The organism is Salinispora cortesiana (genome assembly GCF_000484695.1).
In the GTDB taxonomy this organism is placed as follows: Bacteria; Actinomycetota; Actinomycetes; order Mycobacteriales; family Micromonosporaceae; genus Micromonospora; species Micromonospora cortesiana.
On the sequence record NZ_AXVR01000010.1, the window covers coordinates 1 to 57,671 of the forward strand.

Annotated in this window: 46 protein-coding genes and 4 pseudogenes (1 of these 50 running past the window's edge); 15 read left to right on the plus strand and 35 right to left on the minus strand. The window is 69.8% G+C overall.

Annotated elements, in window-relative coordinates; all coding sequences use genetic code 11:
- Positions 1-316 precede the first annotated feature (316 nt).
- From K228_RS0106965 to K228_RS0106975, 3 genes are all read right to left on the minus strand, one after another.
- Positions 317-745: a DUF2267 domain-containing protein gene (locus tag K228_RS0106965; RefSeq protein ID WP_025617773.1), complete on the minus strand. Its 429-nt coding sequence runs from the start codon at positions 743-745 to the stop codon at positions 317-319.
- Positions 746-988: 243 nt separating this feature from the next.
- Positions 989-1,387, minus strand: a complete 399-nt coding sequence (locus K228_RS0106970; protein WP_025617774.1) for a TraR/DksA family transcriptional regulator — start codon at positions 1,385-1,387, stop codon at positions 989-991.
- 182 nt (positions 1,388-1,569) lie between these two features.
- Positions 1,570-2,064 (minus strand): winged helix-turn-helix domain-containing protein, encoded by a 495-nt coding sequence (locus tag K228_RS0106975; protein WP_025617775.1) that lies wholly within the window; start codon positions 2,062-2,064, stop codon positions 1,570-1,572.
- Positions 2,065-2,460: 396 nt separating this feature from the next.
- Between K228_RS0106975 and K228_RS0106980 the strand changes: the two genes are divergently transcribed.
- Positions 2,461-3,408 carry a DUF3500 domain-containing protein gene (locus K228_RS0106980; protein ID WP_025617776.1) on the plus strand — a complete coding sequence of 316 codons (948 nt, stop codon included), beginning with the start codon at positions 2,461-2,463 and terminating at the stop codon, positions 3,406-3,408.
- Between the two features lie 62 nt (positions 3,409-3,470).
- On the opposite strand, the gene K228_RS0106985 is transcribed toward K228_RS0106980, so the two are convergent.
- Complete coding sequence (locus K228_RS0106985) at positions 3,471-4,211, minus strand: GAF and ANTAR domain-containing protein (protein ID WP_025617777.1); 741 nt, start codon at positions 4,209-4,211, stop codon at positions 3,471-3,473.
- A 157-nt stretch (positions 4,212-4,368) separates the two neighbouring features.
- Positions 4,369-6,660 carry an accessory Sec system translocase SecA2 gene (gene secA2, locus K228_RS0106990; protein WP_025617778.1) on the minus strand — a complete coding sequence of 764 codons (2,292 nt, stop codon included), beginning with the start codon at positions 6,658-6,660 and terminating at the stop codon, positions 4,369-4,371.
- Positions 6,661-6,906: 246 nt separating this feature from the next.
- Here secA2 and ctaD point away from each other — a divergent pair, with 246 nt between their 5' ends.
- Positions 6,907-8,904 (plus strand): aa3-type cytochrome oxidase subunit I, encoded by a 1,998-nt coding sequence (gene ctaD / locus K228_RS0106995; RefSeq protein WP_025617779.1) that lies wholly within the window; start codon positions 6,907-6,909, stop codon positions 8,902-8,904.
- A 145-nt stretch (positions 8,905-9,049) separates the two neighbouring features.
- Here the strand turns inward: ctaD and K228_RS0107000 are convergent, their stop codons facing one another.
- From K228_RS0107000 to K228_RS0107010, 3 genes are all read right to left on the minus strand, one after another.
- Entirely contained in the window at positions 9,050-9,904 is an 855-nt protein-coding gene (locus K228_RS0107000; RefSeq protein WP_025617780.1) for a SigB/SigF/SigG family RNA polymerase sigma factor, read from the minus strand.
- A gap of 207 nt (positions 9,905-10,111) precedes the next feature.
- Positions 10,112-11,506 (minus strand): hypothetical protein, encoded by a 1,395-nt coding sequence (locus tag K228_RS0107005; RefSeq protein ID WP_025617781.1) that lies wholly within the window; start codon positions 11,504-11,506, stop codon positions 10,112-10,114.
- Between the two features lie 133 nt (positions 11,507-11,639).
- Positions 11,640-12,764: a baeRF2 domain-containing protein gene (locus tag K228_RS0107010; protein ID WP_025617782.1), complete on the minus strand. Its 1,125-nt coding sequence runs from the start codon at positions 12,762-12,764 to the stop codon at positions 11,640-11,642.
- A 137-nt stretch (positions 12,765-12,901) separates the two neighbouring features.
- Here K228_RS0107010 and K228_RS0107015 point away from each other — a divergent pair, with 137 nt between their 5' ends.
- From K228_RS0107015 to K228_RS0107030, 4 genes and pseudogenes are all read left to right on the plus strand, one after another.
- Positions 12,902-13,450 carry a hypothetical protein gene (locus tag K228_RS0107015; RefSeq protein ID WP_025617783.1) on the plus strand — a complete coding sequence of 183 codons (549 nt, stop codon included), beginning with the start codon at positions 12,902-12,904 and terminating at the stop codon, positions 13,448-13,450.
- 167 nt (positions 13,451-13,617) lie between these two features.
- Positions 13,618-15,096, plus strand: a complete 1,479-nt coding sequence (locus K228_RS0107020) for a glutamate-cysteine ligase family protein (RefSeq protein WP_025617784.1) — start codon at positions 13,618-13,620, stop codon at positions 15,094-15,096.
- 103 nt (positions 15,097-15,199) lie between these two features.
- Positions 15,200-15,455, plus strand: a pseudogene (locus tag K228_RS0107025) (GNAT family N-acetyltransferase); the annotation flags it as partial.
- A 75-nt stretch (positions 15,456-15,530) separates the two neighbouring features.
- Positions 15,531-16,385, plus strand: coding sequence for a TrmH family RNA methyltransferase (locus K228_RS0107030; RefSeq protein WP_025617786.1), 855 nt, complete (start codon positions 15,531-15,533; stop codon positions 16,383-16,385).
- Positions 16,386-16,412: 27 nt separating this feature from the next.
- Here K228_RS0107030 and K228_RS0107035 read toward each other — a convergent pair whose 3' ends face one another.
- The 9 genes and pseudogenes from K228_RS0107035 to K228_RS0107075 form a co-directional block, all read right to left on the minus strand.
- A complete protein-coding gene (locus tag K228_RS0107035; RefSeq protein WP_025617787.1) occupies positions 16,413-17,279 on the minus strand; it encodes an SDR family oxidoreductase in 867 nt (288 codons plus the stop codon).
- A 170-nt stretch (positions 17,280-17,449) separates the two neighbouring features.
- Positions 17,450-18,733: a citrate synthase gene (locus K228_RS0107040; RefSeq protein ID WP_025617788.1), complete on the minus strand. Its 1,284-nt coding sequence runs from the start codon at positions 18,731-18,733 to the stop codon at positions 17,450-17,452.
- Between the two features lie 333 nt (positions 18,734-19,066).
- Complete coding sequence (locus K228_RS0107045) at positions 19,067-21,151, minus strand: sulfatase-like hydrolase/transferase (protein WP_025617789.1); 2,085 nt, start codon at positions 21,149-21,151, stop codon at positions 19,067-19,069.
- Positions 21,144-22,556 (minus strand): class I SAM-dependent methyltransferase, encoded by a 1,413-nt coding sequence (locus tag K228_RS0107050; protein WP_025617790.1) that lies wholly within the window; start codon positions 22,554-22,556, stop codon positions 21,144-21,146. Before K228_RS0107050 ends, K228_RS0107045 begins: the two co-directional genes overlap by 8 nt.
- 5 nt (positions 22,557-22,561) lie before the next feature.
- Positions 22,562-22,711, minus strand: a complete 150-nt coding sequence (locus K228_RS28760) for a hypothetical protein (protein WP_188116173.1) — start codon at positions 22,709-22,711, stop codon at positions 22,562-22,564.
- A gap of 164 nt (positions 22,712-22,875) precedes the next feature.
- Positions 22,876-24,108: pseudogene (locus K228_RS25400) on the minus strand (bifunctional glycosyltransferase family 2/GtrA family protein).
- Entirely contained in the window at positions 24,105-26,282 is a 2,178-nt protein-coding gene (locus K228_RS0107065) for a glycosyltransferase family 39 protein (protein ID WP_025617791.1), read from the minus strand. The pseudogene K228_RS25400 and the gene K228_RS0107065 overlap by 4 nt, the downstream one beginning before the upstream one ends.
- A 45-nt stretch (positions 26,283-26,327) precedes the next feature.
- Positions 26,328-27,806 (minus strand): sensor histidine kinase, encoded by a 1,479-nt coding sequence (locus tag K228_RS0107070; RefSeq protein WP_025617792.1) that lies wholly within the window; start codon positions 27,804-27,806, stop codon positions 26,328-26,330.
- Entirely contained in the window at positions 27,784-28,530 is a 747-nt protein-coding gene (locus K228_RS0107075) for a response regulator transcription factor (RefSeq protein WP_025617793.1), read from the minus strand. The genes K228_RS0107070 and K228_RS0107075 overlap by 23 nt, the downstream gene beginning before the upstream one ends.
- Before the next feature lie 199 nt (positions 28,531-28,729).
- Here K228_RS0107075 and K228_RS0107080 point away from each other — a divergent pair, with 199 nt between their 5' ends.
- A complete protein-coding gene (locus K228_RS0107080) occupies positions 28,730-29,158 on the plus strand; it encodes an OsmC family protein (protein WP_011906010.1) in 429 nt (142 codons plus the stop codon).
- Positions 29,159-29,460: 302 nt separating this feature from the next.
- Positions 29,461-30,294: a hypothetical protein gene (locus K228_RS0107085; RefSeq protein ID WP_025617794.1), complete on the plus strand. Its 834-nt coding sequence runs from the start codon at positions 29,461-29,463 to the stop codon at positions 30,292-30,294.
- A 64-nt stretch (positions 30,295-30,358) separates the two neighbouring features.
- On the opposite strand, the gene K228_RS0107090 is transcribed toward K228_RS0107085, so the two are convergent.
- Complete coding sequence (locus K228_RS0107090) at positions 30,359-30,832, minus strand: hypothetical protein (protein ID WP_029723398.1); 474 nt, start codon at positions 30,830-30,832, stop codon at positions 30,359-30,361.
- A gap of 158 nt (positions 30,833-30,990) precedes the next feature.
- A pseudogene (locus K228_RS0107095) lies at positions 30,991-31,316 on the minus strand (hypothetical protein).
- 313 nt (positions 31,317-31,629) lie between these two features.
- On the opposite strand from K228_RS0107095, the gene K228_RS0107100 reads away from it, so the two are divergent.
- The gene (locus K228_RS0107100) at positions 31,630-32,607 is read left to right on the plus strand and encodes a DUF2267 domain-containing protein (RefSeq protein ID WP_025617796.1); all 978 of its coding nucleotides are present in this window, start codon (positions 31,630-31,632) and stop codon (positions 32,605-32,607) included.
- A gap of 53 nt (positions 32,608-32,660) precedes the next feature.
- Here the strand turns inward: K228_RS0107100 and K228_RS0107105 are convergent, their stop codons facing one another.
- Both K228_RS0107105 and K228_RS0107110 read right to left on the minus strand, forming a co-directional pair.
- Complete coding sequence (locus tag K228_RS0107105; protein ID WP_025617797.1) at positions 32,661-33,962, minus strand: NAD(P)/FAD-dependent oxidoreductase; 1,302 nt, start codon at positions 33,960-33,962, stop codon at positions 32,661-32,663.
- A gap of 113 nt (positions 33,963-34,075) precedes the next feature.
- On the minus strand, positions 34,076-35,110 hold the full coding sequence (locus K228_RS0107110; RefSeq protein WP_025617798.1) for a TerC/Alx family metal homeostasis membrane protein: 1,035 nt from the start codon (positions 35,108-35,110) through the stop codon (positions 34,076-34,078).
- A gap of 255 nt (positions 35,111-35,365) precedes the next feature.
- Between K228_RS0107110 and K228_RS0107115 the strand changes: the two genes are divergently transcribed.
- Entirely contained in the window at positions 35,366-36,532 is a 1,167-nt protein-coding gene (locus K228_RS0107115) for a CaiB/BaiF CoA transferase family protein (protein WP_025617799.1), read from the plus strand.
- A 37-nt stretch (positions 36,533-36,569) separates the two neighbouring features.
- Here K228_RS0107115 and K228_RS0107120 read toward each other — a convergent pair whose 3' ends face one another.
- The 4 genes from K228_RS0107120 to K228_RS25405 form a co-directional block, all read right to left on the minus strand.
- Positions 36,570-36,980 (minus strand): DUF2267 domain-containing protein, encoded by a 411-nt coding sequence (locus K228_RS0107120; protein WP_025617800.1) that lies wholly within the window; start codon positions 36,978-36,980, stop codon positions 36,570-36,572.
- A 350-nt stretch (positions 36,981-37,330) separates the two neighbouring features.
- Positions 37,331-37,999 carry a hypothetical protein gene (locus tag K228_RS0107125; RefSeq protein ID WP_025617801.1) on the minus strand — a complete coding sequence of 223 codons (669 nt, stop codon included), beginning with the start codon at positions 37,997-37,999 and terminating at the stop codon, positions 37,331-37,333.
- Positions 38,000-38,165: 166 nt separating this feature from the next.
- Positions 38,166-39,383 carry a glycosyltransferase family 4 protein gene (locus K228_RS0107130; RefSeq protein ID WP_025617802.1) on the minus strand — a complete coding sequence of 406 codons (1,218 nt, stop codon included), beginning with the start codon at positions 39,381-39,383 and terminating at the stop codon, positions 38,166-38,168.
- Positions 39,380-39,565 carry a hypothetical protein gene (locus K228_RS25405; protein WP_033776610.1) on the minus strand — a complete coding sequence of 62 codons (186 nt, stop codon included), beginning with the start codon at positions 39,563-39,565 and terminating at the stop codon, positions 39,380-39,382. Before K228_RS25405 ends, K228_RS0107130 begins: the two co-directional genes overlap by 4 nt.
- A gap of 282 nt (positions 39,566-39,847) precedes the next feature.
- Between K228_RS25405 and nhaA the strand changes: the two genes are divergently transcribed.
- On the plus strand, positions 39,848-41,158 hold the full coding sequence (gene nhaA / locus K228_RS0107140; protein ID WP_025617803.1) for a Na+/H+ antiporter NhaA: 1,311 nt from the start codon (positions 39,848-39,850) through the stop codon (positions 41,156-41,158).
- A gap of 114 nt (positions 41,159-41,272) precedes the next feature.
- Here nhaA and K228_RS0107145 read toward each other — a convergent pair whose 3' ends face one another.
- The 5 genes from K228_RS0107145 to K228_RS0107165 all read right to left on the minus strand — a co-directional run bounded on the left by K228_RS0107145 (position 41,273) and on the right by K228_RS0107165 (position 46,450).
- Positions 41,273-41,857 carry a TMEM165/GDT1 family protein gene (locus K228_RS0107145; RefSeq protein ID WP_025617804.1) on the minus strand — a complete coding sequence of 195 codons (585 nt, stop codon included), beginning with the start codon at positions 41,855-41,857 and terminating at the stop codon, positions 41,273-41,275.
- Positions 41,858-42,094: 237 nt separating this feature from the next.
- Positions 42,095-43,060, minus strand: a complete 966-nt coding sequence (gene egtD, locus K228_RS0107150; RefSeq protein WP_025617805.1) for an L-histidine N(alpha)-methyltransferase — start codon at positions 43,058-43,060, stop codon at positions 42,095-42,097.
- A 69-nt stretch (positions 43,061-43,129) separates the two neighbouring features.
- Entirely contained in the window at positions 43,130-43,876 is a 747-nt protein-coding gene (egtC, locus tag K228_RS0107155; RefSeq protein WP_025617806.1) for an ergothioneine biosynthesis protein EgtC, read from the minus strand.
- Positions 43,877-43,886: 10 nt separating this feature from the next.
- Positions 43,887-45,221 carry an ergothioneine biosynthesis protein EgtB gene (gene egtB / locus K228_RS0107160; RefSeq protein WP_025617807.1) on the minus strand — a complete coding sequence of 445 codons (1,335 nt, stop codon included), beginning with the start codon at positions 45,219-45,221 and terminating at the stop codon, positions 43,887-43,889.
- Positions 45,218-46,450, minus strand: coding sequence for a glutamate-cysteine ligase family protein (locus K228_RS0107165; RefSeq protein WP_025617808.1), 1,233 nt, complete (start codon positions 46,448-46,450; stop codon positions 45,218-45,220). Before K228_RS0107165 ends, egtB begins: the two co-directional genes overlap by 4 nt.
- Positions 46,451-46,646: 196 nt before the next feature.
- On the opposite strand from K228_RS0107165, the gene K228_RS0107170 reads away from it, so the two are divergent.
- The gene (locus K228_RS0107170) at positions 46,647-48,017 is read left to right on the plus strand and encodes a serine/threonine-protein kinase (RefSeq protein WP_025617809.1); all 1,371 of its coding nucleotides are present in this window, start codon (positions 46,647-46,649) and stop codon (positions 48,015-48,017) included.
- A 33-nt stretch (positions 48,018-48,050) separates the two neighbouring features.
- Here the strand turns inward: K228_RS0107170 and K228_RS0107175 are convergent, their stop codons facing one another.
- The gene (locus tag K228_RS0107175) at positions 48,051-48,725 is read right to left on the minus strand and encodes a DUF305 domain-containing protein (RefSeq protein ID WP_025617810.1); all 675 of its coding nucleotides are present in this window, start codon (positions 48,723-48,725) and stop codon (positions 48,051-48,053) included.
- A 245-nt stretch (positions 48,726-48,970) separates the two neighbouring features.
- On the opposite strand from K228_RS0107175, the gene K228_RS0107180 reads away from it, so the two are divergent.
- Positions 48,971-50,416 carry an LVIVD repeat-containing protein gene (locus K228_RS0107180; protein WP_025617811.1) on the plus strand — a complete coding sequence of 482 codons (1,446 nt, stop codon included), beginning with the start codon at positions 48,971-48,973 and terminating at the stop codon, positions 50,414-50,416.
- A gap of 95 nt (positions 50,417-50,511) precedes the next feature.
- Here the strand turns inward: K228_RS0107180 and K228_RS0107185 are convergent.
- From K228_RS0107185 to K228_RS0107195, 3 genes and pseudogenes are all read right to left on the minus strand, one after another.
- A pseudogene (locus K228_RS0107185) lies at positions 50,512-50,921 on the minus strand (MerR family transcriptional regulator).
- Positions 50,922-50,973: 52 nt separating this feature from the next.
- A complete protein-coding gene (locus K228_RS0107190) occupies positions 50,974-52,584 on the minus strand; it encodes an asparagine synthetase B family protein (protein ID WP_025617812.1) in 1,611 nt (536 codons plus the stop codon).
- 4 nt (positions 52,585-52,588) lie between these two features.
- The gene (locus K228_RS0107195) at positions 52,589-53,551 is read right to left on the minus strand and encodes a DUF5715 family protein (RefSeq protein WP_025617813.1); all 963 of its coding nucleotides are present in this window, start codon (positions 53,549-53,551) and stop codon (positions 52,589-52,591) included.
- Between the two features lie 289 nt (positions 53,552-53,840).
- Here K228_RS0107195 and K228_RS0107200 point away from each other — a divergent pair, with 289 nt between their 5' ends.
- Complete coding sequence (locus K228_RS0107200) at positions 53,841-55,580, plus strand: DEAD/DEAH box helicase (RefSeq protein WP_025617814.1); 1,740 nt, start codon at positions 53,841-53,843, stop codon at positions 55,578-55,580.
- A 284-nt stretch (positions 55,581-55,864) separates the two neighbouring features.
- Entirely contained in the window at positions 55,865-56,203 is a 339-nt protein-coding gene (locus tag K228_RS0107205; RefSeq protein WP_018731092.1) for a histone-like nucleoid-structuring protein Lsr2, read from the plus strand.
- Positions 56,204-57,645: 1,442 nt separating this feature from the next.
- On the opposite strand, the gene K228_RS0107215 is transcribed toward K228_RS0107205, so the two are convergent.
- Positions 57,646-57,671, minus strand: the end of a protein-coding gene (locus tag K228_RS0107215) for a nitroreductase family protein (protein WP_025617816.1). The gene runs 682 nt beyond the window's last position; the window shows 26 of its 708 coding nt (coding positions 683-708); the start codon falls outside the window, past its right edge; it ends in the stop codon at positions 57,646-57,648.

The following is a 57,671-nucleotide window of genomic DNA, read 5'->3' on the forward strand; positions in this document are numbered from 1 at the left end:
CCCGGAGTCGCCCCACCATCAGCCGGACCCTCCGCGCTGCCGTCGGCACCACCATCGTGCTGACCCGGAGTCGCCCCACCATCAGCCGGACCCTCGGGGCGGGTGCCGCCGGAGGTCGTCATGTCGTCGTCGTTGAGTGCCATGGGTGCTCCTCGGCTGTGCCCCGTCCGAACGCCGGGGTCCGTCATGTGGCGGGTGTCCCCACCTCCGGCCCTCCCCAACCACACGGTAGCCGTCCCAGGACTCTGACGCTGGTGGTTCGCCGGGCAACGGCCGGCCCGGTCCGAACCCTGTCCCCGGATGGGCGCGGGAACGGTCAGGGCATCATCCGGGCCAGGTCCTTCGGCAGGTTGTCCAACACGTCGTCCCACTGCCCCGAGCTGACATGCCGGTGCAGGACGTCGAGCACCACCTGCACCAGGTGCTCCGGATCGCCCTGAAGGTCATAGGTGAACTGCTTCCGGAACTCAAGGAGGAAGTCGTCTCGGTTCAGCTTGACCGGAACGTCCATCGGTTGCCAGCCATCGAAGTAGATTCCGCGGATCACCAGCGGCAACTGAGCGGCGAACTCCACACTCTCCTGCACCGGCAATCGATCGCGTAGCAGGTGCAACATCGTCCGTAGGGCGCAGTAGGACTGGTTCCGCTGTCCCTTCGGCCAGCCGAGGGCTTCCTCGATGTCCTGGAGAATCAGGTTCGTCTTCTGCGTGGACGCATCGATCGCGGACTGTAGCTGCTCAGCCATCTCTCCACCCCCGAACGTCGGGCCCCCACCAGCCATCGTCGTCTCGCCGCGGGGGACCCGCTGGGCCGCGGCGCCGTCGCACCGGGCTGACTCCGCCGAGCCGGTGCGCCCGTCGCCGGCCGCCGGGCACCCCGACGACGTGGACAACGACGCCCCGACGGCGCTCCGGTCTCGTCTGCACCGTCACCTTCCAGTCACCTCCGTCTGCTCCGTTCCGCGCGCCGCCGCGGCGGGGGGGGCGCGTCAGGCCACGCGGCGCTCCCGGGTTTGCTTGCAGGTCACGCAGGTCGTCGCCGACGGGAAGATCTCCAGCCGCTCCACCGGAATGGACGCGCCGCAGCCCTCGCAGAAGCCGTAGGTGCCCTCTTCCAGCCGGGTCAGGGCGTGCTCGAACTGTGCCCGGCGGTCGAGAATCGTACGCAGAAGGGACTGCGCGGTGTCCCGCTCCGCGGTCTTAGTGCCGCTGTCGGCCTGGTCATCGCCGGCGGTGTCCCCGACCTCGACCAGGCGCAACACCTGACTCTGCACCACAGCCTGCTCATACTCGGCGGCGAGTTCGTCGTACCGGGCCTGCAGGGACTGCCGGATCTGATCGGCTTCCGCCTGGGGTCGGGGCGTGTCGACCGGGTCGTGGACGAGCATCGCTGCCTGCCTTCCTGAGGGCCTTCCGGTCCACCGGACCGGTGCTGATCGTTGCTGCACGGGTGGCGACCCGTGTGGTGAGCCGACCGAATACCCCGCACCGCCACAGACCAAACGCCGCCTGACCGGCTACCCGGCCCCGCCGGCCCCCCAGACAGCACCAGGGTGGGCTACGGCCTCCGTCAACCGCTGCGGTCGATGGTCACCCGGGCGTCGTCGGCGAGCCGGTAGCCGACCCCGTAGACGGTGGTGACCAGGGGGACGTCCACACCGACCTTGCCCCGCAGCCGGCGGACGTGCACGTCCACCGTGCGCACCCCGGCGTGCTCGTAGCCCCAGACTGCATTGAGTAGTTGTAGCCGCGTGAAGACCCGCCGGGGGTGGGCGACCAGGTGCAGCAGCAGATCAAACTCCAACCGGGTCAGCGACAACGGCTCACCGTCGCGCAGCACGGAGCGGGAAGAGGCGAGGATGTGCAGGGTGGGGATGGTTGGGGCGAGCGACCGGCTCGGTGGGCGGCCAGTCGGGACCGGCTCCACCCGCCGGTCCGAAAACCCGTTGCCGGTCATGGTGACCGTGCTGTCTCCACATTCCATCAGTTCGCGAGCCGCGTCCAGCAGCCGCCGGGCCGCCGGGTTCAGCGCCTCGTCGCTGGCCAACGGAATCGACAGGGTCACCGTGAGGACAGGGGGAACCGTGTTGGTGGGACGGCGCTGACCACCCGGAGGGCGACCGGGAACAGCGGGTTGGGACGAATGCCATCCGGCGCGCGACGAGGCGGGGCTGACCGACATGGTCCTCCTTGGCTGGTCCGGGTATCTCCCCAACGGCCCGGGACGCCGCTTCACCGATGCTTCCCGGCACCCGTTCGGGGGTCAAGGGGCAGCTGCGTTGCATGAATGTGACAATTGACTAACACATCGGAGCGGTGCGCTCGCTCTGCGTACGAGGTCAACTGATTACAGCAGAGCCGCTGCGAGGACCCGACCCGGGGGTCCCCGCCGCGTTCACATTTGCCGGTTCCCCGGGCCCACCACCTGTGTCGCCCAGTGCCGGCGGGGTATACAGGGACGGTGGAGGACTCGCTTTCCCAGCAGCAGCGCACCGCCGCCGCGGCGCTGCTCGCCGTCCTGGACGAGCCGGAACGTGCCCGGGCGAGCCACCGGTTCGACGACCTGAGGGCACGGCGCTGGATCGAGTACCGGCCCCGACCCCGCCCCGGCGTCTGCCTGGCCGACCTGCGCCGCGCTGCCCGGAAGGCCACCCACCGACTCCTGGCGAGCGCCCTGAGCCCGGCGGCCTATGCCCAGGCAGTGGCGATCTTCGGTCTGGAGGAGGTGCTGGACCGAGCCGAGGGGGGACGCCGTGGCCGACACAGCGACGACTACTGGGTGGCGGTCTTCGGTGACCCGATCCAGGACGAGGCGTGGGGATGGCGGATCGAGGGGCACCACCTGTCGATCAGCATGACCATCGTCGCCGACCAGGTCTCCCCCGCTCCGGTCTTCTTCGGGGCGAACCCGGCCGCCGTCCGTTGGGCCGGCCGGCCGGTAACCCGCCCGCTCGGCCCCGAGGAGGACCTGGGTCGGGCATTGCTGGACTCCCTCAGCCCGCAACTACGAACGACGGCAATCATCGCCGAAGCGGCTCCCACCGACATCATCAGCGCGACCCGACCGCACGTGGACACCCCAATGGCTCCCCTCGGCGTCTCCGCTGACCGGCTAAGCCCCACCGGCCGAGCCCTGTTGGACCAACTCGTCGCTCTCTACCTGGAGCGGTTCCCGCCGGCGTTGGCACACCAGGAGGCCCGTCGGCTCGCCGGGTCCCCAGTGCACTTCGCCTGGGCTGGACCAAGCTGGCCGGGGCAGCGCCACTACTACCGCCTTCAGGGCGACGACCTGCTGATCGAGTATGACAACACCGCGGACGACGGCAACCACGCCCACACCGTGCTTCGCCGGCCGAGCAGCGACTTCGGCGCCGACCTCCTGGCTGCCCACCACCGCGTCGCCCACTGAACCGGCGGCGAGTCCGCCGGAGTCGCCGCGCCCCCCCGTCGCGCGGCTCTCCGCCGGCTCGGTTAGTTGTCGCGAGGCCGCGAAACCGTGGTGACCAACCGCTCCGCCACCTCCCGCAGGGGGATCCCGAGCGAGGATGCCGCGCTGCGCAGCACCGTCACGGCCTCCTCCGCCCGGCAGCCCCGCTGGGTCATGACGACACCGAGCGCCTGCCCGACAACACTCTCGCCGAGCAGCGCCACGTCGACCTGACCGGCCTCGGCCACCGCCCGCGCTCGGTCCCGCACCGCGGCGAGCAGAAGACCAGCGTGTTCGGCCACCAACATCGCGGTCAGCTGGTGCCGGGGGGTGAGCACCTCCCGAGCCCCCGCATAGAGGTTGAGCGCGCCGATCACCTGTTCGTCGATGTCGACCGGCGCGGAGATCACGGCCGACACCCCGAGCTCACGGGCGCGCCAAGTCCAGTCCGGCCACCGTGTCTCGACGCTCCGCAGCTCCGCGATCACCAGCTCCCGCCGCCCGATCGCCGCCATCGCCGGCGAGTCCGGGCCGTGCCGCAGGTCGTCGAGCTCGGCGAATCGGGTGTCGGAAGCCACCGCCCCGGCCGGCTCCCCCGCGCGCAGGGAGGTGAACCCACACCAGTCAACCCCCGCGACGCCGTCGCGGGCGATCCGGACGAGGACGGTCAACGCAGCGTCGAGGTCTGTCGCGCCGATCAGCCCGGCGGTCAGCTCCCGGAGCAGTCCCGCGGTCTCCAGGACACCGAGCGTCTCCCCGACCGACTCCCGCATCTCCAGGTTCACCCGACCCACCTCCATCACGCCGTACCTCCCACCACCGGACCGCCGGAGGGCCTGTCCCGACACCACGGCCCCGGCCTACTACCCCGCGGCGAGAGGTCGAAACTACCCAAACAGGGCGTCCTCCGGAGCCGGAGGCTACCGGAACACTCCGGGTTGGTCAGCGAGATCCGGAGCTGAGCCGCCGCCCCACCGAGGCGATCAGCCGGTCGAGCTCCGAACCGAACGGGTTGTCGTGCACGAGGTACGTCCACGTGGCGCTCGGCCGGACCAGCTTGGCCTCGTCCGGCTCCCAGTCCTCGTCGAACTCCGTCTCGGTGAAGGTCTCGATGGTGCGCCGTTCGATCTCCGGCACCAACTCGTTGAAGGAGGGCACCGCGGCGCGGTGGAACTCGTCAAGTGGGTCCAACCGGCCCAACGCCCGCAGGTGCACACCCTCGCGGACCTCGGAGAGCTCAGCGAGGTGCTCGGCCCAGAGCCGATCCAGGTGGAACAACGCAATCGACCGGGCGACCCGGGCGAGAAGATCCTCGTCCATCTCGCCGGCCTTTTCCGAGACCTTGTCGAGCAGCATCAGGGCGGCGACATCGCTGGTCACCAGCCGCTCACGGCGCTCCGCCAACGCCTTGCGCTGCTGCTCCACCACCACGCTGTAGCGCCAGGTGTTGCGGTGGATCTCATGGTTGACCCCCTCCGCGACCCGCTGGGCGTGCTCCACGGCGTAATCCACCTGCGGGTCGGTAACCAGGCCGTCGGCGTTCATCCGCGGCGACCGTGGCACCGTGTCACCGGCGTGTCGGACCACGAGATCGTCCTGCAGACTGACGAAGAAGACCGACCCACCCGGGTCGCCCTGCCGGCCGGCCCGCCCACGCAGCTGGTCGTCCACCCGGCGGCTGTCGTGCCGGCCACTGCCGATCACGTAGAGGCCACCCAGCTCGGCCACCCGGTCCCGGTCCGCCTGATCACTGCCACCGAGACGGATGTCGACACCCCGGCCAGCCATCTGGGTCGAGACCGTGACCGTGCCGTGGGCGCCGGCCTCGGCGATGATCGCCGCCTCCTCGTCGTCGTTCTTGGCGTTCAGCACGACGCAGGGGACGTCAGCGGCGTCGAGGCCGGCCGCCAGGCTTTCGGACTCCTTCACGTCGAGGGTGCCGACCAGGACCGGCCGCCCCCGCTCGTGGTTGCGCCGAATCTCGTCGATCAGCGCCTCCTCCTTCTCCGCCTGGGTCGCGTAGATCCGGTCCGGCTCGTCCTCGCGGACACACGGCGTGTTCGGCGGGACCACCGCCACCTCGAGATCAAAGAACTCGCGCAGCTGCTCGCCGACCAGTACCGCGGTCGCCGTCATCCCGCACACGGTCGGGTAGAGCCCGATGTATGCCTGCACCGCGATCGTGCCGAGCACCTCCCCCTCGGCGGTGGCGTCGAGCCCCTCCTTAGCCTCGACCGCCGCCTGCAGTCCGTCCGGCCAACGGCGACGCTGCGCCACCCGTCCGCGCATCTCGTCAATCAACTCGACCGTGCCGTCCCGCACGATGTAGTCCACATCGCGGTGCAGCAGGGCGTGCGCGTGCAGCGCCACGTTCACCGCGGAGAGCTGGGCGACCTGCTCCTCGTCGTACAGGTCGATGCCGAGTTTGGCCTCGACGGCGCTGAGACCGTCGGTGGTGAAGGCGACGCTACGACCGTCCTCGGCCACCGTGTAGTGCCGGCCCTCGCGCAACCCACGCATCAGCGCCGCGGCGGTGTGCACCGGATCCCGGTCACCGGGAACCGCTCCGGCGAGGACCATCGGTACCCGAGCCTCGTCGATCAGGATCGAGTCGGCCTCGTCCACGATCGCGGTACGCAGCGCCGGCTGGACCCGGTCCGCAATGTCGGTGACGAGCTGGTCGCGCAGGTAGTCGAAGCCCGCCTCACTGACCGACACGTACGTGACGTCGCAGGCGTAGGCCGCGCGCCGTTCTTCCGGGGTGGAGGCCTCATTGACCCAGCCGACGGTCAGGCCGAGCAGGTCGTACACCGGTTGCATCCACTGGGCGTCCCGGCGGGCCAGATAGTCGTTGACGGTCAGTACGTGCACCGGACCGTTGCCGAGGCGGACATGCCCGTACGCGGCGATCGTCGCGGTCAGGGTCTTGCCCTCGCCGGTGGCCATCTCGGCGACCTTGCCGGAGAGTAGCGCCATCGCGCCGAGCAGCTGCACGTCGTAGGGCCGCTGGTCCAGACCGCGGTGGGCGGCCTCGCGACCAACCGCGCAGATCTCCGCGTAGCCCTCCGCCCGGCCAGCCGCCTCGGTCAGCTCGACATCGTCGAGGGCCGGTAGTTCCTCACCCCGGGCCTCGATCGCGGGCAGAAGTTTCTCCAGCGGTGCGAGGTCGACCGTCGTCCCGGGGCGCTGGAGGAACCGGCGGAACCTGCTCTTCAACCGTTGCGACACACCCATGAGCGGCAACGGTACGCGACCGGACCGATCTTCAGCGGCCCGCCCGGTCCGCCGGCGGCGTCGAGGAGCGCCACCGGTAGCTGCCCCCGGCCGGCGACCAGGCGGCCCCAGGGCGGGGAGCGTGACCCGCAGGTCCAGGGAAATGAAAATACCGCTCTAGCCTGAATAATCCCTCTCGCCTGGTTTCATGGTCAGAGGGGCGGGAAGCCGTGCCCGTCCTATCTGTCGTCAGCGGGGTGAGGGTCCATGCCCAAGCGGGTCACCACAGAACCACGTGACCGGGGTCCGGCGATCCTGGCACCGGCGCGCTTTGGCGGCTACCCGGGCCCGCGGCGGCCGACGCTACCCGGCAGCACGCTGGCCCGGTGGCTGTCCACCACCGACCACAAGCAGATCGGCCTGCTCTACCTGATCACGGCCTTCGGCTTCTTCGTGCTGGCCGGAATCGAGGCCATGCTGATCCGGGGTGAGCTGGCCCGGCCCGGGCTCCAGTTCCTCTCCCCCGAACAGTACAACCAGCTGTTCACCACCCATGCCCTCGCGATGCTGCTACTCTTCGCCACCCCGGCGGCGCTGGGGATGGCCAACTACATCGTCCCGATCCAGGTCGGGGCGCCGGACGTCGCGTTCCCCCGCCTGAACGCCTTCGGCTACTGGCTCTTCCTCTTCGGCGGTCTGCTGCTCTTCGGCAGTTTCCTGACCCCGGGCGGATCCGCCGACTTCGGCTGGTTCGCCTACACACCACTGAGCCAGGCCGAACACTCCCCCGGAATCGGCCCCGACATGGTCCTGGTCGGCCTCGCCCTCGGCGGTGTCGGCACGATCCTCACCGCGGTCAACCTGATCACCACCATCGTCACTCTCCGGGCCCCCGGCATGACCATGTTCCGGATGCCGATCTTCACCTGGAACATGCTCTTCACCAGCATCCTGATCCTGCTGGTCTTCCCCCTGCTGGCCGCCGCGCTCTTCGCCCTGCTCGCCGACCGGCTCCTGGGGGCGCACGTCTTCGATCCGGCCACCGGCGGACCACTGCTCTGGCAGCACCTGTTCTGGTTCTGGGGCCACCCCGAGGTCTACATCATCGCGGTGCCGTTCTTCGGGATCATCACCGAAATCATCCCGGTGTTCGCCCGCAAACCCGTCTTCGGCTACACCGGGCTGGTGTTCGCCACCGGTGCCATCACCGTGCTTTCCATGGCGGTCTGGGCACACCACATGTTCGGCACCGGTCAGGTGCTACTGCCGTTCTTCAGCATCCTGAGCTACCTGATCGCCGTACCGACCGGGGTGAAGTTCTTCAACTGGATCGGCTCCATGTGGAAGGGGCAGCTTACCTTCGAGACACCGATGCTCTTCTCCATCGGCTTCCTGGTCACCTTCCTGTTCGGCGGTCTCACTGGGGTGCTGCTGGCCAGCCCGCCGGTGGACTTCCACGTGACCGACAGCTACTTCGTGGTGGGGCATTTCCACTACGTGCTCTTCGGTACGGTGGTCTTCGCCTTCTTCGGCGGAATCTACTTCTGGTTCCCGAAGATGACCGGCCGGCTACTCGACGAACGGCTCGGCAAGGTGCACTTCTGGACGATGTTCCTCAGCTTCCACGGCACCTTCCTGGTCCAACACTGGCTGGGCAACGAGGGAATGCCCCGGCGGTACGTCGACTATCTGCCCGGCGACGGGTTCACCACCCTGAACACGATCTCCACCGTCTCGTCGTTCGTACTCGGAGCATCCACCCTGTTCTTCATCTGGAACGCCTGGAAGTCCTGGCGGTACGGACCGGTGGTCAACGTGGACGATCCCTGGGGCTTCGGTAACTCCCTGGAGTGGGCGACGACCTGTCCACCGCCGCTGCGCAACTTCGACCGGATACCCCGGATCCGCTCGGAGCGCCCGGCCTTCGACGCCAAGTACGGACCACTCGTCGCCGACCTCGGCCGGGATCTGCCGCAGCGCACCACCCGACCGCCGCAGACGCTCCGTGACGAGCTGCACCGAGAGCCACACCTACCCGAGCCACCCAGCGCCGAGGGCGCCGTCGGCGCACGCGAGGCGGTGGCCTACCACCCCGCCCCGCAGTCCGGGGCGCGGCCAGTCGAGGTACCGGAGCCGGAGGACGTACGCCGTCCCAGCTTCGAGGAGACCGACGAGCCCGAGGAGACCACCGACTTCGAAGCCCCGCAGGAGCCGAACGACCGGTGGCGCCATCCCCGTGGACCCGGCGACAGCACCGAGAACTGAGCCGACTCGGCACCCCTGGACGGGCCTGGCCGTCACCCCGGGATCCGTTGCGCGCAGCGTTCGGCGGGTCAGGCAGGCACGGTCAACGATGGTGAGCGAGCGACGGACGCAGCGCCGGCCGCATCCGGGAGCAGCCGTCCGGCTCTCACCGAGCTCTGGGGCGGCCGGTCTCCGCCTCGGCGACGCCGTTCTGCCACGGCGGCGGCGCGTCGGCGAGCATCGCCTGCCGCAGCCAGGTCAACGCCCGGGACAGCAGGCGGGACACGTGCATCTGGGAGATGCCGAAGCGGGCGGCGATCTCCGCCTGGGTCTGGTTGCCGTAAAAGCGCATTGCCAGGATCCGCCGTTCCCGCCAGGGCAATCGATGCAGCAGGCCACTCACGGTGACCCGGTCATCTACCGACTCCAGCGCGTTGTCGGACTCACCCACCAGGTCGCCGAACTCGGCCGAGCTCTCGCCGCCGACCGGGGCGTTGAGCGACGCCGGGCTGTAGCCGGCAGCTGACTCCAGCGCCGCGAGGATCTCCTCCTCCGGCGTCTCCAACCGTGCCGCCAGCTCCGCCACCGTGGGCGCCCGAGACAGCTCGCTGGTCAGCGCCGCGGTGGCCTGGCCAACCTCGAGGATGAGGTCACGCAGCCGGCGGGGCACGTGCACCCCCCAGGTACGGTCCCGGAAGTGGCGCTTGATCTCGCCGACGATGGTGATCGCCGCGTACGCGGTGAAGGAGCCCCGCTCCGGGTCGTAACGATCCACCGCGTTCACCAACCCGAGCCGCGCGACCTGTTCCAGGTCCTCCAGCGGCTCGCCCCGCCCGCGATACCGACGGGCCAGTCGTCCGGCGAACGGCAGAGCGAAGCGGACCAGGTCGTCACGGGCCTCCTGGCACCGCTGGGGCGGCAACCCCTCGATCCGGGCCGCGTACGCCAGGGCCGCCGCGTCGAGGTCCTCCAGGCCTCGCTCGGTCGGTGACGGAGCACTTGTGGTGGTCTGTCCGAACATCCGCGCCTCCCTCAGGAAGGTCCCGCCCGGATTTGGCAAACCGGTCGTGCGCGTGGTGACACCACGCACCGGGTCGGAAGTGGGTTTCGTGGCTGGGGCACCAGCGGGCGCCGGCAGGATCCGGCCGCCGCAGCCAGCGGTGTTCCCGCTCCGTAGGTACTCAATCACGGGACCCGGGGTTCGCGAGGATGTTTCGGCGCGTCCGGGTCAGGAGACGAGCAGTCCCTGCTGGGAGCCACCGTCGCGGAGCGCCGCAAGGACAGTCGCAACGGTCATCGGCGGCGGTGTCGGCAGGTCGTACGACTGCGCCCGCAGCACCTCGGTTGCCCGACGGGTGGGTACCGACGTGACCGGGTAGCCCCGGGCTGCCGACCGATCCAGAGCCCGCCGACGACGGCCGAAGCCGGCCACGGCCAGCCACTGGGGAAGCCCGGCGACCGCCGGCGACCGCAGCCCCGGCGGCTCCGGCAGCACGTCCACCGAGCTGAACGGCTCGCTACCAGCGAGCCACCACTCCACCCCCTCCACGCTGCGCCGGGTGGCGCTCTCACACCAGTAGGGCACCATGCCGGCTCGAACCACCTGCCACGGGTCGAGCAGCCGGCCGCATTCGACGACCAGACGGTTGCCGGTCTTTCCAGCCGCGCGCAACCAGTGCCGGTACAGGTCCGCGGTCACCGCGCTCAACACCGCCGGCTCTGGCACGAGTACCCGATGCGACGGATGCCGGTGCACCGAAGCCCATTCCCGAACGGACTGCTCGAAGCCGGGCTCCACCCCGTGCTCGGCCAGCCGGGGCGCCTCCGCCACCGCCGGCGGGCACCACCGTGCGCCGTCGCTTCCGGCCGCCTGGAGCACCTGGCGCAACGCGGGACTGTCCGGGTGGAAGTCCACCGGATCAAACCCACTGCGCGGAGAGCCGACCTGGAAGCTGTGCCCGCGGGCGGAGTCACACACCGGCCAGGTACGGGCGTCGCAGAGCAGCAGCACCGGCGCTCCGGGCTCCAGGCAGTCGGCCAGCAACCGGAGGTAGGCCGCGGGCAGCCAGCGCCAGCGAGCGGCGAGCGCGACCGTCGCCCCCGCCAACGCACCGCGGCTGGCCGGACAATGCACCTGCCGTATGTGTAGTTCGGGGTTTCCCACCAGCAACCGTGCGGCCAGCGCGGCACCATGGTCGAGCGCGGCCTGCGGCCCGTCCACCGCCCCCTGCGGCCAGTGCACGCTCAACTCGAAGCCGGTGGGCAGCCACGGGATGCCGAGCGAGACCGCGAGGTGCGCCGCCGCGCCGTGCGGGGAGCCGAGGAGCACCCCGGGGTAGCGGCGGTGGGGGTACTGGTCGGCGAACCAACAAGCCACCTGGTCTGCGTCCACCTCGGCGGCCTGCCCCACGGTCAGGGCGACCCGACCGGCGGCCCGGGCAGCCGCTGCCCGCCGAACCGGTTCGGGTGCCCCGCTGAGACGAGACATCCCTCTGGGGTGTCCCAGGTCAGCGCAGTCAGTGCCGCGCAGGGCCCGGGCGGTGGCCGCGACCAGGGTCCGGGCTGCGCTGCCGGCTGCCACGACGCGGTCGCCGGCCCGCCCGTCGGTACGCCGCGCGCGCACCCCGTGCGCCGGCCCGACTCTTCCTCGTTCGCTAACCACGCAGCCCGGCTTCCCACCCCGATGGGGTTCAAACTGGGCATCCCTTACTCCTCGGGATTTACCCGGTAATCCCCGACGGATGGGTGGTGGGACCTCAGGCGCGGTCCCGCCCCGGCGTGGCGGCATCGACATACCGCAGTACCGCACCCACCCCACCGGTCAGCTCCGGCGCCTCGTCGGGACCGAGCACGGTCAACTCCGCGTCAGTACCCACCAACGCCCGCACCAAGGCGGCGTCGACGCGTACCTGCTCCGGGTCCCGGACCGACATGGCGGACAGCTGCTCGGGATCAGTGGCGATCTGGGTGGGATCCGACCCCACCCACAACTCGCCGGTCGCCGACGCGTCGTCCACGAAGAGCAGGTTCTCGACCTGGTCTCGCTGCAGCGCGGAGACCACCGCGTCCAGTCCGGACCCGATCTCCTCCTGCTGACCGAACCGGTCCAGGGCGGTGCTGACCCGCTGGTCGGCCACCTCGGCGATGGTCTGCACGGTCAGGTCATCCAACTGGGTATGGTCGGCACCGTCCGCCCGCTTGCCGGCATCGGTACGAACCAGCACCTCCTGCCAGCGTTCCGGCAACTGCGCGGCGATCACACCGGTGGCCCGCACGTCTCCGGACACCACCACCACGTCGGCGCGCACCTGCTCGGCCAGCTCTGCGGCGGCGGCGGCGATGTCACCCGCGTTGCGGTGCCAGGCCTCCACCGCAGCCCGCTGATAGCGGGACTGGGACCAACCTCCTGGCCGCACGCGACGCAGTTGGTAGTCCTGCCGGCCCTGCACATGGGCGTGCCGGGGCACACCCCCCGCGCTGACCGCCATCGCGTCCGCTCCGGTCCGATCGGCGATCACCCGCACCCAGGCCACCTGCTCGCCCCGCTGGGCCAGCAGCGGCATCACGTGTGGCAGCGACGCAACCGCGGCGATATCTCGCAGCGGCGGGGCGGACAGGTACTCCGACAAGGCCACCCGACCATGGCTGGCGAAGACAGCGATGCCGTAGTCACCCGGCATCGGGTTATGCCCCCGGACGACGCGATCGATCGCCTCGATCGACGCCGGGTCGGCCCGTTGCTCCTGAAGTCGGTCCCGGAGCGCGCGCCAGCGCAGGTCCAGCGCGGCGTGGGCGTCCTCGGTGTCGGCGGAGGCATCCAGGTAAACCGAACACCACGGGCCCGGTCGATCATAGAGCGGGCGCAGGAAGGACAGCTGCATACGCGACCCCTTTCCAGCTCGACCCTGCGATTACCCGTGCCGGCCGACTTGTCACCTGACCCACGCCACGTGACCCGCGTTCATTCCCCCCATTCACCCACGCCGGCCGATACCATCGGGGAACAGATCAACCCTGGGTGGTGGCGATGGACAGCGACCTACATGCCCCACGGATCACTCATCCGACGGCACGCATCGTCACCGGGCGAATCGTCCGGTTACTCGAGGGCTACCCGCGCGAGGTACGGGTGGGCCAGCCGGTGCTGGTGGCGGTGCTCGTGGCAGCCGGCGTGGTGAGAATGCTGATGGCCCTGCTCCAGCAGCTCGCAGCGGCCGGTTCCGGCCGCGGTCGGCGCACGTTCAAGGAGCTTCGGAACGGCCCGGAGTTCCTGGTAACCCCCGTCCGCCTGCGGGACTCCGCCGGACAGCTGTGCGAGGTCGAGTTACACGGGCACCTGCCGCAGAGCGCCCTGCATCCGGCCGACCACGTGCAGCTCACCCTACGCCGCCAGCGCGACCCCGAGCTACCGCCAAAGATCGAGCGGATCGTCAACCTCACCACCGGACAGTCACTCACCCCGCGTACGGCGACGCTCTGGTCGCATCTCGGACCGCCGCTCCTGCTCCAAGCCAGCCTGGGCCTGCTGCTGCTGGCCGCAGTGGCCGCCTGCTCCAGCCTGCTGTGAGCCGGTTCCGGTAGCCGCTCGCTCCGCCTGCCGGCCGGAGCCACACCCCGCCGGATCGGCGGACAGCTACCGCGACCCACCAGGTGGGTGGGAGTAGCCAGCAGGTCTACCGCCATCGGACGCACTGTGCGAATGTCAGGGGGGCCAGCGGTGACAGGGCGGTGACCATGGGCGAGAGCAGTGACGTACGGACCTTCGACCGTGCGGATCGAGTCCGGTATCGCGAAAAGCTCCACTGCTGCCTCCGGGCCTTCGCCGAGCTGCTATCGGACTCCCGGTTCGACGTGGATCGGCCGACGACCGGGCTGGAGATCGAGCTCAACCTGATCGACGACGAGTCGCGGCCTGCGATGCGCAACGCCGCCGTGCTGGCCGCGGTGGCTGACCCAGACTTCCAGACCGAGCCGGGTCAGTTCAATCTGGAGATCAACGTAACTCCGCTGCGGCTCGCTGGCGCCGGGGCGTTGGAGTTCGAGAAGACGCTGCGTGAGCGCCTCGACGCCGCCGACACCCGGGCCCACACCGCCGGCGCCCGTCTCGTCATGATCGGAATCCTGCCGACGCTACGGCCAGAACACCTCACCTCGGCCGCGCTCTCCGCGAATCCCCGTTTCGAAGTGCTCAACGAACAGATCTTCGCTGCGCGCGGCGAAGATCTGCGTATCGTCATCAACGGCGTTGAACGACTGGCGATCACCGCGGACACCATCACGCCAGAGGCGGCCTGCACCAGCGCTCAGTTCCACCTCCAGGTCAGCCCCGCCCAGTTCGCCGACTACTGGAACGCGGCGCAGGCGATCGCCGGCGTTCAGGTCGCGCTGGGGGCCAACGCACCGCTGTTCTTCGGCCGGGAGCTGTGGCAGGAGACCCGGATCCCGCTGTTCGAACAGGCGACCGACACCCGCGCAGAGGAGATCAAGGCACAGGGCGTCCGTCCCCGGGTGTGGTTCGGGGAGCGCTGGATCAGCACCGTCTTCGACCTCTTCGACGAGAACGTCCGCTACTTCCCCGCGCTGCTGCCGGTCTGTGACCCGGAGGATCCAGCCGATGCGATCGCGGCTGGTGCCGTGCCGCGGCTGGCCGAGCTACGCCTGCACAACGGCACCATCTACCGGTGGAACCGGCCGAGATATGACGTCCTGGCAGGCCAGCCGCAGCTGCGGCTGGAGAACCGCGTGCTACCGGCCGGGCCCACCGTGGTGGACACCGTCGCCAACGGGGCATTCTTCTTCGGCCTCGTCCGCGCGCTGGCCGAGAGTGATCGCCCGCTGTGGTCGCAGATGTCATTCAACGCTGCCGAGGAGAACTTCACCACCTGTGCTCGGCACGGCATCGACGCGCAGGTCTTCTGGCCGGGCCTCGGCTACCTACCCGTCACCGAGTTGGTGCTCCGCCGACTGCTACCGCTGGCCCACCACGGGCTGGACCGCTGGGGAATGGACCCCCCCGAGCGGGATCGACTGCTCGGCATCATCGAGCAGCGCTGCCTCACCGGCCGCAACGGGGCGAGCTGGCAGGTCGCCACCCTGAACCGACTTGAGTCCGCTGACCGCCTGGGCCGGCCCGAGGCGCTACGCGAGGTACTCCGCCACTACGTGGACCTGATGCACAGCAATCGGCCGGCCCACGAGTGGCCCATTCCCTGAGCCGCCGGTCGAATTCGGATTACTGGCAGGTGCCCGAGCTGTGACGTCGGCGCATGCCGCAGCCGACACTGCACGGTGACCGGCTACTCCTGACACCGCCGGCGGACCGGCATCTCGGCCTGCCCGTCGGCACGCCTTCGACACCGCCGGGCAACACCGGGTGCTGGCTGGCGCGGACTATGGCCGTGCACCCCGCCTCGCGGCGGGTAGTGGAGACAGTCGGCATGCGGTACGTCCGCACGTACTTCCCGGTCTGGGATGACGCGCTGCCGGGGTCCGAGGAGGGCGAGGTCGAGTACGAGTTGACCCGAGCTGCGGGGAGCGCGGCCGGGGGTAGGCGGGTCGCGGATACGGACTAGGTACTCTCGGGCAGCACCCGCCGTGCCGCTCGGTTGCCGGCCAGAGGTAGGCGCAGCGAGGAGGCACTGAGCCAGATGGCGAGAACAATCAGGGTCAGCACCCGAAACGCGACCTTCCAGCAGTGGCAGGCCCTGCTGACCAATCGCACCAAACGCCAGCGTGCGGGGGAGTTCGTGGTCCAGGGGGTTCGGCCCATCACCCTCGCCATCGAGCATGGTTGGCAGGTCCGTGCACTGCTGTATCCCGACGAGCAGAACCTCTCCCGATGGAGTCGAGACCTGCTGGACCAGGTCGGCGGGGCCAGCCGGGTAGCGGTGTCGCCGGAGCTCTTGGGTGAGCTCGGGGGCAAGGACGAGGAGCCACCAGAGTTACTCGCGGTGGTCGGGCTCCCCGAGGACCGACTACAGCGGATACCCGGCACGGCCGACATGTTGGTGATGGTCTTCGACCGACCGACCGCTCCGGGCAATATCGGTTCGCTGGTGCGGTCCGCGGACGCCTTCGGAGCCGCCGGCGTGGTTATCACCGGGCATGCGGCCGACCCCTACGATCCCAAGTCCGTGCGCGCGAGTACCGGTTCGATGTTCACCGTGCCCGTGGTCCGCGTGCCGAGCCATCGTGCGGTGCTGGACTGGGCCGACTCGCTGCGCGCTACGCGCATCCCCATCGAGATCGTCGGCACCGACGAAGACGGCGAGATGGAGATCGCCGCACACGACCTCACCGGACCGAAGATCATCGTGGTGGGGAACGAGACGCGCGGACTCAGCACGGCATGGCGGCAGTCCTGCGACCGTATGGTCCAGATCCCGATCACCGGCGCCGCCAGCTCCCTGAACGCTGCCGCCGCGGCGACGGTCGTGTTGTACGAGGCCGCGCGGCAACGAACGGCGTCGGCCGCCGACATGGAAACTCAAGTACGTCTGTAGCGGCGGCCGACAAACTACCCCACCGACTCAGGCGCGTACCTGCGTGAGCCAGTCGGTGACAGAGCGTGGAGCGAGGTCAAGCAGCCGCTGGGCGCTGTTCTCCTCGGCGACGGTGTTCCCGGCCTGGGCGTTCAGCAGCTCGTACAGACCCACCACGCCGGCGCTGGCACCGGCGCCGAAAAGCGGGGTGATGAGCTCGCCGAAGGCGGCCGGAGTGATGGCCTCGTAGCGCACCTCCGCGCCCAGGTAGGCGGAGAAGCCCGCGGCCAGGTCCGCCCCCGTCAACCCCGGTCGATGCCCGACCGCGACCGTACCGGTGGTGGCGGTCGCGTCGGTCAGGAGCCGGGTGACGACGTCCGCGACGTCCAGGTGGGAGCTCCACGACACGGAGAAGTTCTCCGGCAGCGGATAGCGCAGGACCCCCTCCGCACGTACGGGCCCCATGACGACGGGCAGTAGCAGATTTTCCAGGTAGAGGCGCGGAGCGACGACCGCTGTCGGGACGCCACTCGCCTCGATGTCGCGGATGAGCTGGACGACCGGAGTCTCCGGCGCGGCTTGCAGCGGCGTCCCCGGCTGGTCCACGATCTGACCGCTGGTGGAGACAACCACCCGCTGAGGTCGGGCCGTTGCGACTGCTGCGGCGACCGCCTTGGCATAGATTTCAAGATCGGCCGGCGCGCCCAACGGGAGGTGGACGAACACACCCTCCGCACCGGTGTAGGCCGCAGCCAACGAGTCTGCGTTCGCCAGGTCGACCGCGGCCAAGGCGAATCCGTCCGGCACAGTGGTGGTGTCGCGGACCGCGGCGACTGCGCGCTGCCCCGCCGCCTGAAGAGCGGACAGAACAGGGAAACCCTGGGCGCCGGTGGCGCCATGCACGATATAAGACATCTCGTAATTAACGCATATGACTGTGCAGTCACGCCAGTTCGGGCATGCGCCCGCCAGGCTCGGCCACATCCATGGATATCGGGAATTTCCGACACCGCAAACCGGCCGGCAGTCACTGACACCAACGGGTCAACGACTGCCGGCCGGTTGAGTTAGCGAGTTCGCTCCGCTCAGCGCTGCTCGAGGTTGACGTAGTCGCGCTGCGCGGCACCGGTGTAGATCTGCCGCGGACGGCCGATCTTCGTCTCCGGGTCCTTGATCATCTCACGCCACTGGGCGATCCAGCCGGGGAGCCGCCCCAGGGCAAACAGCACCGTGAACATCTTCGTCGGGAAGCCCATGGCCTTGTAGATCAGGCCGGTGTAGAAGTCCACATTCGGGTAGAGCCGGCGGGAGACGAAGAAGTCATCGGCGAGCGCGATCTCCTCCAGCTCCATCGCGAGGTCCAGCATCGGGTCCGAGTTGGACATCCGACCGAGCACGTCCTGGGCTGCCTTCTTCACGATGGTGGCCCGGGGGTCGTAGTTCTTGTAGACCCGGTGGCCGAAGCCCATCAGCTTCGCACCGGCCTGCCGGTCTTTGACCCGCCGCACGAAGGAGCGGACATCGCCACCGTCGGCCCGGATCGTCTCCAGCATCTCCAACACGGCCTGGTTCGCGCCGCCGTGCAGCGGACCGAAGAGGGCGTTCACACCGGCCGAGACCGAGGCGAAGAGGTTGGCGTTGCTGGAACCCACCAGCCGCACGGTCGAGGTGGAGCAGTTCTGCTCGTGGTCGGCGTGCAGGATGAACAGCATGTCCAGCACCCGAGCCATCACCGGGTCGACCTCGTACGGCTCGGCCGGCACGCCGAAGGTCATCCGGAGGAAGTTCTCCACGTACCCGAGGGAGTTCTCCGGGTACAGCAGCGGCTGGCCGATCGACTTCTTGTAGGCGTACGAGGCAATGGTCGGCACCTTCGCCATCAGCCGGACCGTCGACATCTCCACATGCTCGTCGTCGAACGGGTCGAGGCTGTCCTGGTAGAAAGTGGAGATGGCGCTGACCGCCGAGGAGAGCACCGCCATCGGGTGCGCGTCCCGGGGGAAGCCGTCGAAGAACCGACGCATCTCCTCGTGCAGCAACGAGTGCCGCCGGATCCGCTCGGTGAACTCGGTCAGCTGCTGCTGGGTGGGCAGCTCACCGTAGGTCAGCAGGTACGAGACCTCCAGGAAGGAGGACTTCTCCGCCAGCTGCTCGATCGGGTAGCCCCGGTAGCGCAGGATCCCCGCGTCGCCGTCGATGTAGGTGATCGCGGACGAACAGGCGGCCGTGTTCACGAAACCAGGATCGTAGGTCGTCATCCCGGTCTGCTTGAGCAGCTGGCTCACCCCGATGCCGGCGGGACCCTCGATCGCCGTGTTCACCGGCATCGACAGCTGCCCACCGGGGTGATCGAGCTTGACTTCCGTCATGTGCGTCCTCGCTTCGCCGACAGATCTTCTTCGTTGAATTTCCTTCGCTTTTACCGTATTCGTGCTTCCCAGGACACCGCCCGCGGTGGTTCGCCGGTGAGGTATGCGTCACCCATTTTCCCGGCCGACCGGCCAGGAAACACCGACCGGTCGACCACCCCAGGACAGGGAGTCAGCCCGAGGCAGGACAGGACAGAACGAAAGCACTGGACGTCAAATATCGGACGAAATCACAGCAGCACACCACAAGCATCCTGGGTGGGCCGCGCTGGACAGGCAGGCCAAAGCAACAGGCAACCGCGGGCCGAGCCAACCGGCGACCGGCGACCGGGGTCAGGAGAGCGCGAGTCGGGTAAGCGTGCCGTCTGGAGCGACGAGGAAGAGACCAAGCTGGTTCGTTCCCGACCGAAAGAGCTGGTCATCACCGATCAGGGCGGCGAACCGGCGCCCGCCCTCGTCCCGGCCAACCACCGGAACCACGACGGCGACCCGGCCGTTGATAGCCACCGCCAGCGGAGTGCCATCGGGAATCTCGTCGGGTAGGTCACCCCAGACCAGCGCGGGCAGCAGGCCCTGGTCCGGGTCCACCTCCCGGAAGGCGGCCAGGTTCTCGACCCGGGCCACCCCTGCCGTCGGCTGATCCGGCACCGTGCTGCCGATCAGCGGGTGCGGTACGACGGGCGGCGCCGCGGTGGGTACGCCACCGCCGATCGGGGTCGGCTGGGCGGGCCGGTCGTAGAAGACCTTGCTCGCCTGCGCCCGGGGCGCTTCCCGCGCCGACCGGCCGTCAACCGCCCAGGGCAGCCGGATCGCTGCCTCATCGGCGAGGGTGGGCAGCAGGTCAACGTGCTGCCAGTTCCGGTCATCAAGCCGGCCGGTGCGCTGCCCGGGATACTTGACAAACAGCGGCACCCAGGCCACCTCGTCGGCGGCGGCTTCGATCGCGCCCATCCCCCGCCCCTGCGCCCCCTTGGTGAAGCTCACCCCGTGGTCGGCGGTGACCACCAGCAGCGCGTCGTCGTAGAGTCCGGTGGCGCGCAGCGTACGCAGGGTCTCGCCGATCAGCCGGTCGGTGTAGCCGAGCTGGGCCAGATGCCGCTGACGGGCCAACTCCACCCAGCCCTCCCCCTCGTTCGGGAAGTCCTCGGGTGCCGCATAGCGCACCCCGGAGGGCAGGTACGCCCATGGCGAATGTGGCATCAGCAGGTGCAGAAAGTGCAGGGTGGGCCGGGCAGACGGCTGGAGTCCGGCGAGGAAGCTGCTGAATCGGGCCGGTTGGTTGTCGTTCAGCCGGTCCCAGCGAAACTTCGGATCCGCCGGAATCGGCTCGGCGGCGTCGATGCCAGCCTCCGCGGCGGTCTGCTCCCGGTAGGAGTCCGCCGGGTCAACCCGACTCTCCGTCGGCGCGGATATTCGGGCCAGCAACTTCGCACTCTCCCGGGCCAGCACCCCCATCCCCTGCTCCCGGCCCGGCGGCGTCTCACAGCGGCTGGGCGGGCAGAGGCGGGTGATGCTCTCCTCGGCACGGATGTCGTACAGGCCACCGAAGGCGGTGAACAGGTTGTCCGGATGCTGCGAGTAGTGTGGAGCCGCCCCCGTGGCCGGATAGCGGCCGGTCAGCATGGCCGGCAACGCGTACGGCGTCCAACCGCTGACCCCCGTCGCGTTGCGGTACCAGGTTGAGCCGGCGGCCAGCTCCGCGAAGTGCGGGAACCGATCCGCGTCGATCTGCCCCTCCGGGCCGAGCAGGGAGACGAGGGGCAGCTCGTCAAGGATCAACAGGACCACCGGCGGGTGTCCACCAGCGCGGGCCAGCCCGACGGCGCCGCCGTCCCCGCGTGGCAACACCACCGTCGAGGTGGGCGACACGAGCAGGAACAGCGCAATGAAGACCGCTGGCCCGAGCGCCGCGACCCGCAGCACGCGGGCCGGGGCACGCCACCGCCGGTAGGCCACCGTCGCCGCCAGGGCGAGGACCAGCGCCAGGACCAACAGCGGCACCCCCCGCAATGGTGTCGCGTGCCGTCCAACCTGCACGGCCAGCGCGGCAAACAGAAGACCCACGAGCAGCGTGTGGGTCACCTCCCGGGCGGTACGGCCAGCCAGCCGCGACGTCGCAGCGAGCGCTCCGAGCGCAACGGTCGGCACGATCGCGACCAGCACGACCAGCTGCACGATCTCGCCCCGGCTGGCCCGGTGGAAAAGAAAGAAGTCCGGACTCTGGCCGAGCACGTCCAACAACGGCTGAGTGACCACGAGCCCGAGCAGAGCGGCGAGCTCCAGCAGCCGCCAGCCCTCCGCTCTCCAGCCACGGCGCGGGGCACTGTCCGGATCCCCCGCGGCACCAGCTCGTCGATCGGAGGCGCCGTCAACGCTGTCGGGTTGATCCGGTGTGGGCGCGACGCCCGAGTCAGCCACTCAGGACCACCCGGTACAGGGTCCGACTACCCGACGGCAGGTGCAGGCGCTCCTCGAGGTGGCCGTGGGCGGCGAGCAGCCGCTCGAACTCGTCCCGGCGGTAGCGGGGAAAGGCATTCTCCGGCTTGTTGGCGAGCAGCCGGCGGGCCATCGGATCCTCCGGGTGCACGAACTCCACCACCAGCCGGGTGCCCGGCCGACCGAAACCGGCCAGCCACGCGACCACCTCCGGCAACGGGACGTTACGCCCGACCGCGAGGTGGTGGACCACCGCCAGGGCGAGGACGACATCAGCCCGCGCCCGATCGCCGAAGGAGGCCCGCTCGACCCCCCGCCAGCCGCCACCGGGGGACGGGTCGGCCAGATCCATCACCAGCGGCAGGACCCGCTTCTCCCCCTCGGCCCGCAGCTCCCGGTACAGCCGGTCAACCACCCCCGGGTCCTGTTCGACCGCGACAACGTGCTCGGCGTGGCGCGCGGCCAGGCGGGCGTACCGGCCATCGTTGGCCCCGAGGTCGAGTGCCAGCCGGGTCGGCGGCCCGGCGGTCAGCGACGCGGCGACGAAGCGCTCCTTGGCGGCCCGGTCCTCGGTGGTGTAGCCACAGGTGCGTTGGTAGTCGATCCAGTGGCTGGCGGGCGGCGGGCGGTCCAGCCGGCGGACGAGGCGGTGCAGACCACGTACCGTCGCGACGGCGAGGTCACGGGAGTAACCGGCGTCGCGTAGCTGGCTGCGAACCTCGGCCGTGCTGGATCGGGCATTGCGTCGCTGCATCGCGTCGTGCAGGTGAACGTGGGTCAGCACACCGGGGCGAAACCGGCGACGGCCGGTGAACAATCGACGAATCTGGTCCGCCTCGATGCCATCAACCTGGGCCCGCAACAGCGGCTGAAAGTCCAGCCCCAGGTGGGCACCGAGGAGCAGCGGGTAGAGCAGGGTCTGGCAGAACTGGCGGTAGCCGGCCCAGGGTTCGCCATCCCGGACCGGGGTGAACGAGCCGATGTCGATAAAGACCGGCTCCGCGCCGCGCCACTGCAGGTTGTATGCCGAACCGTCCTTGGTGGTGAAGCCGCCCGGCAGCGCCGCCTGGAGGATGTCCAGGTGCAGCAGGGCGACGTCCCGCAGCATGCCGTGGGACCATTCGTACGGGTGGGAGACGAACGGGATGCGTTCGTGCCGAAGCACCGCAGACCAACCCGGCGGCGCCGGGCTGGTCTCGACGGTGTCGCAGACCTTACCTTCGGCGAGTAGCGCCGAAAAGAAGTTACTGTCGGCGAGAGCCCGCCATTCGGCGGCGCCCCGCTCGTCCAACCCACGCAGCACGTCATCGCCGCAGTGGAAGACCCGGTTCGCGGGGTCCCGGAAGGACGCCGGCTCGGCCCGCAGGTCGGGATACGCAGATGTCATGCCGGTCAGTGCCGGTCGGTGGGCTGCTTGCGGAACCGGTCCACCAAGCGTCGCCAGTAGAGCTTGCCGGCCACCGCGACACCAGCTACCCCGCCAACCACCGCCTGCACGATCAGGCTGCCCGATCCCGCGTCCAGGTAGGCCAGATAATCCACCGGCCACTCCTTCCGATCTCGACCCTCGGCACGCCGAACCGGCCCACCGGGGAGGGTTTGTCCAATACGCTCGGGATGTATTCGGACACAGTACGCGCATGTCGGGGGCGATGCGGGTGATAACCACACCATTGTTCCGATCTGATGGCGAGGCGATCCCCTGATCACCCACCCCGCCGGTGGTGCATGGCGTAGCGGAGTAGCACGAACCGCAACACCGTGGCGGCCAGGTTCGCAGCGACCAACACCACCAGCTCCACCACTTGCGCCGGAGCCACCACCACGGCGTGCAGCAGCGCGAGCGAGCCACTGGTCAGCGCCAGGCCGAGCCCAAAGGCCACCATGCCTTGCAGGTGGTGGCGGCCGGCGTGCCACCGGCCGGTGATCCCGAAGGTCAGTCGCCGGTTCGCCGCCGTATTGGCGACCGCGGTAATCAGCAACGACAGCAGGTTCGCCGGCTGGGCGCCAAGGACACCCCGGGCGGAGACATACAACAGCAGGTAGGCCACCGTGCTGGCCGCCCCGACCAGGGCGAACCGGGCTAGCTGTCGGGGCAGTCCTGCCGGCACCCGGGCCGGCGGGACTGCCAGCGGGGCGCGTCCGACCTGCTCCCGCAGTTGCCGCAGCGGCAGCGCGCCGGTAACCAGAGCCCGCCCGAGGCGGCCGATGCCACGCAGGTCGGCCAGGGCGGTGGCCAGCACGTCCACCCGGCTGTCCGGATCGTCCACCCAATCCACCGGCACCTCGTGGATACGCAGGCCGGCCCGCTGGGCGAGCACCAGCAACTCGGTGTCGAAGAACCACCCGGTGTCTCGCACCAGCGGCAGCAGCCGGGCCGCCACGTCTGCTCGGATCGCCTTGAAGCCACACTGGGCGTCGGAGAACCGAGCGGCGAGGGCACCCCGCAGCAGCAGGTTGTACCCCCGCGAGATCACCTCCCGCTTCGCACCCCGGACCACCCGCGAGGCACGTGCGAGCCGGGTGCCGATGGCCAGGTCCGAGTGGCCGGAGATGAGCGGCGCGACCAACGGCAGTAGCGCTGCCAGGTCCGTGGACAGGTCAACATCCATGTATACGAGCACCGGGGCGGGTGAGGCCGACTAGGCGGCCCGTAGTGCCCGCCCACGCCCCTTGGCCTCCAGATGGAGCACCTCGAGGCCGGCCAGGTCGATGGCGAGGGAGCGGGCCACGTCCAGCGTGCCGTCGACGCTGGCGTTGTCCGCGATCGTGATCCGGAACGAATACGGGACGTGCTCACACAGGTGCGCATGCAGCCGCCGCACGCACGGCTCGAGGTCGGTCTCCTCGTTGTAGACAGGAATCACCACGTCCAGAACGGGCGCCCGGCCAGCAGACTGGATCCACCTGACCGGGCGGGCCTCAGTGGTGTCGATCATGCGTCGGTCCCCCTGTTGCTCAGGTCGTAGATCGTGACTCCGTCCACGGTTCGCGCCTCGAACGTCTCCGCCACCCAGGCGGCGATCTCGGAGGAGGCGGAGCTGCCACCGTTGGCACCCCGAAATCCACCCCCACCGATGAACCAGTGGATCCTTCCGTCGGCGACGTAGCGCTGGAACTCGGCGACGGTCGGGGAGGGATCGGTACCGTTGAACCCGCCGACGGGCAGCACCGGATCGCCGGTGGCGAGTTGGTAGCCGGCGGCGTTGTTCGCACCCACCATGGCCGCCACCCAGGTGTAGCTGTCGCTGTCGAGCTCGAGTAGCTCACGCAGTTGCGCGCTGGGAACGCGGGCACCCAACAGCCCGCCATCCCCTCGCCCACCGTCACCGCCCGGTTGACCCGGTTGACCCGGTTGACCTGGCCGGCCCGACTGCCCTGGTTGACCCGGTTGACCCGACTGCCCTGGTTGACCTGGCCGGCCCGGCTGATCCGGCTGGCGGCCGTTGAGCGCCACGGCGGGTTGCCGATCCGGTCCCTGCGGCAGCCCACCGACACCGGAGGGCTGCCCGCCACCAGGGACGCCGGGGCCATCCCCCGGGCCGCCCGGTCGGGCGCCGACATCGCCGGCCACTGCGGGGCCCGCGGTGGGAACCCCACCGTTGTGCGCCGTCGCAGCGGCATGTACCGAGTACGCCACCGGACCGGCGAGGGCCGCCGCGGCGCCCAGTGCAAGTCCCGCCGCCCCAACTGATCGGGGCAGCCGAGGAGCGAGCACCAGCAACGCCGCCGCCACGAGGCCGCCCACCAGAACCGTGGTGCGCAACCACGGATTCCAGTCGGGGCTACGGCCCAGCAGCAGCCAGGACCATCCCGCGGTGACGGCCAGTGTCCCGGCCAGGACGCCGGTGGCGGCGTAGGGCTGCCGACGCCAGACAGCGCCGGACGGAGCGGATCGCGCCCGCCACAGCAGCGTGACACCGATCCCGACCAGGGCACCGACCGCCGGCGCCAGGGCCACGGTGTAGTACTCGTGGAAGATCCCGGACATGAAGCTGAAGATCGCCCCGGTGACCAGCAACCAGCCGCCCCAGAGCAGCAGACCGGCACGAGTCCGGTCGGTCCGCGCGGCCCGCCCGACCACCAGCAGGCCAACCGCGAGCAGGATCAGCGCGGCTGGCAACAGCCAGGCGATCTGCCCGCCAACCCGGTCGTCGAACATGCGCAGCAGGCCGGTTCCATCACCGAACCCCCCTCCGCCGGGCCGCCCCACGCTGCCCTCCTCGCGGCCGGCGATGCGACCGAGACCGTTGTAGCCGAGGGTCAGCTCAAGCACACTGTCGGTCTGCGAACCGCCGATGTACGGGCGAGCGCCGGAAGGGACCAACTCGACGACGGCCACCCACCACCCGGCCGACAGCACGACCGCGAGGCCGGCCAGCAGGGTCTGCCGGATCCGCCGGCCGAGCCCGGTCGGCGCGGCCAGCAGGTAGACGCCGGCGAGTACCGGTACCACCAGAAACGCCTGCAGCATCTTCGTGAGGAAGCCGAGCCCGACCAGCACGCCGGCGAGCGCGAGCCATCGTGTGGCCGCCGTCTCGACCGCCCGCACGGTGGCGTAGGCGGCGGCGACCAGAAGCAGCACCAGCAGCGCGTCCGGGTTGTTGAACCGGAACATCAGGGTGGCCACCGGCGTGACGGCGAGGACCGCGCCGGCGATCAACCCTGCTGCCGGGCCGTGCCAACGCCGTACCGTGGCGTAGAGCACCGCGACCGCAGCCACCCCGCACAGCGCCTGCGGCAGCAGCACCGCCCAGCTGTTCAGACCGAACAGCCGCACCGAGAGCGCCATCAGCCACAGCGCGGCGGGGGTCTTGTCAACGGTGATGGAGTTGGCGGCATCGAACGAGCCGTAGAAGAAGGCGGTCCAGTTCTGCGCGCCGGCCTGCGCCGCCGCCGAGTAGTAGGCGTTCGCCCAACCGGAGACGTCGAGCCCCCACAGGTAGAGCCCGGCGGTGGCGAGCAGTAGTCCGCCGAGGCAAGGGCGGGCCCAGCGGGCCGACCGACGTGGTGTGGACGTCGGCTCCGCCTCCGGTTCTGCCGACGGCGTCCGGGCGACGCTCACCGCCGGGGCGGCCGCATGGGGCCCGTAGGTCGTCTCGGTTCTGTCCATGGTGGGAAGCCTGGCCGGCAGGGCTGCACGGCCCCCATGGGTTCGCTATGTCTCCGCTGTGGAACTCGGCAGCCGTACGGTGAACACGGTGCGGCCTGGTCGGCTGCGTACCGACACCACTCCGTGGTGAGCGTCCACGACGGCCGCGACGATGGCGAGCCCCAGCCCGGTACTGCCGTGCGACCGTGACCGCGAGCTGTCGCCACGCGCGAAGCGCTCGAAGACCTCCGGTTGAAGCTCCTGCGGGATTCCCGGTCCGTCGTCGGCGACCCGGAGCACCGCGACGTCCGGCTCGACAGCGAGGCTGGTCGTGACCGTGGTGCCGGCGGGGGTGTGCACCCGCGCGTTCGCCAACAGATTGGCCACCACCTGGTGCAGCCGGGCCGCATCACCGGGCACGCTGATCTGTTGCTCCGGCAGGTCGAGTTGCCAGCGGTGCTCGGGCCCGGCCACGTGCGCGTCGCTGACCGCGTCCACGACCAGCGCGGAGAGGTCGACCGGCGCGACGGCGAGGGGACGACCCGAGTCGAGCCGGGCGAGCAGCAACAGGTCCTCCACCAGACCAGTCATCCTGGTGCTCTCGGACTCCACCCGGCGCAGGGCGTGTGCCACGTCGGGCGGCACCCGGTCCCGACCGCGCCGAGCCACCTCCGCATACCCACGAATGGCGGCCAGCGGCGTCCGCAGTTCGTGACTCGCGTCAGCGACGAACTGGCGTACCCGTGTCTCGCTGGCCTGCCGCGCGGCGAGCGCGGCGGCGACGTGCCCGAGCATCCGATTGAGCGCGGCACCGACCTGGCCCACCTCGGTACGGGGGTCGGTGTCGGATTCTGGCACCCGGACCGGCAACGTCACCTCGCCCCGGTCCAACGGGAGTTCGCTGACGCTACGTGCGGTGGCGGCGACCCGCCGCAGCGGACGCAGGGTACGCCGGACCAGGAGGGCACCGGCGGTGCCAGCGACGACGAGCCCGGCGCCGGCGACACCGGCCTGCGCGACGACCATTCGCATCACCGTTTCCTGCACCTCGGCGAGGGGCAGGGCGAACGCCGTCACCTCGCCGTCACGCCACTGCCGGGCGATGGCGCGGTACTCCCCCAGACCGTCCAGGACCACGGTGCGCGGTCCGGCGTTGGGCACCAGTGCGCCCAGCGCCGCCACCTTCTCGGGTGGGATCCACTCCCCGCCCTCCCGGGCCTCGGTCTGGATCCGGGCCTCGACCACCCGGTCGTCGCGCAGCTCCGCGACGACCGAGCCCACTTCCATGCCAGGCGCGACCTGCAGGTCATCCTTGGTGGGGCGAGGCGGATGCGGAACAAAGACGCGGGGTCCCGCGTCAAGTCTGAGCTGCCGGTCGATCCGGTCGGTCAGGAAGTCCCGCAGGGCGACGGTGGTGATGCTGCCGATGCCGATGCTGACGACGGCCAGCAGGGCAACCATGATAACCACCAGCCGCGTCCACAGTGAGCGACCGGCGAGCCAACGTCGCCGGCCGGCCCGTTCACTCGACGGGCTTGAGGACATAGCCCGCCCCGCGCAGAGTGTGGATCATCGGTGCGCGGCCGGCGTCGATCTTCTTACGCAGGTACGAGATATACAGCTCGACCACGTTGGCCTGACCCCCGAAGTCGTAGTTCCATACCCGGTCCAGGATCTGCGCCTTGCTGAGCACCCGGCGTGGGTTACGCATGAGATAACGCAGCAACTCGAACTCGGTGGCGGTCAATGTGACCAACTGCCCGCCCCGACTCACCTCGTGGCTGTCCTCGTCGAGGGAGAGGTCACCGACGGTGAGCACCGCCTCCTGCCGGGCGGCGATCGCGAAGCCGGAGCGGCGCAGCAGCGCCCGCAGGCGGGCGATCACCTCTTCCAGGCTGAACGGCTTGGTCACATAGTCATCACCACCGACGGTCAACCCGGCGACCCGGTCCTCGACCGCGTCCCGTGCGGTCAGGAAGAGCACCGGCACAGTCGGAGCCACCTCGCGCAGGCGACGCAGCACCGCAAAGCCGTCCAGGTCGGGCAGCATCACGTCGAGAACCACGGCGTCCGGCTGGAACTGACGAGCTGCACTCAACGCCGCCATCCCGTTGCCGGCCGTCCGCACCTGCCAACCCTCGTAGCGCAGCGCCATCGACAGCAGGTCAGCCAGGGTGGACTCGTCGTCAACGACCAGGACACGCACGGGCTGGCCGTCCGGGCGGCGGAGGTCAACCCGGGCTGGTCCCACCTGCTCGTTGGTCATCATGGCCCTCATCCTGGACGCCCCCACTGTAGGGCGGTTGTGCGGTTCCTGTGCTCCCGCTGTGCAGGCTACTCGGACATTCTTCGGAAGGCCGAAGCAAACCGACGGGCGACCCCGCTCCCGGAACTACTCCTCCGCGCCCGGAACCCGGTTTCGCCGGCCGAAAACCGGGTACCCCGGGGCGAGTGACGGGAGGAACGAAATGTCCCAGCACAGCTCCTGGCTGAACGAGACAGCCACCGCAACAGCGGAGGGCGGACACGTCCGGACCGAGGATGGTGGGCTCTCCACCGCCCTGGCATCCCCACTGGCTCCGCACTGCACCGGGCTGAGCCCGTCGCAGCTACTCGCTGCCGCCTTCGCCTCCTGCCTACACCACGCCGCGGTGGAGGCAGCCGGCGAAATCACCGACGAGGCACACACGGTCCAGGTACGGGCCGAGGCGAAGCTCGGCCGAGACGACGACGGCCGCTACCGGGCCGACGTGAGCGCCTCCATCTCGTCGGCCGGATTGACCCGCCAACAACTGGCGGACCTGGTGGAGCACGCGGACCGGCTCTGGCCCTTCTCCACCGAGGATGCGAGCCGACATCACCTGACGGTGGCGCTGACCGACAACGGCCGGCACTGAGACAGCTCACGACGAGCCGAAAGGCCGGATCAGCACTCCGACCGACCCCGCAGGCAGCCGAACACCCCACCTACGATCAGCTGTTCGGAGGAGGGATCCTTACTCGGATCCACCCACCCAGCAAGATCGGAAACTTGCGGCTTTTCGAGAGTTTTCGAAACTCATTTCCGACATTAGAGATAGCTGAGGTTTGGGGGGTTCCTCCGGGGCTCATTCACCCCATCCGAACTTTGGTGCAAATAGTGACGCGCCCCACTAATCGGACCGATGGCAGTGAGCGATCTGCTTTCTAGCCTCGGCGGATGCACTCCGACGACACCTTCACCCAGCAGACGACCCAGCACGACCCAGCCAGCCAATCAACCGAGGAGACCTCCACCGAACGGTGGATCCCCTCCTCCCGCACTCCCAACCGAGGGCTACGCGCACTGCTGGCGTCCACCCCGGCCCGGGTCGCTCTCGCCACTGGCCTCACCTGCTGCCTCGGCGCGGCCGCCTACGCCGGAACACGACAGACCCCCGAGCAGCCGGAGCAGACCCCGGTCGCCGAGGCGGCGACGGAACGGATCGACGCTGCCGAACGGTCCTCACGTTCCTTCCTCCGAGATGACGCCACCCCCACCTCGACGAGCCCCAGCCCAACCGAGACCGCCAGCCCGACCGAGGCGGAGGAGGAATCCACGCCCAGCCAGCCAACACCGCCCCAACCGGTCGCCGGGCTGACCCAGACCCAGATGGACAATGCGAAGACAATCGTCGATGTTGGGGCCGAGATGAACATCCCGCGTCGTGGCTTGATCGTTGCTATCGCCACCGCGATGCAGGAGAGCACCCTGCTCAACTACGCCAACGCGGGCGTGCCGGAGTCACAGAACTACCCGCACGAGGCAGTTGGCTGGGACCACGACTCGGTCGGCCTGTTCCAGCAGCGCTCGAGCACCGGCTGGGGCAGCATCGCCGAACTGATGACTCCGACCTACGCGGCCAAGGCGTTCTACCAGGCGCTCCTGCAGGTCCCCGGCTGGCAGGAGATGAGCGTCGCCTGGGCAGCCCAATCTGTCCAGGTTTCGGCCTTCCCCGATGCGTACGCCCAGCACGAGACTCGGGCGACCACCATCGTCAGCGCGTTGGTGTGACGGGGTCCCGTACCCCGCAGCGAGCAACTCGTCCCCGACGGGCGACCTGTCCTCAGCAAAGAGCTCAGCTCGGCCCCACGGCGGAGGCGGCGGTCGGCGTGTCGGCCGGCACCGCCTCCGTCGGGCCGCCGAGGAGCTCGTCGGCTCGGGCCGCCCGGCACTGTCGGGCGTGTAGCGCCGCCTCAAGCTCCCGGCGGGCCTGCACCGCCTCGGTATAGACCTGCTCACGCACCCGTCGGGCTTCCTCCCGGGCGGCGTCGAACTCCAGTCGCGCCCGTAGGAGTAATTCGGCGGCCTCCCGCTCCGCCGTCCCCCCCTCCGCTGCGTCGGCGGGTCGCCGCGCCGCATCGCCGAGGTCGAGCCGCTGGAGCAACCCACACAGGCCCGCCGCCTCCTCGCGAATCTCGTCCCACTCCCGCCCGGCCCCCGTGGCGCCCGCCGCGCGGGCCGCCAACCGGCTCAACCGGACGCCGAGTTCATTCAGACAGGAATCAACCTGCCGCTGGTCGTAACCGACGTCTACGACGGAGAACCTCATACTGTCGCCCCCAGACAGCTGGTACGTCTACCCCCACCGTCGATCCTCGGCGCCCGGGGACCATCGCCGAGGACATTCCGAAAAAATGTTCAACATTCGAACGACCCGGCCAGTTCCGACACTCTGGGTGGGCCTCCGCCACCTCTACCCGCCCGCTCCTACCCCGCCCGCAGGTCGCCGGCCAGCCGCAGGTCGACGCCAGCTACTCTCACCCCGACACCACCGTCTCCGGTTCGGCGTCCGCCGGTGCTCCCGAATCCGGAGTCTGGAAGAGGTAGCGGATAAACTCCCCGCCGGCCTCGTTGTCATCCGCACCGGGCCACTGCCCGACGCAGTCCACCCCAATCACCTCCCGGCCAGTGCCGTCGGTCTCCTCAAGCAGGACCCACAGGCTGACCGGGTAGCAACGAGTGCCGCCGGGTGCCAGACGCCAACGCGCGTACCAGCCGGGTCGGGCGGGGATGATCTCGACGATCCGCTTCATCACGACCTTCCCTTCCGCATACCTCGGAAGTCCACCGGTCCACTGCAATCGTCCGGCTCAACCGGGTGAGCGACCATCACCCCGGCCGGATGAGGATCCCCACGGCGGCGACGCGGTGGTCCCGGCGAATCCGGCCTGCCACGGTGCCGCCCGCGCCTCCTCGTCCGCCGGCGGATCCGGCGGCCACCGCCGGCGCGGCCGCCGCACCCCCGCGGGCCACCCGCCGGCCCGGGGCCGCGGGCCCGGCCTGTTTCCTGCTCACTAGCGATGGGAAGGCAGTGGACGACAGCCGGAACCGCAGTGGAGGTGGCACATGCGTAAGCAGATGGAAGGCGACAACCAACGCCGACGGGCGCTCGCCCGACAGGCCCGGAGCCAGGGACAGCGGCCTAGCGAGACCGGGGCCAGCCTGGGCGCCACCAAGCAGTTGACCAGTCTTGACCAACGGCGACGCAACGGACCCGCTCCGGCGGGACGACACAAACCGACCAGCACCAACGGTGGTCCCGCCCCACCTCCGATCGGCGCCCCGGAGAATTCACGGCCCATCCCGGACAGTGGCCCCACCGGCCCCACCATGATCAGCTACCAGGATCTGGTGACCGATGTTGGCCGGCGATCCGGGGTCGACTTCCCTACCGCGAAGGTAGGCGTGTCGGCGACAGTGCTGACCCTGGCCCGCGCACTGGGGGTGGCCGAACGCGGCCGGCTGCTCGCGGCCGTACCGACCCGGCTACACGACATCACTCCGGTGGACGGTATCGAGAACCGCTCCGACCTACCCGGCTTCCTCGCCGAGGTGGGCCGGCTCAGCGGCCGCACCCCGGAGCAGGCCCGCTACCAGGCGGCGGCCACCCTCACCGCGCTGGCCGACCGGGACGGTGACCTGGTCGAGTCGCTGCACGTCCCGGAGGGGCTGCAGGACCTACTCGCCCCGCCCGAGCCCGGCGGAGGCGTGATCGGAGCAACGGCCGCAACCCCGCCCCTGGACGAGGGGCAGCTGCGCGAGGTGCAGGCCCACCTCCCGTACTGGTCCGGGGACCGGCACGGGCTGTCTCGGACGGTTGAGCTGCCCGCCGAGAACCTCGGCCGCGTGCTCGACCGACTCGACCAGCTCCGACGACAGACCGGACGCGGGCCTTCGATCGGTCAACCCGACCGCACCACCGCGGTGTTGACGGTGGCGACCCCCCGACCCCGAGGGGCGCCGGAGGTAACCAGACCGGACGTTGACCTGGCCCACGCCGTGGACGACGCGATCGACGAGGTGGGGGCCGGGATGGCGAGCTAGCCCGGCGGGAAGGGGCCGCCTCCACCACCTGGTGGAGGCGGGCCTCTTCCCACCTAACCCAGGTGGGCGGGCACCTCGGGGGAGCTGCTCTCCAACGGCACCGAGTGGGCCGGCACCAGGCTCAGCTGAACCGCTGGACGGGGCAAGGTCGCGTCCAGCAGCCAGTCGGCGCCCACCCGGGCGCGGTTGCCGGGCAGGTTGAGCAGGTGGTATCCCCGGGTCACCACCTTGGCGGGCAGTCCAGCCAGCGGCACCTTCAACGGGTTCGCCGCCGCGTCGCGGCCCCCCAGATCGACCACCCAGCCCAGGTCATGGTGCTTGTACGGGCGGCGGGTGCCCTGCCCGTACGAGGCGGCGATGTTGTGGGCAACCAGCTTGCCCTGCCGCTGGGCGTGCTGGGCGGTCATCGCGCAGACCTGCCCGGGCTGGGCCAGGTCGGGCACGGCCGCGGCGTCCCCACAGGCGAACACCTCCGGGAAGCCCGGAACGTTGAGGTACTCATCGGTCACCAGACGACCCTTCTCCGTCCGCAGGCCGAGCTGCTCGACGAATGGATCGGGGCGGACCCCGACACACCAGATGAGGGAGCAGGTCTGAATGAACTCCCCGTCGGTGAGCTTGACGCCGTCGGCGGTGGCGACCGCGACCGAGGTCCCCATCCGCACGTCCACTCCCCGCTCGTCCAGGACCCGATGGGCGGTGTCGGACATCCGCCGGTTCAGCTCGGGTAGCACCCGCGGCGCCACGTCGAGCAGCATCCACCGGGGCCGAAACTTCAACCGAGACCGCTGCCCGACGAGCCGGTCGGTGAACAACTGCCCATGGGCGGCCACCTCGGTGCCGGTGTAGCCGGCTCCCACCACCACGAAGGTGGCCCGCGCCCGTTGTTCGGCCGGGTCGGTGGCCTGTTCCGCCAGCTCAACCTGTCGGACCACGTGGTCGTGAAGGTAGAGCGCCTCCGGCAGGCCGCGAAAGCCGTGCGCGTACTCGGTGACCCCGGGGATCGGCAGCAGCTTGTTAACGCTACCGACCGCCAGCACCAGCCGGTCGTACGCGAGGCGGTTCCGCTCCCCCTCTGGCTGCGTGAAACCGACCCAACGGTTCCGCAGGTCAACGTGGTCGGCCTCGCCGACCACGAGGCGGACGCCGTCGAGTGTTCCGGCCAGCGGCACCGAGATCCGGGTCGGCTCGACAACACCGGCGGCGACCTCCGGCAGCAACGGCAGGTACAGGAAGTAGTCAGTCGTGTTCAGCAGCACGATCTCGGCCTGGTCCTTGGCCAACCGGCTGAGCGTCTTTGCCGCGTGGTACCCGGCGAAACCGGCCCCTACGATCACCACCCGAGGCTTCGTCATTCCACCGCCGTTCCCCGGGCAAGGCCGGACAAACCTCCCGGGGTGCCCCCGGCAACGGCACCGCGGGCGCCGCGCACCGCCGGTCACACCCACACGCGGGTGAGACGCAGGGCCTACCGGGGGGTCCCATCGCCGCCGGAGGTGTTGACGATCGACCGCTGCCCACCCGACCTGCTGGTACGAGTCGCGTACAGGCTGGTGAGAGTGACCACCACGAGGACAACGAGGATCACTGCGAGTGAGGCCAGGGTTGGAATCACCGGCACCCCGGGCCAGACCCCGTGCGCCCAGTGCAGGCCCAGTTTCACTCCGATGAACGCGAGGATGACCGCGAGTCCGTAGTTGAGGTGAACCAACCGGCTGAGCGCGGCGTGCAGGACGAAGTAGAGCGCCCGCAGCCCGAGCAGCGCGAAGGCGTTGGTGGCGAAGACCAGGTACGGATCTTCGGTGATGCCGTACACGGCGGGCACCGAATCGACGGCGAAGACCACATCGGTGGCGAGTACCGCGACGACCACCAGGGCCAGCGGAGTGAGGGTTCGCCGGCCAGCCAGGCGTACGACCATTTTCGTGCCCTGGTACTCCTGGGTGACCGGCATGAACCTGCGCAGTAGCCGCACCGAGCGCATCCCGTTGATGTCGACCTCCTGCTCCTGGCCGGAGATCGCGTCGCGCAGCAGCTTCGCCGCGGTGGCGAGCAGGATGAGGGCGAAGAGCAGGAAGGCGAAGTCGAGAGTCTGCAGAGCAGCCGCGCCGAGCGCGATGAACACCGCGCGCAGCACCAGGGCACCGGTGATCCCGAACAGCAGGACCCGCTGGGCGAGCACCGGGGGCACCGCGAACGCGGCCAGCAGAAGCATGAAGACGAACAGGTTGTCTACCGAGAGGGACTTCTCCACCAGGTAGCCGGTCAGGTACTCGACGCCCTGCTGCGAGCCGTAGCGGGACCAGAGCCAGGCGCCGAACGCCAGCGGCAGCGCGATGTAGAACGCCGACCAGGCCAGCGCCTCCCGGATCGATACCTCGTGCGGCCGCCGGGTGACCAGAAAGTCAAGTACCAGCAGCACGACGATGCCGGCGATGGTGACGCCCCACAGCGTCGGTGTACCGACCGAATGCAGCTCGGCAGAAATGTACAAATCGGTCATGGAGCCTCCTCGAACACGATGCCATGCTCGAGGTCTCCTTCACCCACTTTCGTAGGCAACCATCCGAGGCAGGCTCCGGGCCCGCCGTACTGACCGGAATGGCTCGTGGGAAGTACTCCCCTCGTCGCGACAAGGTTAGGGCAGTCCGGGTCCGAACTGCCACGCGGCACCCCGGTTCCGACCGACGACACCTCAGCTTCTACCAGCGCACCCAGCCCCCTACCACCCGAGCCCATCGGCGCCTATCGTGGCCCGATGACCGACAACGTACCGGCCGGCCCCCTCGCCGGGGTGCGGGTGATCGAACTGGCCGGGATTGGGCCGGGGCCGTTCGCCGCAATGATGCTGGCCGATCTCGGCGCCGAGGTGATCCGGGTGGATCGGGCGGCGGACGTGGACCCGACCGCTTTCGGCTCCCCCCACCCCGATCTACTGAACCGGGGACGGCGATCAATTGGCGTGGACCTGAAGGCACCCGCCGGACGCGACGTGGCGCTCGCGCTGACCGCCGGCGCAGATGTGCTGATCGAGGGCTTCCGGCCCGGGGTGACCGAGCGCCTCGGTCTCGGCCCGGCCGACTGCCACGCGGTCAACCCACGCCTCGTGTACGGACGGATGACCGGCTGGGGGCAGCACGGTCCCGCCGCACCGGAAGCCGGGCACGACATCACCTACCTGGCCCTGACCGGGGCGCTACACGGGATCGGACGGGCCGGCGAGCGTCCGGTGCCGCCGCTGAACCTGCTCGGCGACTTCGGTGGCGGTGGCATGCTCCTAGCCCTCGGCCTGATCAGCGCCCTGTACGCCGTGCGCGGCGGTGCCCCCGGCCAGGTGGTGGACGCCGCCATCGTGGACGGCGTCTCGGTGCTCAGCACCCAGATCCACGCCCTGCGCCACCTCGGCAGGTGGCAGGACCCGCGTGGAGTGAACCTGCTCGACGGGGGTGCTCCGTTCTACGACAGCTACGAGTGTGCCGATGGAAAGCACCTGGCGGTGGGCGCGCTGGAGCCCCGCTTCTACGACGAACTGGTCCGGCGTACCGGCTTTCCGCTGCCCGGTGACACCGCGCTGGACCGCACCGACCCGGCCAACTGGCCGGCGCTACACCAGGCGTGGGCACGGTTGTTCCGGACCCGGACCCGGGACGAGTGGGCGGCGCTGTTCGCCGGCTCGGACGCCTGTGTGGCCCCGGTTCTGGACTGGAAGGAGGCACCAGCGCACCCGCACCTGACGGCGCGGGACACCTTCGTGGAGCACCACGGGGTGACCCAACCGGCACCCGCACCACGCTTCTCCGGTACGCCGACGACGCTGCACCGTCCACCGCCACATCCCGGCGAGCACACAGACGAGCTGCTGGCCGAGGCGGGCTTCGGAGCTGACCGCATCGCCGACCTGCACGCTGCGGGCGCCGTAGCCTAGCCACCAAGGCTGGGGGGCGGGGAGTCAACGCGGCGGATCAGGGTCGGCGCAGCGCCGAACCCGGCGCCAGCGCCGGCTCCACCAGTTCCCGGTAGTCGCGGGGCAGTTGCACCGCGACATCGTCGAACTCGCCACCGCTGATCGCCTCCCGCAGCGTGATGAAGACCGCTCGGACGGCACCGTGCGCAGTCGCTTCGTCAACGTGGGCACGGGCGGCCACCCGAGTGACAAACTCTGCCGCCGCGAGCCGCTGCGCTGCCTCGTTGTCAGGCCCCGGCTTCAACACCACCTGCAGCTGCGTCGGTAGCTGTACAGCCAGATCCAGCACCTCCCCGCCAGTCAGCCGCTCGGCGAGCGTCTCCAGGACCGCCCGAGTCAGCTCCACCGCCTGTGCGGCAGGGGCGCCCGTCCGCTGCCCGACCTGGTCAACAAAGGTGTGATAGTCCATGCTGTCCCCTTCGGTCCGGCGACCGGATACCCGCTTCGCGCGGCACGGAAACTGCCGGGTTGCCGGCGATCGGAAACGACATGGGAAGGCCAGACGCCCCGGGCCGCGAACCGCGACCAGGGGCGCCAAACGCGGACCTGCACCGACGGATCCACACCCGAACCGGGTCGGGACCATCGGCAGTCAGCTGCTTGCTCTGCTCCGCCCGAACCGGGCAGGTATCAATGCCCGACCACCATACGACAGGGACGCTGGCGGGGCGCTGCTTTCACAGAAGTGTTGGCCGTCTCACGAGCTAGCCCAGAAGATGATCCAGGAAGCCGACCCAGGACTAGCCAGGGGCAGCCCCCTCACGGCGCTGGTACAGCCGCGCCGATCACCTCCGGGTATCGCTGCTCCAGGTCCACCCGGGCGAGCGCACCCACCAGCCAGGCCAACCGCTCAGAGCGGCCGCTACCCGCCAGCCCGGCCAGGTCGGCGGCGGACTGCCCGAGGCCCAGCCGGCGGGCCGCGGCCAGCGCTCGCCGATCGGCGACCGGCGGTATCTCAGCCCACAGTGCCTGTACCTCGCGGAGAAACAGGACGACCGCCGTATCGTCCACCCCGGGCAACTCGGTGAGCAGGGCACGTTCCCGGTCGGCGTCGCGGACAGCGACCACGCGCAATCGCCGAAGGTCACCCCGGTACCGGTCAACGACCGCCTGTGCCAGCTCCCCGAGGGTGCCGGCGGTCTGCTCGGCTGCGGCGCGGAGCCCGCAGTCGCGCAACAGCCCGACCCGTTCCGCAGGGGTGGAGCGGGCCAGCCGGGCGGCACTGTCCCAGCCCTGGTCCTGCAGGGCACGGGCTACCTCGATGGCTCGCCGAGCATCGCCGCGGCGGGACAACAACACGGCGAGGCAGAGCAGCTGGAAGAGACTCGAGGGGTTGTTGGTGGTTCGGAAGCCGTACTGCTCAGCAAAGCCGCGCCCGTCACCGGCGAGCCGGCGGACCAAGCGCTTCTTCTCCTCGATGGTCGGCATGGGCGCCGACTACCCGCCCCAACCGGCGCCACTCCTGGATGCCCGGCGTGCGCTGCCAGACATCGCACTCGACTCGCCGGCGCCTCCGGCCGCACCGCGGGTGGCGCGCGTCGCCCTCACCATCGGCGTCCGCTGGCGGCCGCACCGCGGGTGGCGCGCGTCGCCCTCACCGTCGGCGTCCGCTGGCGGCCTCGTCCAGCAGGCACTCGATCCGTTCCACTCCGGCAGGCATCGACATCTGCTGCAGATACGCCTCCCGGCCCCGCCGGCCCATCTCGGCACGGGCGACCGGAGGGATGGTGGCGGCCAACCAGAACCGGTCGGCGAGCGCGTCCCACTCCTCCGGCGGACACGACAGTCCGGCCCGGGCGCTCTCCACCACCTCAGCGGTGTCGCCGCCGGCCGAGGCGATGACCGGCGCCCCGCACGACAGGGCCGTCGGCAACTTGCCAGGCAGGGTGCTGCGTAGTTCGGGCAGGTCCCGAAGCATGACCAACTGGTAGTCGGCAGCGGCGTACAGCTCCGGCATGTCCAACGGCGAGCGCCGTTCGACGAAACGCACGTTGTCGGCGCCCAGCTCGGCGGCGAGCCCCCGCACCGGCCGCTCCTGCTCGCCCGACCCGACCAGCACCAGATCCATCCGGTGGTCGAGGGCTGCCGCCGCCCGCACCGCCGTCTCCAGCCCCTGTCGAGCGCCGATGGTGCCGGCGTACATCACCACGCAGCGGTCGTCGCGACGGATCAGTTGACCGGCGGCCGGGCTCGGCGGAGCCGGCTGGAAGATCCGCTCGTCGGTCCAGTTCAGCACCACCTCGACCCGCCCCGGGTCGGCCCCCTCGGTCACGACGTGGTCCCGCAGCGAGGGGGCCGCGACCGCGATCCGGTCGGCGCGGCGATAGGTCGCGGCCATCGCCCTGGCAAGCCGAGCAGTCCACCGATCGGGCCCGCCGGCCGCCGGCTCCGGACCGGCCCACACATCCTGAACGTGTACGACGGCCGGCACCCGACGAAGCGCCCGCAGGAGGCGGGCGGCGGCGAAGGCGGTGGCCGGCGGCTGGTGCACGTAGAGAGCGTCGACACCGGCGAAGAACCGCCGGCCGACCAGCGACACGCTGGCCGCGAAGGAGAGGTGACCGGCCAACCGGCCGCGCACGTGGGCGCTCCGCCCGACGTAGCGGGGCACCCGCCGCACGGTCAGCCGCTCGCTGCGGGTCTCGTGGCGCCAACGCTGACGCCAGCCCGGGTAGGCGTGCCCGCCCGGATAGTCGGGGAATCCGGTCAGCACCCGGACGTCGTGCCCACGACGGGCCAACTCCTCTGCGAGACTGCCCGGGATGAAAGCCGGTTCCGGTGGAAAGTGATACGCCAGGATGCCGATCTTCATCGTTGCTCCCCCGTTGCCAACAAGGCGGCCTCGTTGCCCCGCTGGCCGCTGTCCCGGTACGAGTCCGCCCTGGTCTTCGACCCGAACGGTGCGCTCTGGTGCTCGCCGGCCGCCCGGCGACGCAGGTAGGCGCGCAGGAGTACCGGGTGCAGGCGGCAGCGGTCCATCAGGTACGCCGCCACACCGAGCCGAAACCCCCAACGAAACTCACAAAAGCTCCTAAGCTCAACTTATACCGTGAAACCATTACAACGCCTCATACATCAAATATCCGAAGTTTCGCTATTCGATCGATAAGCCCGACGCACCTCCTCCCCCGGAGAATCGGTGTGACGGGGGCAAGGTCACGTCGTCTCCGCTCGCCGTCCCGTCACTCGCCTGGATAGGGTGGTGAGCGGTGTGCCGGGAAGCCTGGTCGGCGAACGTTTCCTGCTGCTCCGACACCGCTTGGATGGACCGCGCGTATGACCGACCGCACCCCGCCCCCGGGCCGCGCCCGCCGCCTCTTCTCGCGTACCTCCTGGCCGGAGGCCCGCTTCCTGGCTGACGTGCTGCGGACCGAGACCTTCGGCGGCGGCCTGCTGCTGCTCGGCGCGGTGATCGCGCTACTCTGGGCGAACTCGCCCTGGGGCGACTCCTACGCCGCTTTGGCATCCTGGGTGCCCTGGCCGGGCGGATCCGACCTGCACCTGGACCTGGACCTCGCCACCTGGGCAGCCGACGGCCTACTAGCGATCTTCTTCTTCGTGGTCGGGCTCGAACTCAAACGCGAATTCGTCGCCGGCGACCTTCGCGACCCACGTCGTGCCGCCCTACCGGTCGTCGCGGCAGTCGGAGGAATGATCGTTCCGGCCCTGATCTACGTCGGCATCAACCTCTCCGCCGGCGGCGAGAACCTGCGCGGCTGGGCCATCCCGACCGCCACCGACATCGCCTTCGCGCTCGCCGTGCTGGCGGTCATCGGATCCCATCTGCCGCAGGGGCTCCGCGCCTTCCTGCTCACCCTCGCCGTGGTAGACGACCTGCTCGCGATCACGGTCATCGCCATCTTCTACACCGGCGACTTCAAACTCATGCCGCTGCTGCTCGCGCTGCTGCCGATCGCACTCTTCGGCTTCCTCGTGCAGCGCCGCAAGACCTGGTGGTGGGCGCTGATCCCGCTGGCCCTGGTGGCCTGGACCCTGGTGCACGAGTCCGGCGTGCACGCCACGGTGGCCGGTGTTCTGCTCGGCTTCACGGTGCCGGTCCTGCGCGGCCGGGAGGGTGACCAGCACGGGCTCGCCGAGCACCTCGAACACCGCTGGCGGCCGGTCTCCGCCGGCTTCGCCGTCCCCGTCTTCGCCTTCTTCGCCGCCGGAGTGTCCCTACGCGGCGCCGACCTCGGCGCCGTGATCACCGACCCGATCGTCGTCGGCATCGTCGCCGGGCTGGTGCTCGGCAAGGTACTCGGTATCTTCGGCTCCACGTTCCTGCTCGCCCGGTTCACCCGCGCCGAGCTGGACCGGGACATCACCTGGACCGACCTACTCGGTGTCTCCCTGCTGGCCGGCATCGGATTCACCGTGTCGCTGCTGATCGGTGAACTCGCCTTCGACAGTGGTGCCGCCGACGACAACGTCAAGGCCGCCGTACTCAGCGGATCGCTGATCGCGGCGCTGCTCGCCTCCGTCGTGCTGACCCGCCGCAACAAGGCCTATCGGCGCATCGCCGTGAAGGAGCGGGTGGACAGCAACCGCGACGGGATACCCGACGTCTTCCAGCACCGCGACAACTAGCCAGGACGGCCAGGGGCGCTGCGACGCCGGCCAGCGTCTGCCGGCCCCGCTCCCGGCGCCATACTGGGCGAACCGAACGAGTTCGGTTCGCCCAGTATGGGCTCACCCGGAAGGTCAGCCGAGCTGCCCGACCGCATCCAGGATCAGCCAGAGGCCACACCCGGCGAAGAGCAGCGCCGCACCAACGCGCACGGTCCGCTCGGGCAACCTGCGGCCGAGCACCCGTCCCACCGCAATCGCCAAGGCATCCGCGGCAACCATGCCGAGCGTGGATCCGACCCAGGTACCGAACCAGCCGTACTGGGTCGCCAAGGTGATGGTCGCCAGCATGGTCTTGTCGCCCAGCTCGGCGAGGAGGAACGCGACGCCGACCACCACCGCCGGCCGGCCCGACCGGTTCGCCTTACGGCGCTCCTGCTCGGTGAGGTGGTCGCCGCGAAGCGTCCAGGCGCCAAACCCGAGAAACGCCATGCCGGCGAGGAGCCCGATCCAGCCGGTAGGCAACGCCGCACCGAGCCCGTAGCCGATCGCCACCGAGGCCAGGTGCACGACGGCCGTGGCCACGGTGATGCCGATCAGCACCGGCAACGGTCGAAATCGGGTGGCAAAGGTCAGCGCCATCAGCTGGGACTTGTCCCCCAACTCGGCGACGAAGATGACGCCGAAGCTCACCCCCAGCGCGACGAGGAAACCCTCCATGACATCCTTCCGATCCGGCCGGAAAGAGGCACGGAGCGACCTCGACCCGGCTACCAACCTGGGTCGAAGGTCTCGCCCGCCCCGCCGAGCGGGGCCGTGTGGCCGGGTGCGGGAACACCAGTGTGTCGACCACGACGTTGGGGGCTACTCCCCTTCGCGCCGACCACCCTAGCCGACCACCGACGACGCTGATGTCGGAGGACCGGCCGGTGAGTCGAGGGTACCGGCGGCGTCCGCCTACTCGGCGCGGGCGAGCGTGACGCCGAACAGGCCGGCCGGATCCGTCCAGAACTCGCTGGTGACGAAGCCCGCCTCGCGCAGTTCCGCCGCGATCCCCTCGGGCCGGAACTTCGCCGAAACCTCGGTCCGTAGCTCCTCCCCGGCGGCGAACATCACCTCGGTGTCGAGCACCTGCACCCGCATCGGGTGCCGGGCCCGCAGCCGCATCTCGATCCACTCCCGCTCCGGGTTCCAGAGCGCGACGTGGTCGAAGGCCGCTGGGTCGAAGTCGGCACCCAGCTCCCGGTTGATCACCCGGAGCACGTTGCGATTGAACTCGGCGGTCACCCCCGCCGCGTCGTCGTATGCGGGAACAATGACCGCCGGATCCTTCACCAGGTCGGTGCCGACCAGCAGCCAGTCCCCCGGCTCCAGCGCCACGCGCATCGCCGCCAGGAACTCGGCGCGCTCGGCCGGCAGCAGGTTGCCGATCGTCCCACCGAGAAACACCACAAGCCGCCGCCCGCCCGCCGGCAGCCGATCAAGATGCCGGGTGAAGTCGCCGACGATTCCCCGTACGCGCAAGCCCGGATAGTCAGCGGCGATCCGGGCGGTGGACTCACGCAGCGCGCTCACCGACACGTCCAACGGCACAAAGGTTCCCAGGTCGCCATGGCGGGTGAACGCGTCCAGCAGCAACCGGGTCTTCTCCGAGGAACCGGAGCCCAACTCGATCAGCGTCTTGGCACCACTTACCGTCGCGATTTCAGCAGCCCGATCCAGCAGCACCGCACGTTCGGCCCCGGTCTGGTAGTACTCCACCAGCCGGGTGATCTCCTCGAAGAGCTGGCTGCCCCGAGCATCGTAGAACCACTTCGGGGACAACCACTTCTCCTCGGCGGTCAACCCGGCGCGGACATCCTGCCGCAGGTTGCGTCCCAGGTCCTGCTCTTCGAGGTGGATCTCCAGCGGCTCTGCGCTCATGTCTGTCCCTTCCTCATCGAAGTCTTCGGCGGTGTAGAAGTCTCCGGCGGTGTCGAAATCTCCTGGCGGTCACTCCGCCAGCAGGGCACTGGTCCGCACCCCGGTGGCGGTCGCCACCACCAACTGCCCCTCTGGCACCGCCTGCCAGTCGGGGTCGTCGTCGTGCGGCTCGGACGCCAGCAGCACCGAGGTCGGCGTCCGACGGATCGACAGGCTGTGCCCGGCGACGCTCGCCACCGCCGTGCGCCCATCGGTCAGCAGCAGGTTGAGTCGGGACCCGGGGGCGGCCCGGGCCACCGCCACAACCGTCTCCGCCACAGCGCGGGCTGGCTCGACCCCGGCGCGCAGCCGGTGCCGGACCAGCGCCCAGAGCAGCGCTGCATCGGTGGGCGCGTCGAGGGTGAGTAGGTCGCGCACCGGCAACGCGCCAGCGAGCGAGGCCAGGCTGTCCGGCCAGCCGCGCACCGCCCCGTTGTGGCTGAACAGCCACCGACCCTCCAGAAACGGGGCGGCGGCCGTTTCGAGTACCGGCATGCCGACGGTTGCGGACCGGACCGCCGCGAGAATCGCGCCCGCACGGGTGACGCCGGCCAGCTGGGCGATCGTCGGGTCACTCCAGATGGGCTGCGCCCGCCGGTAGCGGACCGGTTCGCCGTCGTCGGAGTACCAGCCGACACCGAATCCATCGGCATTGATACATCCACCACGGCGCATGTCCTGCGGCGCCCAGGACTGGTGAACCAGCGACGCCGGCGGATCGAAGATCAACTCCCGCAGGGTGATCGGCGGCCCGAGATAGGCCAGGTGACGGCACATCAGTAGGCCCTCACTCGGATGCCTCCTCGGGGCCGGCGTCCCGGGCGCAGCGGAAACCACTGAAGATCTGCCGCCGAATGGGGTAGTCCCAGTTACGGAAGGTGCCCCGGCAGGCCGCCCGGTCGGTGCCGAACGATCCGCCGCGCAGCACCCGGTAGTCGTCGCCGAAAAAGACCTCGGAATACTCCCGGTACGGAAAGGCCGTGAAGCCGGGATGGCCACGGAACGTTGTCGAGGTCCACTCCCACACGTCGCCAATCAGCTGGTGGACACCGAGCGGCGACACACCCGCCGGATAGGCCCCCACCGGTGCCGGCCAGAGGTGCTGCTGGCCGAGGTTGGCGTGGTTGGTCGTCGGGTCCCCGTCGCCCCACGGGTAGCGGCGGGACCGACCGGTCGCCGGGTCCCAGCGGGCTGCCTTCTCCCACTCCGCCTCGGTCGGCAACCGCTTTCCCGCCCAGGCAGCGTAGGCCTGCGCCTCGTACCAGCTGACGTGCACCACCGGCTCGTCGTCGCGCACCGGCGCCCACCGGCCGAAGCGGCGGTAGGCCCAGCCTTGGCCATCCGGGTGCCAATGCAACGGTGCGGTCAGGCCCATCTCCTGCCGGTGCGCCCACCCCGCGGCGCTCCACCAACGTGGGTCATGGTACCCACCCTCGGCGATAAAGGCCGCGTACGCGGCATTGGTGACCGGTGCCGTGTCGATGAGGTACACCGGCAGGTGCACCCGGTGGGCGGGACGCTCGTTGTCCAACGCCCAGGGATCGGTGTCGGTACCCATGGTGAACTCGCCCGCCGGAACCAGTACCTCCCCGCCCACCCGGACCCGGGGCTCCGGCGGAGGCGGCGCGTCGAAGACAGCTGGACCGGAGCGCAGCTGGTGGGTCGCGAGCATGGTCTCGTCGTGCTGCTGCTCGTGTTGGACGATCATGCCGAAGGCAAAGCCGTCGGCGACCAGCCGCCGATCTGTGAAGGTCACCCCGTCGAGGAGGTCAAAGACCTTGTCCCGGACCGTCGCCACGTATGCCCGCGCCTGCGGCGGCGGCAGCAACGGTAGCGCCGGCCGATCCCGGCGCGGCTGCTTGAAGGCGTCATAGAGCTCATCTATGTCCTGGCGGACCGGCTCCCGCCCGCCGACGTCCCGCACCAGCCAGAGCTCCTCCTGGTTGCCGACGTGGGCGAGGTCCCACACCAGGGGCGACATCAACGGTGAGTGCTGTCGCACCAGGTCGGCGTCGTCAACCACGTCGGTCAACACCTCGGTACGGGCCCGGGCACGGGCCAGCTCCGTCGCGATGTGCTCCCGCAGTCGTACCCCGTCGGGTCCGTCGGTCGTCTCGGTCACCGCCGCCTCCTTCCCGCGGCCTCCCGCCGCCGTCGTACGCCTCGGTCAAGGTCGTCGTGCAGCGCGGGCGGCAACCCCAGCCGGGGCAGCACGGTCAGCGCCAGATCAAAAAGGTCGGCGGCCGTAGCCGCGAGAGCGTCGTCGTGCAGGCCGTGCCGGGCGGCGGCGATCCACCGCTGCGCCTGCGCCCCGACGAGCGATCGGGCGGCCCGGGTGACGGCCGGCTCGGAGAGCAACGCGGCGACCACCGCCACCGGCACTGACCAACCGTCTTCCGGTTGGGCGTCGAGATAGCGCAGCTCCAGGTAACCGCGGGGACGTACCGGCGGAAAGAGCGTGCTCACGTGGTAGTCGAGGTCGTCGACGGTGGGGGGCCGGGGCAGCGCGCCAGCGAGCCAGTCGGCGAAGGTGACGCCGACCGGCGCCGTCCAGTCCGGCCCATCCCGCACGCAGAGCAACGGGGCGGCGAGGACATACGCCGTCCAACTGGCGATCGGATCCGCGGCGCCCTGCTCGGGGGTCCACACCGGCCGGGTCCGCGCTGGGTCGATGGCGAGCCATGCGGCCATCCGGGCCGAGACCCAGCCGGTCGCTCGCCCGGCATGCCGCCCAGCGGTGGCGAAGGCGGCGATCAAAGGTGGACCAATCGCGTGTGCCGTGGCCCAGCGGTCGGCGAGCTGGTCCGCCTCGCCGACATCCAGGCAAATCTGGAGGCCGGCGGTGCTGTACATCATCCGGCGCCCGGCCGGGCCACGACGGTCGAAGACCTGGCGCATCGCCCGGTACCGCGGGGTCTCGAACACGGGGCGAGGGGACCGGTGGGCGTCGATACCGCCGGCGCCGAGGACCAGACCGGCTCGCCCGAGCAGCGCGGTGAGTTCGACGATCTCGGCTTCGGTAGCGGTAACGAGGGCCACGACCGAGGAGTGTGTTGCGGTGGAGATCTCCACCTGCCCGCCGGGCTCCACGGTGACGGAGCCACCATGCCTCAGTGGCTGGGCAGGGCTCGTGGTGTCTAGGGTGCGGGGGCTGTGCGGCCCGAGGGCGGCCCGCAGACGGTTGGCCCCGACCGGTCGGGCGGGGTCAACGGCATCGTGCACGGTCCATTCAAGCTCGACGCCGAGCCATCGGGGCGGACCGGTCTTGAAACAGATCCGGGACAGGTGGCTCGCAGCCGCGGCCGAGGAGGTCAGGACCGTTCCGTGGTCCACCTCCGGCGACGTCACCATGGTTCGGCCCCCTTCGCCGCGCCGACGTCTGACCCGTGCCACCGTAACGCGGATCACCAACGAAGGTGAGTGCCCGCGGGCCGGCCTCCCTCTGTCTAGCAGACGAACTCCGTGAATCCGGGTGGAATTCGGGGTGCCGCGCGGCGGTGGGGCAGCGCGGCGCAGCGCCGCCACCCGTTGTCGGTACGGTGTTGTCGTGTTGATCTCAGGTGTCGTACTCAGCGGTCGATACCGCCTGGACGAACGGATCGCCACCGGCGGCATGGGGGACGTCTGGCGGGGCGTCGATCTGGTCCTGCACCGACCCGTGGCGGTGAAGGTGCTGCTGCCAGCGCTCGTGTCGGACCCCGACTTCATCGCCCGGTTCCGGTCTGAGGCGCGGATCATGGCCGCCCTGCGGCACCCCGGGGTGGTACAGGTCTTCGACTGCGGCGCGGACGAGTTGCCCACCGGCGACCAGGCCAACTACCTGATCATGGAGTTCGTAACCGGCGAGCCTCTGTCCCGACGGATCGAGGCCGCCGGTCGACTCGACGTGGCCGAAACGATGTCAATCGTCGAGCAGGCCGCGCAGGCGCTGGAGACCGTGCACCACCGCGGCGTCGTGCACCGGGACATCAAACCAAGCAACCTGGTGGTGCAGGAGAACGGCACCGTTGTGCTGGTCGACTTCGGGGTGGCCCGTTCGACCAACGTGACAAGCATCACCAACACCGACGCCGTACCGGGAACCGCGCTCTACATGGCGCCGGAACAGGCCGCCGGGCGGCCGGTCTCCGGCGCCACCGACATCTACGCGCTCGGAGCGGTGGCCTACTGCTGTCTCAGCGGCAGCCCACCCTTCACCGGTGAGAGCCCGCTGCAGGTCGCCGTCGCGCACCTCGACGAAGATCCGCCCGAGCTCCCCCACGACATCCCGGAGGCGGTGCGGGCGCTGGTTCGCCGGGCCCTGGCGAAGGACCCCGAGAGCCGGTTCAGCTGTGGATCTGCGATGGCGGCGGCCGCCCGTGCCGCGGTGTCGGATCCCACCGCGGCGACCGCACCGGTGCCTCCGGTGGGCTCGGCGACGCTGCGCACCGCCGAACCGACGACGTTGACCGACAACCCGGTCGTTGACGCGTACCGTCCGACCCGACGCCGACCGCTGGTCGGGGTGGTGGCCACCGTGGTGGCGGTCGCTGGCCTGGCCACGGTGGTGGCTATCAGCGCCGCCTCGGGCGAGTCGACGAGCGAGATGCCGCCGTCAGCGCCGACGACGGGTGACGACGGGGCAGCGCCGCCGCCCGCCACGACCACCAGTCCGGTGCCGCAGCGTCCCGACCAATCACACGGATCCACCACCAAGCCACCGCCGATGCTGACGCCGACGGCGTCAGCATCGGTGTCGGCGTCCGTGTCGGCGTCGGGATCAGCATCGGTGTCGCCGTCGGCGGAAGCGTCGCCGAGCCCGAGCGAGCAGCCGACCTCCCCAACGCCCGAGCCCTCAACGTCAGACCCCGAGCCGCCACCTCCGAGCGACGACCCCACGACGACACCACCGAACCCGACCGTCACCCCGGAGCAGTAGCGTGAACCGGAGTGCCGGAGCGGTATCGGCCGATCAACGGCCGAACAGCTCCCGCATTCGGCCGATCTCGACGTTCTGTTCGACGGCGACCGAGTTCGCGAAATCCAGCAGCACCGGCTCCGCCCCGACCTTCAGCAAGTCGATGGACATCTCGACAGCCCCGGCATGGTGATCGCTCATCATCTCCACAAAGAGTCGGTCGAACTCGACTCCCCGAGACTCGGCGAGACGGCGCATCGCCTCCGGCGACTGCATGCCACGCATCGTGCTGTGATCGTGCTCGGGAACCTCCACCGGTAGGTTGCGGGCCTCGAGCCAGGCCCGCAATACCTCGATCTCCGGCGCCTGACTGGCCCGAATCCGCGCAGCCAATGCCGCCACCTGGGGGTCGGCGGCCCGCCCCGGGGCCAACTCCGACATCTCCAGCGCCTGCTCATGATGCGGGATCATCATCCGGACATACCAGGTATCCAGCGAGTTGTGCGCTCCGGTGACGGTCGCCCGCACCTCGTCGGCAGGGCGGAGCTGAGCCGGCTCTCCGGGCCGGCCGGGCACGATGACCGACGGACCGGGACCGTCGCTGCTCGCAGTTGCCGTCGGCACCGTGGATCGTGACCGGTCGTAGGCGACCCCCGACCACACCAGCACGCCGAGTAGCAGAGCCCCCGTGGTGACAGCGGCCAATACCCACCTACCCCGCACGGTCATCCGACACCCCCTGGAGGTCAAGGTCACGAGGACCGTAGCCATCGACAACCGAGAGTACATGTGAGGGGAGTCACCTCACTGACCCAGCGAGCCGGCGACCGGCGGCCCGAGGGGTTTGCGCCATCGAGATCATCCAGCGGCAGAGCGGGCCGAACCGACGCCGATCAGCCCAAAATATCTATCGACACTCACCACTGTGGCGGTAGGGTGTGGCCATTCGTCACACCTCGCGAAGGGCCCCGCCGATGAGCAGATCCCGCACGCCGCGGTCCCGCTGGCTCGGCATACTGAGTCTCGCCGCGGCCGGCCTTCTCCTGACGAGTGTGGTCGCCGCAGCGCCCCACGACGCCAGCGCGGCCACCACCAAGTCCAGCGCCGTCACCACCACGGATATCCCCGGGGTCGACGAGATCCGCAGCAGCCCCAACCTGAAACTGGTCGTCAACCTGCCAAAGGAAACACCGCTCGACGCGACGAACAGCGACCTCGCCTTCCAGGGCCGGTACGCCTTCGCCGGCAACTACAACGGCTTCGTCATCTACGACATCTCACGTCCGTCCGCACCGACGGTCGTCTCCCGCGTGTTCTGCCCGGGATCGCAGAATGACATCTCCGTCCACGGTGACCTGCTCTTCCTCTCCACCGACTCGCCCCGCAGCGACGACTCGTGTGACAGCACCCGAGTGCCGTCAAGCGAGACCCAGTGGGAGGGCATCAAGATCTTCGACATCAGCGACAAGGCCAATCCCCGCTACCTGAAGAGCGTGCAGACCGCCTGCGGTTCGCACACCCACACCCTGGTGCCCGGCCGGAACCGGGCGACGATGTACATCTACGTCTCGTCGTACGGCCCGTCGGACACGTACGTCGGCTGCCCGCCACCGCACGACTCGATCTCCATCGTCAAGGTGCCGGTACACCGGCCCACCGACGCGGCGGTGGTGGCCACCCCGAATCTCTTCCCCGACGGCGGCTACGAGGGCGTGCCGGGGCAAAAATCGGCGACCAGCGGTTGCCACGACATCACCGCCTACCCGTCGAAGAACCTGGCCGCCGGCGCCTGCATGGGTGACGGCATCCTGATGGACATCTCGGATCGGGAGGCCCCCCAGGTCATCAACCGGGTCCGGGACACTGAGAACTTCGCCTTCTGGCACTCCGCCACCTTCAACAACGCCGGCACAAAGGTGATCTTCACCGACGAGCTGGGCGGTGGCGGCGCCCCCACCTGCAACGACACCATCATCGGTCCCAACCGGGGGGCCGATGCGATCTACGACATCGTCGGTCGCGGCGACGACCGCACCATGGTCTTCGGCAGCTACTTCAAAATCCCGCGGGAGAACGCCAACACCGAGAACTGTGTGGCACACAACGGCTCGCTGATCCCGGTGTTCGGGCGGGACATCATGGTCCAGGGGTGGTACCAGGGCGGCATCTCGGTCTGGGACTTCACCAACTCGGCCAACCCCCGCGAGATCGCGTACTGGGAGCGGGGCCCACTGGACGGGGAGAACCTCATCACCGGCGGCTCCTGGTCCGCGTACTGGTACAACGGCTACATCTACTCCAACGACATCGCCAAGGGCCTTGACGTCCTCCGGCTCACCGACTGGCGCACCTGGACAGCCAACTTCGTCCGCTACCGAGAGCTGAACGCCCAGACCCAGACCGGTCGCTTCGGCCGGTAGCCACCGGTAACCGGCCAGCGGTCACGACCGGACGTACCGTGGGGTCGGCTTCCACCCGGAAGTCGACCCCCGTCGCGCCGGGCGGCCGGCGCGGGTCAGGTCCGCGTCACTGGTTGCTGAAGCTCCGTCACCCCAGCCGCGGGGTTATCGGCGCAGTACTCCACATACAGCTCGCGGTGGTAGCCCTCGGCCCGCCAGCCGTTCTCCTCGATCCGGGTCAACCGCGCGGCGTCCGCCGCAAGCTGGGCCCGACGCAATCGCAGCATGCCGCGTAGCTCCGCGACATCCAGCGCATCGTCGAGGACCTGCTGTACCTGGGCCAGCGTGAGACCAAGGTCCTTCAGCGCGATCACCCGGTTGAGCCGGCGCAGCTGATCGGCGATGTAGTACCGGTAGCCGCTGCGTGCGTCGACAGCGACCGGCCGGAGCAGGCCGATGCGGTCATGGTGGCGCAACATCCGCACTGACACCGGCCGAGCCTGGCGAAGTCTCCGATAGTGAACATGGCACCTCCACGGTCGGCCCTGACGCCATGCCAGGGTCAACCCCGGACATCCTCAGCCGGGCGACGGCACGTCGTCCCCCCGGCTGCGACGCGGTCCGACCAGCCGTCGTACAACCGGCACCGCGTTCCACTTCGCCGCGCCCACCAGGTCCCGGGCGTGCTCCAGCACCGTGTAGTCCGGCCGGGCTCGGCCGGCAGCGATGGCCCGGTCCAGGTCGTTGTCGCAGCTGGTCAGCACGCGGTCAAAGTCCCGGCGCACCGGCTCGGCCAGGTCGTAGCGGAAGGAACGGTGCAGCCGGGCAAAGACCGGCTTGTAGAGCCGGGCCCGCTCGTGCAGACCGGAGGAGTACGACATCGGGTTCTTCGGTCGCTGCCGGATGTAGTCCGGCAGCAGATCGGCGAAGGCGCGCCGGACAATCCACTTCTCCTGCCCCGCGCGCAGCTTCAGCCCGATCGGCAGCCGCATCGCGAGCTCGACCACACTCGGGTCGAGGAACGGCACCCGGGCCTCCACCCCGTACGCCATGCTCGTGCGGTCGACGCGTTGCAGCTCGGTACGGCAAAGGTTGATGATCTTATGTAGAAAGAGCCGACGGGCGGCCTCCGGGCCGACCCGGTGGTACATCGGGTAGCCGCCGAACAACTCGTCCGAGCCGTCGCCGGTGAGCGCCACCTTGACGCCCAACTCGCGCAGCCGTCGGAAGAGCGGCACCGAGACCACCGCGTTGATGATGTCGCCGTACTCGGTGAGCTCCGAAATCCGGATCGCCTCCCGGATCTGGGCCAGGCGAATGTCTCGCGGCTGCAACTCCACCACCTCGTGCGGGACCCCGAGGTCCTTCGCCAGCCGACGCGCGTAGCGCAGGTCGGGACTCTCCGGCACGCCGACGGTGACCGCCACGCAGTCCGGGTGGAGATCGCGGGCGTGTAGTAGCGCGAGTGAACTGTCCAGGCCACCGGAGAGGACCACGCCGACGGTGAGGTCGGTGTCCAGCCGCGCCCGGATGCTGTCGGTGAGGGCGGCCCGGACGAGCAGGGCGGCCTCGTCCGGGTCGTCCACGGTCGGTGCCCCCGCACCGAGGGCGAGCAGGTTGACGTACGGACGCAGGCGGGCTGCAGCGTCGGCCTGCACCCAGCCGTGATGTCCGGGCGGCACCTCGGTGACCGGTGCGCCGAAGCCGACCAAGGCCTTGACCTCGCTCGCCACATGCAGACAGCCCGGGGTCTGGGTCCAGTACAGCGGCTTCACCCCAAGTGGATCACGCACCAGGTACGCCCGTCCGCTGGCCCGTTCGACGATCACAAAGGCGTACTCACCACGCAGTCGGGAGACCACCGCCTCGCCCCAGTGCAGGTACCCGGCGAGTACCACCTCGGTGTCGCTCATCCCACGGAAGCGGTATCCCCGGGCGGTCAACTCCGCACGCAGCTCGTGGTGATTGAAGACCTCGCCGTTGTAGCAGAGCACCCACCGCTCGTCGGCGGAGACCCAGGGTTGCACCGCCCGCTTCCGGTCCACCACCGGCAGCCGGCGCACCCCGGCGAGCAGGCCGCTCTCGGACCGGGTCTCGGTCACCTCACCACGTGGCTCCAGGGTGGCGAGCATCCGTCGGAAGACGGCCGGATCGGCCTCCGGACCGAGGCTCACCGCAATCCCGCACATCCGTTCAGACCCCCAGCTCGGCTTCGTACACCCGACGCAGCCGACCACGCGCCCCGGGTGCCAGGCACAGGTGCCAGGCCTGCCCCTCGTCAACCACGTTGACCTCGCCCGCCCGCTGCCGGGCGAGGAGCAGTTCGGCGAGGATGTCCCGGGCTCCAAAACGGTCGAACCAGGTCATCTCCACGTCCGCCGCCCAGCCGACACAGTGCCCGCTGGGCAGCATCGCCGCGTACCCGAGCCGTCGCAGCCGGTACTGGTGCTCCGCGCTCCGAACCAGGCTGGTCACCCAGAGCGGCGGGGTACCGGCGGGGGCATGGGCAGTGAACTCGCGGGCGATGTCGTTGAGTAGCGCCACCATCTCCCGGCGGGATCGGCGGAACAGCAGCCCGGCGGTGTGTGGAGCCGCGCAGGGGCGGATTCGGCGCCGCAGTGCCCGCATCCCGCGCTCGAAGAGCGTGGCCGGCTGTCCCTGGTAGCGGAAGCGCAGCAGGTCCCGGCGACGCAGCCACTCCAGGTCAATCAGGTCGGCGCTCTGGTTGACCTGCTCGTCGGTGCGGTAGGTGATCGCGTCGCACCACCACATGACATCGATGCGCGAGAGCAGGTAGATCCGGACCAGGGCGGTGAGGTCGGCCGCGGAACTACGCTCGCTCGGCTGGTAGCGAGCCATCTCCAACAGCAACGTCTCGCGCGCGCCGACCAGGCCCGGTGGAGTGGCATCCAGCACCGCGGCGATAGCCGGCTCGCGCAGCCGCTGGTCGATCAGCACCTGCCGGGCCACGGTGCTGGCGGACCCGGCGAGCGCACCCACCTCGACCAGCAGGTCGGCGACGGCGGCTCGGTACGCGTCCAGGTCCGGCTCGCCAGTCGGAAGCCGACGGGACAGATCCACCGCCGCGCGCCGGGCCGGAGCAGCCGGGATGGATGGGCCGGGCTGCTGGCCCGGGCTTCGGCTGGGCAAACGCATCGTCGGTCCCCTCTCCCGTCACCACACCACGGGGAACATCACTCTGCGTGAAATCGTAATCACCTTTTACGAGCAGAAGCTCGAATATTCCTCCTATTTCCCCGCTAAGAAGTCAAAGAGTGCGGCGGTTCGTTAACCGCCAGCATGTAGACAGCCCGCCAGGAATCCGGCTGCTCCGCGGCCACGGCGCCTGAGTCGGCAACCACCGCCGCACGTGGTAGCACCGGCCGGCCACCGTGATGTGCCGGTCGGCGAAGCGGGCCCCGAGTCGTGATGAAAGGCTTGACGCATGAGCTCCGCACCCGTTAGGCCAGATCCAACTGCCGAACCGTCCACTGACGACGAGGCGACCGCCTTCGTCGACCTGGGCCTGCGCGACGAACTCCTCGCCGCGCTCGCCGCGCTCGGTTACGAGGAGCCGACGCCGATCCAGCGGGAGGCGATCCCTCCCCTGCTCGCCGGACGGGATCTACTCGGCCAGGCTGCCACGGGCACCGGCAAGACGGCCGCATTCGCCCTACCGTTGCTGCAACGAATGCCCGCCGACCGGTCAACCGCCGATCCGGTGGCGCTGGTGCTGGTACCCACCCGAGAGCTGGCGGTACAGGTCTCGGAGGCGTTCCATCGGTACGGCAAGGAACTCGGCACCCGGGTGCTGCCGATCTACGGCGGCCAGCCGATCGGTCGGCAGTTGCGGGCCCTGGACGCCGGGGTGGACATCGTGGTGGCCACCCCCGGCCGAGCGCTCGACCACATCGCTCGTGGCACGCTCCGCCTGGGTAACGTCGGCACCGTCGTGCTGGACGAGGCCGACGAGATGCTGGACATGGGCTTCGCCGAGGATATCGAGGCGATCCTGGAACACGCGCCGGAACAACGGCAGACCGTGCTGTTCTCGGCGACCATGCCGGCCCGCATCGACGGCATGGCCCGGGCATACCTGACCGACCCGATCCGCATCCTCATCGCGCGGGAGAAGCCGGTAGCCGGCGAGGCGCCCCGGATACGGCAGAGCGCGTACCTGGTGTCCCGGGCGCACAAACCCGCCGCGCTGGGCCGGGTGCTGGACGTCGAGTCCCCCACCGCGGCGATCGTCTTCTGTCGCAGCCGGGAGGAGGTTGACCGGCTCACCGAGACGATGAACGGTCGCGGCTACCGGGCCGAGGCGCTGCACGGCGGGATGAGTCAGGAGCAGCGGGACCGGGTGATGGGTCGACTGCGCGCCGGCACCGCCGACCTGTTGGTCGCCACCGACGTGGCAGCGCGGGGCCTGGATGTCGAGCAGCTCAGCCACGTCGTCAACTACGACGTTCCCTCGGCTCCCGAGTCGTACGTGCACCGGATCGGCCGGGTGGGGCGAGCCGGCCGGGAGGGAGTGGCGATCACTCTCGCCGAGCCACGGGCACATCGGATGCTCAAAACCATCGAACGCGTCACCGGCCAACGGATCACCATCGACAAGATCCCCACCGTGGCGGACCTGCGTAATCGTCGCCTGGAACTCACCCAGGCCGCGCTGCGGGAGAGCCTGCTGGAAGACGACCTGGAGCCGTTCCGGGTGATCGTCGAGTCGCTGAGCGACGAGTTCGACCTGATGGAGGTGGCCCTCGCCGCGGTACGCCTGGCCCACGAGGCCACCCTGCCGGGCGCGCTGGAGGAGGAAGAGGAGATCCCGCAGATCGCGGTTCGCCCACCCCGAACCGGCCGACCCGGACACGAGGGCCGGGGGGAGCGCCGGCCGGGTCGACCCCGGAGCGCCGGCACCACCCAGGTCTTCGTCGGGCTGGGTCGACGTGCCGGGGTCCGACCGCAGGATCTGGTCGGTGCGATCACCGGCGAGACCGGCATGAACGGGCGGGACATCGGCTCGATCGAGATCGCAGACCGCTTCTCGCTGGTGGAGGTGCCGGCAGGGCTGGCCGACGAGGTGATCTCGGGCCTGCGCGGCAGCACCATCAAAGGACGCCGGGCAACCGTTCGCCGCGACCGGGACACGGACGGGGGTGACCGCCGCCGACAGCACCGTTGAGCGGCAGGTCTTCGCCGACGCCCCGGCATTAGCACGGGCCCGCTTTTCTGGCCCTTGATGGCGGCGATCGGCTCCTCGCTACCGAGGGCTACCAAACTCCGGGCGCACCAGCCGGCCGACGATGGTCGGCACTGGTGCGCCCGAGGTGTTTCGGTTGCCACCGTGGCGATTCGGCACCAGATTTCACCTCACTCGAAATGAAGTCGACGCGTTTTGTTGCGAAAATGCCTGGGGATAGGTCAAACTTTGACCACACCCCGCCCCCACACAGGGAGTAATCGGCCATGGCAAGAAAAGTAATCACGGTTCTGACCGACGACCTCGACGGCGGAAAAGCCGATCGGACCGTCGAGTTCAGCCTGGACGGCGTGGCGTACACCATCGACGTGTCCGACGAGAATGCGGGCATCCTCCGGAAGACGCTGGATCCCTATCTGAGCGCCGGCCGCAGGATCGGCCGGGGCGGCATGGACACGTCGCGAGCGTTGCGACGGGGCACCAGCACCGGAATAGACCGGGAGCAGAACCGTGCGATCCGGGAATGGGCCGTGCAGAACGGCTACAAGATTTCGGAGCGCGGTCGCATCCCGGTGGAGGTCGTCGAGGCGTACAAGAAGCGCTGAGCGTCCGGGTACCCACCCGACCGGGGCCGCGCCGATTCCGGCACGGCCCCGTCGCCGGTGACGTGCCCCGCAGTCCCCATCATGACCGTGGCGTCGCCCGACCGGGAGCGCCCCACCACCGACCAACAAAGCCCTCCTTCCGGGCCGGAAGCACCGGACCACCGACGAGCGCCCGGGTAGCCGAATTGATCCGGGCTCGCCAGCATTCGGCCGGGACCGAGTTTCGGGGGCCATACCAGTCCACGACTGGACTTGGCTGCGGTGGGTCCGGGCCAGTCAGTTACTCGCCCAACGATGGAGGCGGCAAGCCGACTGTCCGCATCGACGATAGCGAGATCGTTGTTGATGATCGACAGTGATGCCACCCGTCCGACTCGATCGATGATGAGTGATATGCTCCAAATGCTGCACAAGCAGCAATCAACACCGAGAGCAAAGATGTCGACGGCCGGATCAGCCCCCCGGGCAGACCGAGCCTCCCGCCAGATCGGGGCCAAATCCCTCCTTCGTCGTCCCCCTCCGCATCACCCCCCGGGGTTTACCAGGTCACTGCCGGACCACGCGGGTTAGCGGTTTGCGGAAGGCAGCGCGGCAGGCCATTACGAGGCGGCCAATAGCTCCGCCGCCGGCCGCCGAAGGAGCATTCGGCGGCACGACACGGCGGAGCCGGCCGAAGGCGCCGCGAACGGTCGGCGGTGTCGAGGAATCGACCGATGCCGGTTGTTGCGCTGACCCACGCGGGCGGCAACGACGCGCCGTCGGCGAGTCGCACCGGCCTGGGTTTCGCCACTCTCACCCGCGGCTGGGCGGACGAGCCCGCCGGGCCAACCAACGACCACGGACAGCTGCGCTCCTTTGTTCGCCCACACCGTCCCTGCGACTCCGTGAGGTCCACCCCAGAGCGCCCGCCTGCCCGCTGGGGCCTGCTCACGGATCGAGACTTCCGGCTGTTGTTCCTGGGGGGAGCCGGCCAGCAAGTTCGGCAGTAGCGTCACCACGGACGCCCTACCCCTGATCGGCGTCGTTGAGTTGCAGGTAAGCGCGCTCACCGTCGCTTTGCTCACCGCCTCGGTGTGGCTGACCTGGCTGGTGCTTGGCCTGCCGGTCGGGGTCTGGCTGGGGCAACTACCTCGCCGGACGGTCATGCTGGCTTGCAACGTCGGGTCGGCGGGGGCGTTCGCAGCATCCCCCTCGCGGCGGTGCTCGACGTGTTGACCGTCGCGCACTTGTTGGCGGTCGGACTACTTGCTGGGGTGGCGTCGGTGGACCATGATGCTCCTACTCGTGTCCTGTTCGGCGATCCTCGGCGCGAGCCCGTTTGCGTCGGCGAGTGGATCTGCCCACCTCCGCTGCGCCCAGCCAGCCGGGCCGCAGCGGCCGCACCGCCGGCGAGGTGGCCTACAGCCGCTGCGGTCGCGGGGACTGTGAAACCGCACCGCAGGTCAGCGCCACACCACCACCTCGTCCA

What these genes read in the sequence shown, in the direction of transcription:
- K228_RS0106965 (WP_025617773.1), bottom strand. Translation starts at nt 745, where the DNA reads ATGGCTGAGCAGCTACAGTCCGCGATCGATGCGTCCACGCAGAAGACG.
- K228_RS0106970 (WP_025617774.1), bottom strand. Translation starts at nt 1,387, where the DNA reads ATGCTCGTCCACGACCCGGTCGACACGCCCCGACCCCAGGCGGAAGCC.
- secA2 (WP_025617778.1), bottom strand. Translation starts at nt 6,660, where the DNA reads ATGGGTGTGTCGCAACGGTTGAAGAGCAGGTTCCGCCGGTTCCTCCAG.
- ctaD (WP_025617779.1), top strand. Translation starts at nt 6,907, where the DNA reads ATGCCCAAGCGGGTCACCACAGAACCACGTGACCGGGGTCCGGCGATC.
- K228_RS0107000 (WP_025617780.1), bottom strand. Translation starts at nt 9,904, where the DNA reads ATGTTCGGACAGACCACCACAAGTGCTCCGTCACCGACCGAGCGAGGC.
- K228_RS0107010 (WP_025617782.1), bottom strand. Translation starts at nt 12,764, where the DNA reads ATGCAGCTGTCCTTCCTGCGCCCGCTCTATGATCGACCGGGCCCGTGG.
- K228_RS0107020 (WP_025617784.1), top strand. Translation starts at nt 13,618, where the DNA reads ATGGGCGAGAGCAGTGACGTACGGACCTTCGACCGTGCGGATCGAGTC.
- K228_RS0107030 (WP_025617786.1), top strand. Translation starts at nt 15,531, where the DNA reads ATGGCGAGAACAATCAGGGTCAGCACCCGAAACGCGACCTTCCAGCAG.
- K228_RS0107035 (WP_025617787.1), bottom strand. Translation starts at nt 17,279, where the DNA reads ATGTCTTATATCGTGCATGGCGCCACCGGCGCCCAGGGTTTCCCTGTT.
- K228_RS0107040 (WP_025617788.1), bottom strand. Translation starts at nt 18,733, where the DNA reads ATGACGGAAGTCAAGCTCGATCACCCCGGTGGGCAGCTGTCGATGCCG.
- K228_RS0107050 (WP_025617790.1), bottom strand. Translation starts at nt 22,556, where the DNA reads ATGACATCTGCGTATCCCGACCTGCGGGCCGAGCCGGCGTCCTTCCGG.
- K228_RS0107065 (WP_025617791.1), bottom strand. Translation starts at nt 26,282, where the DNA reads ATGGACAGAACCGAGACGACCTACGGGCCCCATGCGGCCGCCCCGGCG.
- K228_RS0107070 (WP_025617792.1), bottom strand. Translation starts at nt 27,806, where the DNA reads ATGTCCTCAAGCCCGTCGAGTGAACGGGCCGGCCGGCGACGTTGGCTC.
- K228_RS0107075 (WP_025617793.1), bottom strand. Translation starts at nt 28,530, where the DNA reads ATGATGACCAACGAGCAGGTGGGACCAGCCCGGGTTGACCTCCGCCGC.
- K228_RS0107080 (WP_011906010.1), top strand. Translation starts at nt 28,730, where the DNA reads ATGTCCCAGCACAGCTCCTGGCTGAACGAGACAGCCACCGCAACAGCG.
- K228_RS0107085 (WP_025617794.1), top strand. Translation starts at nt 29,461, where the DNA reads ATGCACTCCGACGACACCTTCACCCAGCAGACGACCCAGCACGACCCA.
- K228_RS0107090 (WP_029723398.1), bottom strand. Translation starts at nt 30,832, where the DNA reads ATGAGGTTCTCCGTCGTAGACGTCGGTTACGACCAGCGGCAGGTTGAT.
- K228_RS0107100 (WP_025617796.1), top strand. Translation starts at nt 31,630, where the DNA reads ATGCGTAAGCAGATGGAAGGCGACAACCAACGCCGACGGGCGCTCGCC.
- K228_RS0107105 (WP_025617797.1), bottom strand. Translation starts at nt 33,962, where the DNA reads ATGACGAAGCCTCGGGTGGTGATCGTAGGGGCCGGTTTCGCCGGGTAC.
- K228_RS0107110 (WP_025617798.1), bottom strand. Translation starts at nt 35,110, where the DNA reads ATGACCGATTTGTACATTTCTGCCGAGCTGCATTCGGTCGGTACACCG.
- K228_RS0107115 (WP_025617799.1), top strand. Translation starts at nt 35,366, where the DNA reads ATGACCGACAACGTACCGGCCGGCCCCCTCGCCGGGGTGCGGGTGATC.
- K228_RS0107120 (WP_025617800.1), bottom strand. Translation starts at nt 36,980, where the DNA reads ATGGACTATCACACCTTTGTTGACCAGGTCGGGCAGCGGACGGGCGCC.
- K228_RS0107125 (WP_025617801.1), bottom strand. Translation starts at nt 37,999, where the DNA reads ATGCCGACCATCGAGGAGAAGAAGCGCTTGGTCCGCCGGCTCGCCGGT.
- K228_RS0107130 (WP_025617802.1), bottom strand. Translation starts at nt 39,383, where the DNA reads ATGAAGATCGGCATCCTGGCGTATCACTTTCCACCGGAACCGGCTTTC.
- nhaA (WP_025617803.1), top strand. Translation starts at nt 39,848, where the DNA reads ATGACCGACCGCACCCCGCCCCCGGGCCGCGCCCGCCGCCTCTTCTCG.
- K228_RS0107145 (WP_025617804.1), bottom strand. Translation starts at nt 41,857, where the DNA reads ATGGAGGGTTTCCTCGTCGCGCTGGGGGTGAGCTTCGGCGTCATCTTC.
- egtD (WP_025617805.1), bottom strand. Translation starts at nt 43,060, where the DNA reads ATGAGCGCAGAGCCGCTGGAGATCCACCTCGAAGAGCAGGACCTGGGA.
- egtC (WP_025617806.1), bottom strand. Translation starts at nt 43,876, where the DNA reads ATGTGCCGTCACCTGGCCTATCTCGGGCCGCCGATCACCCTGCGGGAG.
- K228_RS0107165 (WP_025617808.1), bottom strand. Translation starts at nt 46,450, where the DNA reads ATGGTGACGTCGCCGGAGGTGGACCACGGAACGGTCCTGACCTCCTCG.
- K228_RS0107175 (WP_025617810.1), bottom strand. Translation starts at nt 48,725, where the DNA reads ATGACCGTGCGGGGTAGGTGGGTATTGGCCGCTGTCACCACGGGGGCT.
- K228_RS0107180 (WP_025617811.1), top strand. Translation starts at nt 48,971, where the DNA reads ATGAGCAGATCCCGCACGCCGCGGTCCCGCTGGCTCGGCATACTGAGT.
- K228_RS0107190 (WP_025617812.1), bottom strand. Translation starts at nt 52,584, where the DNA reads ATGTGCGGGATTGCGGTGAGCCTCGGTCCGGAGGCCGATCCGGCCGTC.
- K228_RS0107195 (WP_025617813.1), bottom strand. Translation starts at nt 53,551, where the DNA reads ATGCGTTTGCCCAGCCGAAGCCCGGGCCAGCAGCCCGGCCCATCCATC.
- K228_RS0107200 (WP_025617814.1), top strand. Translation starts at nt 53,841, where the DNA reads ATGAGCTCCGCACCCGTTAGGCCAGATCCAACTGCCGAACCGTCCACT.
- K228_RS0107205 (WP_018731092.1), top strand. Translation starts at nt 55,865, where the DNA reads ATGGCAAGAAAAGTAATCACGGTTCTGACCGACGACCTCGACGGCGGA.